The organism is Bradyrhizobium sp. R2.2-H, from assembly GCF_004346455.1.
Taxonomy (GTDB): Bacteria; Pseudomonadota; Alphaproteobacteria; order Rhizobiales; family Xanthobacteraceae; genus Bradyrhizobium; species Bradyrhizobium diversitatis.
This window is the reverse complement of sequence record NZ_SMBR01000015.1, coordinates 1-57,671: the sequence shown is the minus strand read 5'-3', so window position 1 is coordinate 57,671 and position 57,671 is coordinate 1. Positions and strand designations below refer to the sequence as shown.

Here is a 57,671-nt window from a genome sequence, read left to right as displayed (position 1 = left end):
TGGCGTCGTGCAGGTCGGTGACGGCAGGGGCTATGGCTGCTTCCTGATCCGCAAGGGCGTGATCGGTTAGGAATATCATGAAGCATTCATCCTCACTCATCGTGTTCGGCGGCCTTCCGGGTAGCGGTAAGACGACGATCGCCCGCGAACTCACGGTCAGGCTGGCGGCGACGTATCTGCGGATCGATGCGATCGAGCAGCCGTTGCGGGACGCAGGTTTCATCGTCGGCGCAGCCGGCTATGCCGTTGCCAACACGCTCGCCGCCGAAAACCTCAAGCTCGGACGCATCGTCATCGCGGACTGCGTCAATCCCGTGCTGGCAAGCCGCGCCGGATGGCGGCAGACTGCCTTGCGGACCGGCGCATGCATCGTCGAGATTGAAGTGATTTGCAGCGAACGGGCGTTACACCGGCAGCGAGTGGAAAGCCGGTTGCCCGACATTGACGGTCACAAGGTTCCAACCTGGGATGACGTCGTGAGCCTGACTTACGAGCCGTGGGATCGGGAGCACCTGGTGCTCGATACGGCCCAGAGTTCGCTCGATCATGTGCTGGACCGCGTTGAAGCGCATGTGTGCGACAAGATCGGCTAGTCGTCTTGCTGGCGTTTGGTGGGACGAAACGCCTCGCACTCGAATTTGAGTGGCTTTCTCGCATCCGCCTGTCTATCGTCGATTCATGTCTCGCCTTCTGTGTCTCTTCGTTGCTGTCATCCTGTCGCTGCTGCCGGCCGTCGCGCCCGCTGAGGCCGCGCAAAAGCGTCCCAAGCCGGTCTGGAAGGGCTACGGCTTCCTGCCCGGCTATCGGCAGCCGCTGAGCAACGCCATTCCGCTCTACAAGCAGAAGGACGCGATGCGGCGCCTTGCGCGCAACGACCGGCGCCATTGGTACATCGACCCGGTTCCTCAATATTACCGTTGGGATGGCGAGTGGCACTATTTCGGCCGCCCCGGCTTCAACGGCGGCCGCTACAATGGCGGCAGTTTCGGTCCGTGCTGGACGCGCACGCCGATCGGTCCGATCTGGAATTGCGGGTAAGCGGCTGATCGCGCGGCGTTAGGGAAAGCTGCGGACGACCTCGATCAAGCCGACGATTGCGGCATTGAACGCATCGAGGTCTTCGGCCGGAATCCAGTATTCCACATGCGATCGTCCGCCCGCTTCCTGCACGTCGTATTTCTCGATGAAGCTGCGCTTGACTGCGAAACGGGTCACGAAGCCCGATCCGCTCGCCGGGACATTCCAGTCCCGCGCGATCTTGATGGCGTAGTCCTCGGTTAGCACCGGATAGAAGATCGGCTGGTCAGGCAGGCGCGGCGGGAACGCGCACATGCCGGATTGCTGGATCAACTCCAGCTCCTTTGGACCGACGGGCCGCCAGAGGGTGAGGGTGTCTTCGGTGGGGGACATGGCTGTGGTGAGCGGGTTCTAGTGGGTACCTACATATACCGATCCGTTCCTTCGCTCTATCACCGTCAGCCTGAGGTGCGCGCTCTGCGGCGCATCGCGCCGCTGAGCGAGCCTCGAAGGGCGACGGTCCGGCTGCATCTCGGCCGTTCATCCTTCGAGGCTCTGCCTACGATGCGTGCGCATCGCAAGCTTCGCGCCTCAGGATGACGGAATTGATAGGTGGGGAGCGCGCGTCGCTTACGAAAAGAACGCGATCTTCTCGGCCTGGGTCATGCGGCGGATCGGCGCGAGCGGGTCGTTGGCCGGCGCGCGGGGCTTTTGCAGGATGCCGCTGGCGAGGATGGTGGCGCCGAGCGAGGGCTCGGGTGAAGACGTGGACAGGGGCGAAGGCATCGGCAGCGTCGCGGTCGACGCTGCGGCGAACGTTGCCGTGGCTGCCATGGCCGGGGCCTGCTGCTCCATCACCTCGGCGGCGGCTTCGGCAATCGCGTCGGTGAGGCGGGCGAGTGAATCCATCGCGATCGGTGCGTCTGCGGCGGGCTCTTCCGCGACGACAGGCTCGGGAGCGATCGGCTCCGGAATCTCGGCGGCAACGGGCGCTGCGACGTCCGAGGCCATCGGTTCCGGCGTCGGCGCAGCAAGTTCGGTCGGCTCGATGATCTCGTCGAACTCCGGATCGGGCGCGGCCATCTCCAGCGCGATGGCGTCGAGGATGGCTTCGTCCTCGGCTTCCGCGGCCGCATCGGGCGAGAAAGCGTCGGCGGCCTCCGCGAAGGCGGCTGGTTCAGCGATTGGCTCCTGCTCCTCGAGAGCGACGTCTTCAATTGCGACCTGGTCGGACGCGATGTCGCTTTCGGCAACCTTCGCCGGAACGGCGGCAGCGTCGACAGCCTGCTCGGCCATGGCGAGCGGCTCGGTGGTGCCAGCTTCCTCTGCGGTTGCTTCTCGCTCGGGAGTTGCCTTGATGTCCTGCGGCGTGTCCGTAAAAGCCACGGGGGCTGCACTGGGCGTCTCGGCGGACGGCGCGGCCTGCGCAGGCGCAGCGTCGGCGGACGGCGCGGCCTGCGGCGTTGCGCCGCCGTCAAGCTGCTCGACACGATCCCTCAGCAGATCGAAGGCGGCTTTGAGCTCGACGCCGGGGTCGATGGTCGACATCTGTCCGCAGGCGGCCTCGATCGAGGCGAGCTGCGAATCAATGAGGTCGCAGATTCGCCCGTCGGCGCCGATCTCGCGCCAGCGCCAGGAGATCTCCTTGATGATGCGCACCCCGCGCGGGATCGGCGCGAGGCTGGACTCGATCGCCGCGGGATCGAACGCCGCGATCGCGATCGTCTCGGCCTCGCGGATGGCGCGGCGGATCTCCACCAGCGCTTCGGGCAGGCGGTCCTCGACGACGGGTTGTCGCTGTGCTGCAAGGGTTTCTTCGATCCTTGCGACCGCGTCGAGCACCATGCTCGTGTCGGCGTTGCGGTTGCGCCTGGCGTATTCGCCGAGGAACCAGCGGCCGCGCGCAGTCTCCATGAAGGCTTCGCGGATCGCGTCGTAATCCTGCTCGTTCGGCTCGGCCGCGCGGGCAGACATGGGCGAGAGGGCGAATGCTTCGTTGGCCATGACAATCTCGTCGCGCAAATCAGTGCGCGTTACTGTAACGATCACCACGATATCGACCGAATCGCAATTGGTTTGATGCAGTCCGAATCACAAATCCCCATCGCGGCAGCGACGAAGCGGCGATTCGCCGTGAGCCTCGCCGTGTTCTATTCGGCCTTCTTTGCGGTTCTGGGCACGCATGTGCCGTTCTTCCCGGTCTGGCTGAAGGCGATCGGCATCGACGCGGCCTGGATCGGCATCATCGCCGCGCTGCCGGCGATCACGCGCTTCACCACGCTGCCGCAAGTGACCGCCTTTGCCGAAAAGCGACGGGCCATTCGCGCGGCCATCATGGTGTCGGCGCTGGCCACCGCGATCGGATTTGCGGCGGTCGGCCTGCAGCAGCAGCCGCTGGCGCTGTTCCTGGTCTACGCGCTGACCTGCATGACGTGGACGCCGACGATGCCGCTGACCGATGCCTATGCGCTGCGCGGCGTCGCCCGGTACGCGCTCGACTACGGACCCCTGCGGCTGTGGGGGTCGGCCGCGTTTGCCGCCGGCTCGCTCGCCTGCGGCTTTCTCGTCGACGTCATCGCTCCGCGCGACCTGATCTGGGTGATCGTGGCCTGGGCCGTCGTCGCGGTTCTCGCCAGCCTGCTGCTGCAGCCGCTCGACGATCTCGGGCGGAGGACGCCGGAGCGGCACGCCGGCAAGCCGCTGCTGCGCGATGCAGCCTTCTGGGCCGTGATCGCATCGGCGGCGCTGATCCAGAGCAGTCACATCGCCTTCTACACCTTCTCGGCCATCGACTGGCAGCTCCAGGGCCTCAGCGGGTTGACCATTGCGGTGCTGTGGACGCTGGGCATCATGGCAGAGATCGTCGTGTTCGCGCTGTCGCCGCGCTTCTCGCTGCCGCCGTCCACGCTGATGGCGATCGGCGGCCTGATCGCCGTGCTGCGCTGGATCGTCACCGCGAGCGAGCCGCCGCTCGTGCTGCTCGCGATCGCGCAACTCGGCCACGGCTTCAGCTTCGGCCTGACCATCCTCGGCACCATGAACCTCCTGGTGCAGCGCGTGCCGTCGCATCAGATCGCGCGCGGGCAGGGCTATTACGCCGCCTGCAACGGCCTGTTGGGCGCGGCGACCTCGATTGCGTCAGGCGCGATCTATGCCCGCATCGGTGATGGTGTCTATTACGTCATGGCCGCGATGGCCGCCGCCGGTGCCATCCTGATCTGGTCGGCGCGGCACCGCCTCACGGCTCATCCCCACAGCGAAGAATCCGGCGGATAGACCAGGCTGCCGTAATAACGCAGCCCATGATCGCGGTCGCGCGCGAGCAGCAGCGGTCCGTCGAGATCGACGAAGCGCGCCTGCGGGGTGATCAGCATGGCGGGCGCCATCGACAGCGAGGTCGCGACCATGCAGCCGATCATGATCTCGAAGCCGAGCGCCTGCGCGGCATCGGCCATGGCGAGCGCCTCGGTGAGGCCGCCGGTCTTGTCGAGCTTGATGTTCACGGCATCGTAGCGCTCGCGCAGGGGCGCGAGCGAGGAGCGGTCATGCACGCTCTCGTCGGCGCAGACGGCGAGCGGCCGCCTGATCCGCGCCAGCGCCTCGTCCTTGCCCGACGGCAGCGGCTGCTCCACCAGGGTGACGCCGGCCGCGGCGCAGGCGGCGAGGTTCGCTTCCAGATTGGCCTCGGTCCAGGCCTCGTTGGCGTCGACGATCAGCTCCGATTCGGGGGCGGCCTTGCGCACCGCTGCGATCCGCTCCGGATCGCCGTCGCCGCCGAGCTTGATCTTGAGCAGCGGCCGGTGCGCCGCCTTGGCGGTCGCCGCGGCCATGGCTTCGGGGGCCGCTAACGAGATCGTGTAGGCGGTGGTGCGCTCTCCGGGCGTCGGGCGGTTCAGCAGGTTCCAGGCCCGCAGGCCTGCCGCCTTGGCCTCGATATCGATCAGGGCGCAATCCAGGGCGTTGCGGGCCGCACCGGGGGGCATGGCGGCCTGGAGGGCCTGCCGGGTGAGCCCGCCCGCGAGGGCCTGCTGCATGGCCTGGATGGCGGCCAGCGTCGCCTCGGGCGTCTCGCCGTAGCGGGGATAGGGCACGCATTCGCCGCGGCCGGTCAGGCCGTCCCGGCTTACCTCCGCCACGACCGTGACGGCCTCGGTCTTGGCCCCCCGGCTGATGGTGAAGCTGCCTGCGATCGGGAAGCGCTCGATTCGCGCCGCCAAGGTTGCAAATTTCATGGAAGTCATTTTGAACTCTGGCGAAATCTGAACCTGCTAGTTACCTGTAGGAACTAACATTAACCACTTGGGGATACCTTCTCTGGGTAAGGGCGCGTGCGCAACAATCTGATTTTCTCCGCCCCGGTACGGGAGCGGACAACTTGAGCAGCGATCCGAAGCTCGAACGGATTGCCAAGGGCAACGCGCTGGCACTTTGCGCTACCGGGACCTGGACCGCGAGCTTCGCGCCGGTCCTGGAGCGGATGGTGGCTGACGCCGAGAAGCTCGCAGGCACCCCGCAAAGCATCTTCATCGACGTCTCCGAGGTCGCCAAGCTCGACACTTTCGGCGCCTGGCTGATCGAGCGGCTGCGCCGCAGCCTGACCCAGGGCGCTGTCGAGGCGCAGATCGCGGGCCTCTCCGCCGATTATTCCAGCCTCGTGGACGAGGTGCGGCGGGTGCGGGCGACCCAAGTGGTCGACAGCAGCACGATCACCATCTCCGGCATGCTGGAGCAGATCGGCCGGACCGTGGCCGGTGTGGCCGGGACCGTGACAGGCCTCGTCGACATGCTCGGCGCGGTGCTCGCGGCGGGGATTCGCGTCTTGATCCACCCGCGCTCGTTCCGCCTGACGTCGACCGTGCACCACATGGAGCAGGTCTGCTGGCGCGCGGTGCCGATCATCGTGCTGATCACGTTCCTGATCGGCTGCATCATCGCGCAACAAGGCATCTTCCATTTCCGCCGCTTCGGCGCCGACATCTTCGTGGTCGACATGCTGGGCGTCCTGGTGCTGCGCGAGATCGGCGTGCTGCTGGTCGCGATCATGGTCGCGGGCCGCTCCGGCAGCGCCTACACCGCCGAGCTCGGCTCGATGAAGATGCGCGAGGAGATCGACGCGTTGCGCACCATGGGCTTCGATCCGATCGAGGTCCTGGTGCTGCCGCGCATGCTGGCGCTGGTGCTGGCGCTGCCGATCCTCGCTTTCCTCGGCGCGATGGCCGCGCTCTATGGCGGCGGTCTGGTTGCCTGGCTCTATGGCGGCGTCGAGCCGGAGGCCTTCCTGCTGCGCCTGCGCGACGCCATCTCGATCGATCATTTCATCGTCGGCATGGTGAAGGCGCCCGTCATGGCCGCCGTGATCGGCATCGTCGCCTGCGTCGAAGGACTCGCCGTGCAGGGCAGCGCGGAATCGCTCGGTCAGCACACCACGGCATCGGTGGTGAAGGGCATCTTCTTCGTTATCGTCATGGACGGCGTGTTCGCCATCTTCTTCGCCTCGATCGGGATGTGACGATGGCAACGGAAGCTCAAAGCGAGATTCAGGATCCCATCATCCGCGTCCGCGACATCACCGTGCAGTTCGGCACGACGCGCGTGCTCGACGGGCTCAATCTCGACGTCAAGCGCGGCGAGATTTTGGGATTTGTCGGCCCATCGGGTGCGGGCAAATCCGTGTTGACGCGCACGATCATCGGTCTGGTGCCGAAAATTGCCGGCTCGATCGAGGTGTTCGGCGTCGACCTCGATTCCTCCAGCACGTCGCAGCGGCGTAACGTCGAGCGGCGCTGGGGCGTGCTGTTCCAGCAGGGCGCGCTGTTCTCCTCGCTCACCGTCGGGCAGAACATCCAGTTTCCGATGCGCGAATATTTGCGCGTCTCGCAGCGGCTGATGGACGAGATCACCATGGCCAAGCTCACCATGGTCGGGCTCAAGCCCGAAGTCGCCGAGCGTTTCCCGTCCGAGCTCTCCGGCGGCATGATCAAGCGCGTGGCGCTCGCGCGCGCGCTGTCGCTCGATCCGGACCTCGTCTTCCTGGACGAGCCGACCTCGGGCCTCGATCCGATCGGCGCTGGCGACTTCGACGAGCTGGTCCGGACCCTCCAGCGCACTTTGGGGCTGACCGTTTTCATGGTAACCCACGATCTCGACAGCCTTTACACAGCATGCGACCGCATCGCCGTTTTAGGGAACGGTAAGATCATTGCGGCAGGGTCGATCGCCGACATGCAGGCCTCGCAGCATCCCTGGCTGAGGCAGTATTTTCATGGCAAGCGCGCCCGCGCGGTCATGGGATGAGTAGCTGGGTTGAATAGCTGGGTTGAGTAGCCGGAGCACCTGATGGAAACGCGGGCGAATTACGTATTGATCGGCTCGTTCACGCTGGCGGTGATCGCCGCGGCGATCGGCTTCGTGCTGTGGTTCCAGTCGCTGCACACCACCAAGCAGCGCAGCCCTCTTCGCGTCGTGTTCGAGGGGCCTGCGGCGGGCCTGCGCAACGGCGGCAGCGTCAACTTCAACGGTATCAGGGTGGGCGAGGTGGTCTCGGTGAAGCTGGACAACCCGCGGCGGGTTGTCGCACTCGCCATGATCGAGAACAACGCCCCGATCCGCAAGGACACCCTCGTCGGCCTCGAATTCCAGGGCCTCACGGGCGTCGCCGCCATCTCGCTCAAGGGCGGCGACGAGGCCGCGGCCCCACCGCCGCTCGACCAGGACGGTATCCCCACGCTCACCGCCGATCCCAACAAGCTCCAGGACGTCACCGAGGCAATCCGCGGCACGCTGCAGAACATCAACAAGATCGTCGCCGACAATCAGGAATCGGTGAAGAACTCGCTCAAGAACCTCGAGACCTTCACCAACTCGCTGGCGCGCAATTCCGAGAAAATCGACGCCGTGATGGCCAAGGTCGACGGCGTCATGCTCAAGGCCGACAGTCTCATGCTCGGCCTCAACACGCTGGCAGGCGGCAAGGACGGCGGCGAGTTGTTCCAGGCGGTGAAGTCGATCCGCGAGCTCGCCGACGATTTCGACAAGCGCTCCGGCGCGTTGATGGCCGACGGCCGCCGCACCCTCGGCGACATCAGCCGCGCCGTGAACAATTTCGACCGCAACCCGACCCGCGTGCTGTTCGGCGCCAGCAACTCATCGCAGCCCGCCCCGCCACCCGAGCCGCCGAAGCCGGTGCCGAGGCGGTAAGAGACGAGTGAGATCGGACGAGAGGAGAGGCGCACGCTCTCTCCACCGTCATTGCGAGCGAAGCGAAGCAATCCAGGTTGTCTCCGCAGAGGCAGACTGGATTGCTTCGTCGCAAGAGCTCCTCGCAATGACGGTTTGGAGAGAGTGTGCTCGCGCTCCGCGTGAGAGTGTCCCAAACCAAAAACGGAGGCCTCACGGCCTCCGTTTTCATTCGCTATTCGCGATTCGCGAGCTTCCGCTCACCCCAGCCGGCCTGCCGCGTGCGCGAGCAGCGTGTACACCAGCCCCGTCTCCGAGGTCAGGTGGCCGCGCAGCTCCTGCGGGCCGCGGCCGTCGCGGGCGACTTCGTCGAGCAGGCGCTCGAACTCGGCGACGTAGCGGTCGACCGTGCCCTTGAAGTTGCGGTCGGCGCGGTACTTGCGGGCGACCTCGTCGAACGCCTTCTGGCCGGCGGGCGTGTAGAGGCGCTTGGTGAAGGCCTTGTTCTCGCCGCGCTGGTAGCGGTCCCACATCTCGGCGGCGAGGTTGCGATCCATCAGCCGGCCGATGTCGAGCGACAGCGATTCCAGCGGATTGGCGCTAGCCTGCGGCGCCGGCGGCTGCAGAGCGGGAGCAGGGCGGCCGCGCGGCGCCTCACGTCCGGTCGGAGCGCCCTGGTTGGCGTCCGTGCGGCTCAGCAGGTCCGACAGCCAGCCGTCGCGGCCCTGGTCGTTGCTGGAAGGTGCAACCGGCGGCGCTTCGGTGCGGCGCGAGGGAGCCGGCATGCCGAGGTCCGGCGGCGGCAGCGTCGAGGCGCTGCCGGTGTCGCGCATGCGCGTCTCGGTCGCTCGGCCGCCGACGGCCGCCATCATCGGCTCTTCCTGACGCTGGACGGCGACAGAAGCGCGGCCAGCCGTGGTGACGTCGAGGCCGCGGCCATGCTGGGCCACGATGCGGTTGAGCTCGGCGAGGGCCTCGATCTGGTCGACGATCACCTTGCGCATCTGCGCGGTGCTCTCGGCAGCCTCCTGTGGCATCTCGAGCACGCCGCGGCGCAGCTCGTTGCGGGTGGCTTCGAGCTCGTTGTGCATCTCGAAGGCCATCTGCTTCATGCTGGAGACGAGGTTGGTGAACTTCTCGGTCGACTGCTTGAACATCGCATCCGCCTCGTCCGTGGTCTGGCGGTAGATGTCGTGCATCGCCTCGATCGTCTGCCGGTGCTCCTCCTCGGACGCCGCGCGCACCGCCTCGAACTGGCGGGTGATCGCGGCCGAGCCTGCGCCGGCGGTCTCGGCGACGACGCGGGCGATGTCGCGGGCGCGCTCTTCGGCGGCCGCAAGGGATTCATCGAGCAGTCCGGTGAAGCGCGACAGCCGCTGGTCGAGATCGGCGGTGCGCAGGTCGATGGTGGTGACGAGCGATTCCAGCGCCTGCTTGCGTTCGGCGAGCGAGGCGGTGGTGTTCTTGTTGCTCTGCTCGACCACCTGCGCGGCCTCGACCAGTGCCTGGCCGTGCTTGTCGAACTGGATCGACAGCTCGCCGAGATCCTGGAGCGCCTTCGTGGTCTTGCTGTTGAAGACGTTGAGCTGCTCTTCCAGGTTCTGCGTCGCATCGCCGTTGCGCGAGGTGACGTCGTTCATCGCCGAGACGAAGTCGGCGACGCGCGTCACCAGCGCCCGCTCGAGCGAGTTGAGGTTGTCGTGCGCACCGGTCAGCACCTCCTGGAGCAGGATGTTGCCTTCGCGCAGACGCTCGAACAGGGCCACCGTGTCGGTGCGCAGGATCTTGCTGGTCTCCTGCATCTCGGTGACGGCCGCGATCGAGACCTGGCGTGACTGGTCGATCGCGGAACGCGAGGCCTGCTCGAGCTCCTTGAGCGACTTGCTGACCGCGCCGGTGGCGATCTCGCTCGCCACGTTGATGGTGCGGGCGACTTCCGAGCCGTTGCCCATCATGGTCTGCGAGAAGGCCTGGCCGCGCGTCTCGATCGACTTCAGCGCATCGGAGGTGACGCGGTCGATGTCGAGCGTGAGCTGGCTGGTCTTGGAGCCGATCGCGTCGACCAGCGCGCCGCGCTTGGCGTCGATCATGTTCGATAGGCGGTCGGCCTGCTGCTGCACATAGGTGACGATCTCGTCGGTCTTGCCGGTCATGGCCTGGCCGAAACTGCTGCTGGCGGCGAGCACGGAGCGCTCGATGTCGGCGGAGCTCGACTTGACCCGCGAGCTCGCCTCGTTGGAGGCCGAGATCAGCGCGTTCTGGGCGTTGAGCGCGCTGGTCTGGATGTCGTTGGTCGCGTTGGCGGCCGCCGCGCTCAGCGTGCGCTCGATCTCGGTCGAGATCGTGCGGATCTGGCTCGCGGCGTCGGCCGAGGTCGAGGTCAGCGAGATCTGCGCCTCACGCGCGCTGCTGAGGATGGTCGAGGCGGTGTCGGCGCCGACCGCGGTCAGCGTGCGCTCGATGTCCGTCGTCAGCGACTTGATCTGGCTGGCCGCGTCGGTGGACGCGGAGATCAGCGAGCCCTGGGCCTCGCGAACGCCGCTGGTGAGCGCCTCGATGGTGGCGCCGCCGGCGGTCGCCAGCGCGCGCTGCATCTCGGCCGCGAGCGAACGGACCTGGCTGGTCTGTTCTGCGGAGACGGCAAGAAGAGTGCTCTGGGCGTCGCGGGCGCTGGTGGTGATCGTCTCGGCGGTCGACTGGCCGACCTGCGAGAGCGAGCGATGCATTTCGGCCGCGAGCGACTTGACCTGGCTTGCCGCATCCGAGGACGCCGTGACCAGCGTGCTCTGGGCCTCGCGGGCGCCGCTCATGATGGTCTCGGCGGTCGAGGTGCCCGCCATCGTCAGCGAGCGCTGCACGTCCGAGGACAGCGCCTTGATCTGGTTGGCGGTCTCGGTCGAAGCCGCGATCAGCGTGCTCTGCGCATCGCGGGCGCCGGCGGTGATCGATTCCGCCGTGGCGGTGCCGGCCATGGTGAGCGAGCGCTGCACGTCGGCGGTGAGCGTCTTGACCTGGCTCGCCGCATCCGAGGAAGCGGTGACGAGGGTGGTCTGCACCTCGCGGGCACCGGCCAGGATCGAGGCTGCGGTGGCAGCGCCTGCTGCCGACAGCGTGCGTTCGACGTCGGTCGCGAGGCCCTTGATCTGGTTGGAGGCATCGCCCGATGCCGCGACCAGCGTCGACTGCGCTTCGCGGGCGCTGGTCAGGATCGAGTTCGCCGCACCGGTGCCGACCGCGGTCAGCGCCTGCTCGACCTCGGCCGACGTCATCCTGAGCTGGGCGTTGACGTCGGAGGAGACCGTCAGCAGCGACTGCTGAGCGGTGCGCGCGCCGGTCTGGATCGTCTCGCTGGTGTTGACGACGAGGTTGGTGAGCGAGCGCTCGGCGTCCTCGACATGCGAGCGGATCGCGGTCGAGATCATCTCGGCGCGGGACATCATGTCCTCGCTGGCCTGGCGTCCGCTGCTCTCGATGCGGCCGGCGACGGCCTCGACACGTGAGCCGAGCAGGTCCTCGAACTGCGCCACGCGCACGTCGATGTCGCTGGCGACCGAGCCGACCTTGGTCTCGATGGCCTGATGGATCTCCTGGAAGCGCGCCGTGACCGTGTCGGTCAGATGCGTGCTGCGTCCGTCGATGATCTCGGTGACGCCGGTGATGCGGCGGTCGACCGCCTCGATCGCCTGCGCGGTGCCGTCCGTGAGCGTCGAGCTCAGCAGCGTCAGGCGCGTGTCGATCGACTGCACCGCCTGCGAGGCGCCGTTGGTCACGGCGGTGGTCAGGTAGGTGAGGCGGGAATCGATGGATTCGAGCGCCTGCGTCGCGCCGCCGGTGAGCGTCGTCGTGAGATGCGTCAGCCGCGTGTCGATCGACTGGATGGTCTGGGATGCGCCGTCGGTCAGCGAGGTCGTGAGGTAGGTGAGGCGGCTGTCGATCGACTGGATCGCCTGTGCGGCACCGTCGGTCAGCGACGTCGCCAGCGTGTTGATGCGTCCGTCGATGGTTTCGGTCATGGACTTCGCGCGGCTGTCGAACGACTGTTCGAGCGCTGCGACCCGGCCCACGAGCTGGTCGTCGAAGGTCCTGATGTGGCCTTCGATCGTGCCGTCGAGGCTGGCGATCTTGCCGTTCAGCGAGGCGTCGAGATTGCTGACGCGTTCGCCGACCGTGGTCTCGAATTGCACGAGGCGCTGGTCGAGCACTGCCGTGATCTCGCCGCCGTTCGCCGTGAAGCGGGTATCGAAATTGTCGACATAGGTCTTCAGCGTCTCGGCGATGTCCTGCGTGCGCTGGCCCATGCGCTCGACGATCTCGCCGCCGAAGGTCTTCACGGTGCGGTCGAACTCGGAGATGTGGCGCGTGATCAGCGCGCCCAGCGTGCCGGAGTCGCGGGCGAACTTCTCGACCAGCTCGGTGCCCTGGTTCCTCACCAGCTCGTCGAAGGCGCTCATCTGCAGCGACAGCGAATCGTGCGCGGTCTCGGTCTGGCTGACGACCTTGGCGACCAGCGTGTTGACGGTGGCGTCGAGCGCCTCGCTCGCCTTGTCGCCGCTCGTCATGATCTGGCCGGCGAGGCGGTTGCCGGCGTCGTCGATCTTGGCGGAGATGTCGTTGGAGCGCAGCTCAAGCTCGAGCAGCAGCGAGTCCGACGAGTTCTTCAGGGAATCGTGCACCTGCTCGGTGCGCTCGGAGATGCCGTCGACGATCGCGGCGGAACGCTGCTCGAATTCGCCGGTGATGCGGTCGATGCGCTCGTTCAGCATCTCGTGGACGCGGTCGGCGAGGTCGACGAACTCGTCGTGGACGTGGCCGGTCTTGAAGTTGAGGCTGGTGGTCAGCCGCTCGCTGGCGTCGAGCACCGCGCGTGTGGTCTCGTTGCTGGCTTCCTCGAGGCGGTCGAGCAGGTCGCCGCCGCGCTCGCCGAGCGCCAGGATCATGTTGTCGCCGGCATTGCTCAAGGCACTGGTGATGTGGGCACCGCGCTCTTCGAGCGCGCCGGTGATGGACTTCGCAACCTCGTCGACGCGGGAGGCGATCGCGTCCGAGATCAGCGCGATGTCGTGGCGCAGGTCGATCTGCACGCCGGAGATGGCGCTGCGGACCTGCTCGGCCTGGCCGACCAGATTGTCGCGCTGATGCGCGATGTCCTGGAGCAGGGCGCGGATGCGCACCTCGTTGTCGCTGTAGGCGCGCTCCAGCGCGGCGACCTCGTTGGCGACCAGCGTCTCGAGCTCGCCGGCGCGCGCAATCGCGCGCTCGATGCCGTCGCCCATCGCCGCGACCTCGCGGCGGATGGCCTGTCCGACCGTGACCATGGAATCGGAGGCCGAGCCTTCGGGCTCGGAGAAGCGGATCGCGACCTGCGCCATCGCCTGCGCGATCATGCGCATTTCCTGGCCGCGCCAGACGAGGCTGGCGAGGAAGTAGAACAGCATGATCGGCGCGAAGACCATCGCGATCAGGCCGGCGATGACGAGGACGCCGCCGCTCTGGCCCATGGCGGCCTGGATCGAGGGCAGGAAGCCGACGGTCAGCGCGGCGCAGGCGGCGAGCCAGACGCCGGCGAAGATGGTGGCGAAGGTGTAGACGCTGCGGGCAGGGCGGCCCTTCTGAAGCGCCTGGAGCAACTGGCCTATGGTCTCGCGGTCGTCATTCGCGGCGCGGCGCGATGAGAGCGGCTCCTCGACCGTATCGAACACGGTCGACCGCTCATTGGCGGCCGGTCGCGGCTCGAAGCTCGGCTCATCGAAGATCGGGGGCGCGGGCGGCACCGGGGGCGCCGCTTCGTTGCGCGCGGTGGCGTTGCGGCTGGTATCGGCAGCCGTGTCACTGATGTTCAGGGCTTCCTGGATCGCAGAAAGCGCAACTTCTGTGGGGTCTTTGACCTTTTTCGGAGTGTTCGCCATGTTCAGTCCGAGCCCTCGTTACTTGTACGCGTCCCCCGCGAGCCCTGCGCTCGGCGCAAGCCCACAGACCGGATCATGCCGCTTGCGCGGATCTCCGAGCCGTCCCCACCCGGACGGCTTGTCCGCCAATTTCCGCAACATCCTATTGGCAGAGCGTCGCGAATGAAATGCCTGCGATTAAGACAATCTTAATCATCGTTAACAGGATCGCGCCCTAACGCCTTAGCAATAAATGCAATTCTCCACCGAACTCGGCAGATTGCGGCAACTTTCCGTCAACAAGCGGGCGGATTTGCGTCAAACGGCTCGAGCATTTCGTTAACCATTTTCGTGCTTGGCTGAGGGGAACCTGACCGCCGGACCGGCGGCCGCCGCGCGATGCCGGGGCCCTGCGCCATGACGCCTGAACTGCAACGGATGGACTGGATGCCTTCGCCCCCGCTTGCACCGATCGACAGCCCGCTCGACCTCGATCACCTCTCCCGGATGACGCTCGGCGACATTGAGCTGGAGCGAGAAGTGCTGGCGATGTTCACCGAGCAGGCGGGGCGCCTGCTCGCGGCGATGGCTGCGAGTCCGGCCGATGCCGGCGCGCTCGCGCACAAGCTCAAAGGTTCGGCGCGCGGGATAGGCGCCTTTGCGGTGGCCGATGCCGCAGCCAGCCTCGAGTGTGCGATCCGGACCGGCCATGGCCGGTCCCATGCCTTCGCCGCTCTGAAAGAGGCGGTGACCGAGGCCCGCGCCGCCATCGAGGCGATCCTGAAGCCGTAAGCCGATACGGTCGGAGACGGGCCCCTAGTCTTTTGTTTTGATGCGTTTTCTTCCCGCAAAGCGGGATTCATTCTTCGCATCAAAACGCTATGGCGCCGGGCTAACCGACCCGTTATAGGACAGCCCGGACCTCCTTCATTCCCAGCACCGCGGCAGTACGAGCACACATGGCCAAGATTCACTTTGTCGACCACAAGGGCGAAACCCGCACGGTAGAAATCGAGAACGGCGCAACCGTGATGGAAGCCGCGATCCGCAACAGCATTCCCGGTATCGAGGCCGAATGCGGCGGCGCCTGCGCCTGCGCGACCTGCCATGTCTATGTCGACGAAGCCTGGCGCGAGAAGGTCGGCAGCCCGACGCCGATGGAAGAGGACATGCTCGACTTCGGCTTCGACGTGCGCCCGAATTCGCGCCTGTCTTGCCAGATCAAGGTTTCCGATGAGCTCGACGGTCTCGTGGTGGCGACGCCGGAACGTCAGGCCTGATCGTCCCTCGCCATATCAACTGCGCGGCGGCGCGACCTCGATGCCGCGCTTGTGCCAGGGTCTGAGCTTCTCGATCACCTCTGCGGTCAGTGGCGCGGGTCGCCGCGTGGCCTCGTCGAGCAGGACGCCGACCGACGTCGCTGACGCAATGCACGTACCGTTCGAGAACACGACCTGTTCGAAGGTCACGGACGTCCGTCCAAGCTTCACCACCCCAAGGCCAAGCTCGATCGTATTCGGCCAGTGCAGCTCGGCGCGAAAATGCATGTCGAGCCGCACCATGATCCAGGCGAGGCCCGGCGGGGTCAGCCCGTATTCGGGAAGCTTCATCAGCGTGACACGGCCGGTTTCGAAATAGGTGGCGTAGACCGCATTGTTGACGTGCTGGTTCGGGTCAAGGTCGCCGAAGCGGACGTTGTCGCTGAGGCGAAAGGGAAAGTCCTCAAGGCGCGGCGTCATGTCGAGGCGGGCTGGTGCGTTCACCGATTGATCTCCGTCATATCCAACCTCGTTACAACCCAGTTATTTTGGCCCGGCAAGTGGGCGCGGCTGCGGGGCGCTCCCGCTTTTATGCCTTCCCTGTTCCATCCCCGTTGGCTAGACAGGCAGGGTCACCTCTGCCCGACGGGCGCCGTCCAACCGATAACGACCAAAAAAGAGACGACATGAGCGACGTGATCAAAACCGATGTGCTGATTATTGGCGCCGGCCCTTGCGGTCTGTTCGCCGCCTTCGAGCTCGGCCTTCTCGACATGAAGACGCATTTTGTCGACATCCTCGACAAGGTCGGCGGCCAGTGTGCCGAGCTCTATCCGGAAAAGCCGATCTACGACATTCCCGGCATTCCGCATGTCTCCGGGCAGGGACTCACCGACGCGCTGATGGAGCAGATCAAGCCGTTTCACCCGACCTTCCATCTCGGCGAGATGGTCGAGACCGTGGAGAAGATCGGCGATCCCGCCTTCCGCTGCACCACCGATGCTGGCAAGGTCTTCGAATGCAAGGTGGTGGTGATCGCGGCCGGCGGAGGCTCGTTCCAGCCCAAGCGTCCGCCGGTGCCGGGTATCGATGCCTATGAAGGCACTTCAGTCCATTACGCCGTGCGCAAGATGGAGACGTTCCGCGACAAGAACGTGCTGATCGTCGGCGGGGGCGATTCAGCGCTCGACTGGACGCTCAACCTGCATCCCTTGGCCAGGCGCATCACGCTGTTGCACCGACGCGACGAATTTCGCGCCGCACCCCACAGCGTCGAGCAGATGCGCGCGCTGGTTGCCGGCGGCAAGATGGATCTGCGGCTCGGCCAGGTCACCGCGCTCTCCGGCGCCGACGGCCAGCTCACCGGCGCGACCATCAAGGGCAATGACAACAGCGTGAGCGAAATCGCCTGCGATACCATGCTGCCGTTCTTCGGGCTGACCATGAAGCTCGGCCCGGTCGCGAACTGGGGCATTGCGCTGGAGAACAATCTGGTGCCGGTCGAGACCTCCGCGTTCGAGACCAACGTCCCCGGGATCTTTGCCATCGGCGACATCAACACCTATCCCGGCAAGCTCAAGTTGATCCTGTGCGGCTTCCATGAGGGCGCGCTGATGTCGCAAAAAGCCCATCGCTATGTCTATCCGGAGAAGCGGCTCGTGTTCCAGTACACGACTTCGTCCTCCAGCCTGCAAAAGAAGCTCGGTGTCAACTGAGGGAACGCAGTGGGGAGGCGGTGCCCCATGTTTCTGGTGCTGGAACCGTTCGCGAAATCGCCGTAGTCTGCGGCCATTCCGGTTGTGGAATAGCAAGGTGATCTCATGCGGATTTTTTCCAGCTTTCGGCTGCTCTCCTTCCTCGCGCTCGCATTGCCGCTCGCGACGGTGAGCCCGTGTGCGGCGCAGACCACCGAGCCCACGGCGGCGGGCCTCTGGCAGAAGGTGGAAGACGGCAGGACGGTCGGATGGTTCCTCTTCATCGACCACAACGGCGTCTTCGAAGGCGTGATCGCCAAGACCTTTCCGCGGCCGACCGACGACCCGAACGAGGTCTGCAGCAAATGCACCGACGATCGCAAGAACGCCCGGGTGCTCGGCATCTCCTTCGTCCGCAACATGAAGCGTGAAGGATTGAAGTACGAAGGCGGCAACGTGCTCAATCCGCGCGACGGCCAGATCTGGAAGGCCAACATGCGGATCAGTCCCGACGGCCAGACCCTGACGCTGCGCGGCTATCTCGGCATCGCGCTGCTCGGCAAGGACGAGACCTGGACACGCCTGCCGGATGCCAACATCGCGCAGGTCGATCCTGCCATCGTGGCAAAATATCTCCCCGCGCAGGCCGCCGTTGCAAAGCCGACGGCGCCAGCGGCGAAGAAGGGCGGTGCGATGATGGCGCCGCCGAAGCAGTAAAGGCGTACTGCGCACACCGTGCCGCCTCGACTGCCGTAGCGTCGGCGCATGGTCGTTCCCCGCTTGCTCCCGCCTTCGGCGAGCCCGATGACAGGCTCCAGCGGGGAAGCCAGTACGGTATCGCTCCCCCTCATCCCTGAACGGCCCGTGCGGCCACGTTCGCCGAATGGCGACCTTGTGCCGGCTCCGCTCCAGTAGTTCCCCGGAATGCACGCTGGCGCCGGATTTGCATAGCTGTCGGCAAAGCTGCTGGGGAGCGAGTCGCCGTCTCCACGCCCGTCGCGCACCACGCGGAGGGTGGACGGCAGCGTTTGCCTCGCGGCGATCACTTCGACCGCGGAGACGACATGAGACCTGCCATATCAGGTGCGGCCACGCTGCTGGGGTTGACGACGCTGCTTGCGGCTCCGGCGCTGGCGCGCGACGACGGCCGCTACGCCAACTCGCCACTAAAGCCCTGGTTCGAGAGTCTGCACAGCGAATTCGGGCAGTGCTGCTCGGATGCCGACGGCTACGTCATTGCCGACGTCGATTGGGAGTCGGATCGCGGCCGCTACCGCGTGCGGATCGACGACGAATGGGTCGTGGTGCCCGACGGTGCCGTGATCACCGTGCCGAACAAGTTCGGCCGCACCATGGTCTGGAAGCACTATATCGATGGTCATCCACGCGTGCGCTGCTTCATGCCGGGCAGCATGACGTAGCCGCCATCGATCTTCGATGTCGTTCCGGGGGCGGCGCGGCAGCGTCGAACCCGGAATCCGGAGGTCGTTGCGCGAGATTCGCAGGTGCGCGCGCACCAGAGTTCGCACGTCGTGTGTCCCGGAACGACGATAACCGGCTCAACGTTCTTGCAGGTCAAGCTGCGGAGATTTGACCGGAGCGGTGGATGCAGGAAAGCGCAGGCTCATCGTCGTGCCGCGGCCGGGCGCGGAAGAGATGATCAACTCGCCGCCATGGGCAGCCATGATCTCACGGACGATCGACAGGCCAAGCCCCGCGCCATCACTCGCGGCGCTGCCGGTCTGAAATGGCTCGGTCAGCCCGTGTTGGGCGCCATCGGGCAGGCCTGCGCCGTCATCGTGAATCGAGATACGGTCGCGGCCGAGCGTGGCGACGATGCGCCGCGCGCCATGGGCATGGATGAGCGCGTTGCCGACGAGATTGGCAAGCGCGCTGCGGACCGCAGCGTCCACGCCCTGCACCATAAATGGACCTTTCCCGTCCTGCTCCAGCGCAAGCTCGATGCCGGCGTCGAGCGCCGAGGGGCTGAAATCGGCCAGCACATCCAGCGTGATCCGGGCAAGATCGATCGGCCGCTTCGCGATCGCGTGATTTTGCAGGCGCGCGAGGTCAAGCATGGCCGAGACCAGCGAGGTCAGGCGGCGGACGTCGCGCACCAGCTCGGCCTTCAGGGCCGGATCGGGCACGTCGTCGATCTTGGCGCGCAGCAGCGTCAGTGGCGTGCGGAGCTGATGGGCTGCATTGCCGAGAAAGCGGCGCTGCATCCGGATATAGGCGTCGATCTCGCCGAAGGCGCGGTTCAGCGCCTCGACCAGGGGCTTCAACTCGGAAGGGACTTCGGACAGCGATATCAAACCTTGCGGGGCCGAGGGATCGATCGCGAGCGCGCGGCGCGCGACCCGCTCGATGCCGCGGGAGACGAAACGTGCAGCAAGTGCTGAACCGATGGCGACGGTCGCGGCAAACGCCAGCGCCACAAGGGCGATCGAAAAGATCCTGCGGAGGAGAAACGTCCTTGCAATCCGGCCAAAGCGGACCTGAGGCTCGCCGACCATCATCGCGAGCCGCAACGAGCCCCGTTGTACGGCGGAGAGACAGAAAGTGCTGTTCTGGTCGAGCGTGCTGAAGACGGACGAACCGACGGGCCCGCGGTAGGGGAAGACGAAGGGGAGGGTGGGCCGATGTTCGCTGCCGAATTCGCTGAGCAGGTCGCCCGCGGACACGACGTACCAGAGATTTGGGCTGTCCGCCTTCAATTCTTCGAGGGCAGGAGTCGAACGTACCGTCAGTTTTTGCCCTTCGATGACCGTGGCGCGATCGAGAACGGCAGCCACGACCTGACAGGACCTAAACTCGCGTTCCTCGGTCGGATACCGCCAGATGAAGATACCGAGCATGATCAGGAAGATCGTCGTCGCCGCGATTCCGAGCGAGAATGCAAACGTCCGGGCGATCGATCTCATCGCGGTGTCGCCAGCCGCAGGATGTACCCGATGCCCCGCATGCTGCGGATCTCGACGTCGCCGCCGAATGCGGCCAGCTTCTTCCTCAGGCGCGAGACCTGCGCTTCGAGCGTGTTGGACTCGATCTCGTCGTCGAAACCGTAGATCTCCTCGATCAGCGCGGCGCGGGTGATGACGCGGTCGCGGCGCATCAGGAGGGCGGCGAGGATCAGTGCCTCGCGCCGCCGCAGCAGGATCTTCCTGTCGGCGACCACGACTTCGTTGCTGCCGAGATGCAGCTCGACATTGCCGAGCGAGAGCACGGAGGGCGCGAGTAGCCGGGGCCGTCGCAGCACGGCGCGCACGCGCGCAATCAGCTCCTGAGGCTCGAACGGCTTGCCGAGGTAGTCGTCGGCGCCGCCGTTGAGGCCGTCGACGACGTCCTCCTTCGTGTCCTTGGACGTCAGCATGATGATCGCGGGCCGTTCAGCCAACCGGCTCAGTGCCGTGACCACCTGGAGTGCATCTCCGTCGGGCAGCATCCGGTCGACGATCGCGAGGTCATATTTGAAGTTCTCCAGCGCCTGGCTGGCCTCCGCAATCGAGCCGACGATGTCGACGATACCGTGCAGTTGCCCGAGCAGCCGGCTGATATAGGCGCCGATCTGCGGTTCGTCTTCGATCACGAGGGAACGCACGCGGGTCGTCCTTGACTCTGCTGGGGCAACAAAACCCTGACCGTGACGCTCCCTGGCCGACGCCTGGCGTTTCGGCTCGTGCGCTAGGGTTCCATTAGGGTAGCGAGCTTGGCGAATAAAAGGCAGGAACGGGAGAGTTCGCGGGCACCGCCCGTCAAGATTTGAGGGCGCGGCTGCGGCGCGGCAATGTTCGGGCAATGTTGATCCGGCGGCGCCTGGCGCGCGACGTCTCGACGACGGCTCTCGCCTTGCAATCTTGGGGCAATTTTGCCGGACCACATGCTGTGGCTCTGAACCACACGAGTCGATCAGGCCCGCAAGGCCGGTCCGGGGGCCCCGCAATGATGTTTTTCGAAGAAGCCGCTCTCCGCCTTACGGCGACCGCGCGGCGGACGACTGCCTGTCTCGCCGCGCTCGGTGCGATCTTGACGAGTGCGCAATCTGTATCGGCGCAGAGCGCGTTCACGCTGCCAGCACCACCGTTCGAACTGCCGATGCTGCCTTCACCATCCGGAAACTGGACCGTCATGGTCGGCATCGGCGGCGAATACATGCCTGACTTCGTCGGATCGAAAAACAGCAAGTTTCTTCCGATCCCGATCTTCACCATCCGCCGCGCCGGATCGATCGACCAGTTTCGCGGTCCGCGCGACAGCGCCAGCATTGCGCTACTCGACGTCGGCAATTTTCGCGCCGGGCCTGCGTTCAAATACGTCTCCTCGCGCAAGAGCGACAAATATTCCGAGCTGACCGGCCTCGGCAATGTCGACGCCGCCTACGAGCTCGGCGGTTTCGTCGAATATTATCCGGTCGACTGGCTGCGCCTGCGCAGCGAGCTGCGCCAAGGCTTCGGCGGCCATACCGGCACTGTCGCCGATGTTTCCGCCGACGTCATCGTGCCGCTGATTCAAAGGCTCACGATCTCGGCCGGTCCCCGCTTTACCTGGAAGAGCACCAACGCGACCGGACCCTATTTCGGCGTCGACGCCACGCAGGCGCTGGCATCGGGATTGCCGGTCTACGATGCCGGAGGTGGCGCGCATTCTGTCGGCTTCGGCAGCCAGATCTCCTATCGCATCAATCCGCAGTGGGAGGTCCACGCCTATGTCGAATACGAGAAGTTGCTCGGCGACGCCGCGGACAGTCCGCTGGTGAAGCTGCGGGGATCGTCGAACCAGACCACCGTTGGCCTCGGAGCGTCTTATTCGTTCGATTTCAGAATCCGATAGGCCGTCATGCGCCGCATTGCTTTTCTATGGGTTGGCCTCGCGGCCGCGTGTATCGCCCTTGGCGCCGCCGCGGCGTTCGAGACGCGTGCGACGAAGCTCCAGGCGATCAAGACCGTCGGCATCGTCTCGGCGATCGGCGAGGAGATGAGCCTGACACAAGCCGGCCTGACCGCGCTCGGCAACGCCGGGCAACGTGTCTCGATCAGCGCATGGGGGCTAGACGAGCTGATCGTCCAGCAGGCGACGAAGCTGCTCAATGGACGTTTTCGCGTGCAGCCGGTGAACTACAGGCGCGCAGCCTTCGCTGCGATCAGGGATTCGGCGGTTGCGCCCGTCAATCTGCTGCGCAGCGATCCGTTCAAGGAACTCGTTCGCAGCGATGTCACGCCGCAGGGACTGGATGCGTACATCGTCATCACTCGGGCGAGATCGAAGCTTGGAAACGGCCGCAACGTCGAGGGCGTCGGGCTCGCCGAATACCGGACGCTGCTGGCCGATTACGGCCTGATCCACGCGCTGTACGAAGTTCGCGTCATCGACGGCAAGACGTTCGACGTGATCGAGAAGCGGGCGGCTGCGCCGCTCGACAATACCGGGACCGTGCGGATTGCCGGCCCGAGCGGACCGGTCGACGAGACGTTTGGCGGTCCGGCTTCAGGAGAACGGTTGCGCGCAGCGATCGCGGATCTCATCACGCGCAGCCTGCCCGTCACTCTGGGCGACATGCACCTGATCGACGGTCCGTGACCCCTCAGGTCACCGGCGCCGGATTGAACAGCGTCAGATCGTTGTGAATGCCCCAGCGGTCCGACCACGGCTTGGTGCGGCCGGAGGCGACGTCGAGGATCAGGCGGAACAGGTCCCAGCCGCATTCCTCAATGGTCTTCTCGCCGGTAGCAATGCTGCCGGCGTCGAAATCGATGAGGTCCTTCCAGCGCCGTGCGAGCTCGCTGCGCGTCGCGACCTTGATCACCGGTGCTGCCGCAAGGCCATAGGGCGTGCCGCGGCCGGTGGTGAACACCTGCAAGGTCATGCCGGAGGCGAGCTGGAGCGTGCCGCAGATGAAGTCCGAGGCGGGCGTTGCCGCGAACAGCATGCCCTTCTGCGCCGCCTTCTCGCCGGGCGAGAGCACGCCGGTGATGGCGGTCGAGCCGGACTTGACGATGGAGCCGAGCGACTTCTCGACGATGTTGGCAAGGCCACCCTTCTTGTTGCCCGGCGTGGTGTTGGCGCTGCGATCGGCGCCGCCGCGGGCGAGGTAAGAATCGTACCAGGCCATCTCGCTCACAAGCGCGCGGCCGACATCCTCGTTGATCGCGCGCCGGGTGAGCAGCTGGATCGCGTCGCGCACCTCGGTAACTTCCGAGAACATTACGGTGGCGCCGGCGCGCACCAGGAGGTCGGCGGCGAAGCCGACGGCGGGATTTGCAGTGACGCCGGAGAAGGCGTCGCTGCCGCCGCATTGCAGGCCGATGACGAGATCGGAGGCCGGGCAGGTCTCGCGCTTGCGGGCGTTGAGCACTTTCAGCCGGGCCTCGGCCTGGGTCATGATCGCATCGACGATGGCGCCGAAGCCGTCGAAGGCTTCGTCCTGCATGCGCACAATGGCATCGCCCACGCCCTCCGGCACCAGCCGCTCGGGCGCGAGCTTTTCGCAGCCGAGGCTGACGACCAGAATCTCGCCGCCGAAATTCGGATTGAGCGCGAGGTTCTGCAGGGTGCGGATCGGCACCACCGCGTCGGGCGCATTGATGGCGACGCCGCAGCCATAGGCATGGGTCAACGGCACGACGTCGTCGACATCAGGATATTTCGGCAGCAGCTCGGCGCGGATGCGCTTGACCGCATATTCCATCGTGCCCTTGACGCATTGCACGGAGGAGGAGATGCCGAGGATGTTCTTGGTGCCGACCGAGCCGTCCGGATTACGATAACCCTCGAAGGTGAACCCCTCGAGCGGCGGCAGCGGCGCGGGGACGGCGGTCGAGATCTCGAGCTTGTCGAGGGCGGGCGCCTCCGGCATGCGGATGCGCGCTTCATCCACCCATTCGCCGGCCTTGATCGGCGACAGCGCGTAGCCGATGATCTCGCCATAGCGGATAATCGGCTGGTCTCGTGCGATGTCGACCAGGGCGGTCTTGTGGCCCTGTGGCACGAAGGCGCGCAGCGTCAGTCCGCTGGCGAAGCGGGAGCCGGCGGGAAGCCCGAAATCATTGACCACGATCGCGACATTGTCGCGCTCGTTGAGCTTGATGTAGCGGGGCTGCTCTTTCGCTGCGACGTCCTGGTCCATCTGCGCTTGTCTCAAGAACGGAAGAAATCGTGTTTTCGTTCACCTCTCCCCGGAGGGGAGAGGTCGGCGCGTAGCGCCGGGTGAGGGGCCGCAGCTTCCAAGAGAGGGCGTAACCCCTCACCCGGATCGCTGTGCGATCCGACCTCTCCCAAAGGGAGAGGTGGGCACCTGCGCCGCGGCACGAACATCGCTCGTCAACCCGGATTGGTATAGGCCGTCTTCACCGTCGTGTAGAACTCGCGCGCATAGGAACCCTGCTCGCGGGCGCCGTAGCTCGAGCCCTTGCGGCCGCCGAACGGCACGTGATAGTCGACGCCGGCGGTCGGCAGATTGACCATCACCATGCCGGACTCGCTGTTGCGCTTGTAGTGCGAGGCGTATTTCAGGCTGGTGGTGCAGATGCCGGAGGCGAGGCCGAACTCGGTGTCGTTGGAGATCGCGAGCGCCTCCTCGTAGTTCTTGGCGCGGATGACGGCGGCGACGGGGCCGAAAATCTCCTCACGCGCGATGCGCATGTTGTTGCTGGCTTCGGTGAACAGCGCCGGCTGCAGATAGTGACCGGGGTTCTCGCGCTTGAGCAACTCGCCGCCGAAGGCGAGCTTGGCGCCCTCGTCCTGGCCGATCTTGATGTAGCGCAGGTCCTGGTCGAGCTGGCTCTGGTCGACGACGGGGCCGATATGCACGCCGGCCTTGAGCGCGTCGTCCACCGACAGGCCCTTCAGCCGCTCGGCCATCGCCGCGACGAAGCGGTCGTGGATGCCTTCGGTGACGATCAGGCGGGAGGAGGCGGTGCAGCGCTGGCCGGTGGAGAAATAGGCGCCGTTGACGGCAACCTCGACGGCGGTCTTGAGGTCCGCGTCGTCGAGCACGACCAGCGGATTCTTGCCACCCATCTCGAGCTGGAATTTCTTCATGGGGTTCGACAGCACGCAGGCCTGCGCGATCTTGCGCCCCGTTTGTACCGAGCCGGTGAAGGAGATCGCGGCGACGTCGGGATGCTCGAGCAGCGTCTGGCCGACCACGGAGCCGGAGCCGACCACGAGGTTGAACACGCCGGCCGGAATCCCGGAACGGGTGATGATCTCGGCGAGCGCATGTCCAGAGCCAGGCACCAGCTCGGCAGGCTTGAACACGACGGTGTTGCCGTAGCAGAGCGCCGGCGCGATCTTCCAGGCGGGAATCGCGATCGGAAAATTCCAGGGCGTGATCATGCCGACGACGCCGACCGGCTCGCGCGTGAGCTCGACGTCGAGGCCGGGACGCACGGAGGCGCCCTTCTCGCCGATCAGCCGCAGCGCTTCACCGGCGAAGAACGCGAAGATCTGGCCGGCGCGCGCGACCTCGCCGATGCCTTCCGGCAAGGTCTTGCCTTCCTCGCGGGCGAGCAGGCGGCCGAGCTCTTCCTTGCGGGATAGAATTTCGAGCGAAATCTTGTTCAGCGCGTCATAGCGCTCCTGCGGGGTCGAGCGCGCCCAGGCCGGGAAGGCGGCCTTCGCGGCGGCGATCGCCTTCTCGGTCTGCGCCTTGTCGGCCTTGGCGTATTCGCCGACGAGGTCGTTGGTGTTGGAGGGGTTGATGTTCCTGGTGACGCCGGAGCCGTCGACCCATTCGCCGCCGATGAAGTTCTTCAGGATCGCTGTCATCTTTTCCTCCATGTTCAAGGGACATGATCCTATCGGAAAACCGGTGTCCACTTTCCCGGGATCATGCCTGACGTTTCTTATCGCACGAGGCACGGACGCTTGTCGTCGAAGGTCCAGCCCGGGATCAGATCCTGCATGGCCATAGCGTCATCCCGGGCGCCGAGTCCATGCTTCTTGTAGAGCTCATGCGCAGCCTCGATGGCGGCACGGTCGATTTCGATGCAGAGGCCGGGACGATCGGGCACTGCAATCTTGCCGCCCCTGATCTGGAGCGGCTCTTTCGTCAGCGCCTGGCCGTCCTGCCAGATCCAGTGGGTATCGATCGCGGTGACCTTGCCGGGAGCGGCGGCGCCGACATGCGTGAACATGGCGAGCGAGATGTCAAAGTGATTGTTGGAGTGCGAGCCCCAGGTCAGGCCGTTGTCGCGGCAGGTCTGGGCCACGCGCACAGAGCCTTGCATGGTCCAGAAATGGGGATCGGCGAGGGGGATGTCCACCGCGCCCAGGCGGAGCGCATGGGAAAGCTGCCGCCAATCGGTGGCGATCATGTTGGTCGCCGTCGGCAGCCCCGTGGCGCGGCGGAACTCGGCCATGATCTCGCGGCCGGAGAAGCCGGCCTCGGCGCCGCAGGGATCCTCGGCATAGGCGAGGATGCCGTGCATGCCCTTGCAGAGCCTGACGGCCTCGTCCAGCGACCAGGCGCCGTTCGGGTCCAGCGTGACGCGCGCGTTCGGGAAGCGTTTTGCGATCGCGGTGACGGCCTCGATCTCCTGCTCGCCGCGGAGCACGCCGCCCTTGAGCTTGAAATCGGCGAAGCCGTAATGCTCGTGGGTCGCCTCCGCGAGCCGCACCACGGTCTCGGGCGTCATCGCTTCCTGATGGCGGAGGTTGAACCATTCCGCCTTGCCGCTCTCGCCTGCGACATAGTCGAGTTTCGACTTGCGCCGATCGCCGATGAAGAAGAGATAGCCGAGCGTCTCGACGCTCTTGCGCTGCTGGCCTTCGCCGAGCAGGGCTGCGACGGGCAGGCCGAGATGCTGGCCCAGCAGATCAAGCAGTGCGGATTCGATCGCGGTGACCGCGTGGATCATCACGCGCAGGTCGAAGGTCTGCTTGCCGCGGCCACCGGCGTCGCGGTCGGCGAAGGCGGTGCGGACGTCGGCGAGGATGTTGTTCATCGCGCCGACGGTCTTGCCGATGACGAGATCGCGGGCGTCCTGGAGCGTCTGCCATATCTTCTGTCCGCCCGGCACCTCGCCGACGCCGGTGTGACCGGAATTGTCGGTGAGGATGACGATGTTGCGGGTGAAGAACGGCGCATGCGCGCCGCTGAGGTTGAGGAGCATGCTGTCGCGGCCCGCGACCGGGATCACCTGCATCGCGGTGACGACAGGTGCGCCAGAGATATCGATCCGGGCCATCGCGCGCTCCTCCCCGTTGTCTTGGTTATTCTGCCGCCTGTTGTGTCGATCGGATGGCGGGCACATTCTTCACCAGCGCTGTCAGCTCCGCCATCTCCTGCTCGGTGAGGTCGGTCAGCGGCGGCCGGACCGGGCCGGAGTCGCGGCCGATCACCTTCATGCCGGCCTTGATGATCGAGACCGCATAGCCCTTCCTGCGGTTGCGGATCGCGATCAGCGGCAGGATGAAGTTCTTCAGGCCGGCATGAATGGTCTCATGGTCGCGCTTGCGCACCGCGGCGTAGAAGCTGGTGGCGAACTCCGGCACGAAGTTGAACACGGCCGAGGAATAGGTCGTCACGCCCATGTCGAGATAGGGCAGCGCGAAGGTCTCCGCAGTCGGCAGGCCGCCGATATAGGTGAGGCGATCGCCGAGCCTGGTGTAGACGCGCGTCATCAGCTCGATGTCGCCGATGCCGTCCTTGTAGCCGACCAGGTTCGGGCAGCGCTCGGCGAGGCGCGCCAGCGTGTCGGGCTGGAGGATGGCGTTGTCGCGGTTGTAGACGATGACGCCGATCTTCACGGCGGCACAGACCGCTTCGACATGGGCGGCGAGGCCGTCCTGCTCGGAATGGGTGAGATAAGGCGGCAGCAGCAGCAGGCCGTCGGCGCCGGCCTTCTCGGCGCCGACGGCGATCTCGCGCGCGATTGCGGTGCCGTAGCCGGTGCCGGCAAGCACGGGCACGCGGCCCTTGGTCTCCTCGACGGCGATCCTGACGATCTGCGGAACCTCTGCCGGGGTCAGCGAGAAGAACTCGCCGGTGCCGCCGGCGGCGAACAGGCCGGCAACGTCATAGCCGCACAGCCAGTCCATGTTGGCGCGGTAGGTCGCCTCGTCGAAGGAATAGTCAGCCCCGAACGGCGTGACGGGGAAGGACAGGAGGCCGGATCCGATCTTTCGGGCCATCTCCTGCGGGGTCATCTTGCTCACGGGCGCTGCTCCCTTTGTGCGTGTTGCGGAGGACGCAAAGCCTGCGCGTCCATGCGCCGAGGTTTAGGAGACCGTTCGATGCGCGTCCAAGCCAAATCCTATATCGACCGATGCGGATTGAGCATCAATCTTCCGGCAGCTCCGCGGAGGACAATTCGCCGGCGGTTTTGACCAGCGCCGCCAGCAGCGGATTCTCGTCCTCGCGCCGCCAGACCATGAACAGCTCGACGGGCACGCGGTTGCGCAGCTTCAGCGGCCGCAGCCGCACGTCGGAGATCTTCAGGTTCGCGGCTGCGGCCGGCACGATGGCAAGGCCGAGGCCGGCGCGCACCATCGCGAGGATCGAGTGGATCTGGCTGAGATGCTGGACGTAGCGCGGCAGCACGTCGGCGCGGGTGAACTGCGCCACCAGGAGGTCGTGGAAGTAGCGGCTCTCATAGGGCGAGTACATCACGAAGGGCTGGTCGTCGAAATCCTTGATGGCGATGCTGTCGGCGTTCGCCAGCGGATGCTTCCTCGGGATCGCCGCGAGCAGCGGCTCTGCGACGACGCGGCGGCTGGCGAGTTCGGGACGCGCGATCGGCGGCCTCAGCAGGCCGGCATCGATCTGGCCGGAGGTCAGTGCCTCGAACTGGTCGCCGGACACCATCTCCTTCAGCGAGAAATCGACTTCGGGCAGCTTGGCGCGGCAGGCGGCGACGAGGTCCGGCAGGAAGCCGTAGGCAGCGGCCGCGGTGAAGCCGATCTTGAGCGAGCCGATCTTGCCGAGCGCGATGCGGCGGGCGACTTGCGAGGCGCTTTCCGCAAGCTTGAGGATGCGCCGCGCCTCCGGCAGGAAGCTGCGCCCGGCAGGGGTGAGGCGCACCGAGCGGCTGGTGCGTTCGAGCAGCGACGCATCGATGATGTGTTCGAGCACCTGGATCTGCCGGGACAGCGGCGGCTGCGTCATGTTCAGTCGCGCGGCGGCGCGGCCGAAATGCAGCTCCTCCGCCACGGTGACGAAGCAGCGGAGTTGGTTGAGGTCGAACATCGATACATGCCTTAGATGGATAAGGCGTTTCCCCGGCACTTCTAGCATCGATCACCCCCAATACAAAGACGGCGGCTGGTGAGCCGCCGCAAGTTGCCTGGTCAAGCTCCCGTGAGAGCCCTCAGGGGGAACCTTTGAGCACCACCCGCTCGATCTTGCCGACGATGACGAGATAGGCGAACGCCGCCACCAGCGCGTTGAGGCCGACGAACACCAGCGCGCCGTTGAACGAGCCGGTCGCGGCCAGGATGTAGCCGATCACGATCGGAGTGGTGATCGAGGAGAGATTGCCGAAGGTGTTGAACAGGCCGCCGGAGACGCCGCCGGCCTCCTTCGGCGACGTGTCGGAGACGACGGCCCAGCCGAGCGCGCCGATGCCCTTGCCGAAGAAGGCAAGCGCCATGAAGCCGACCACGAGCGCCTGTCCGTCGACATAGTTGCAGGCGATGATCGACATCGACAGCAGCATGCCGCCGACGATCGGGATCTTTCGCGCCATGGTCAGCGAGCCGGTCCCGCGCAGGATCGCATCGGAGATGATGCCGCCGAGCACGCCGCCGATGAAGCCGCACAGCGCAGGAAGCGTCGCGACGAAACCGGCTTGCAGGATCGACAGCCCGCGTTCCTTGACGAGGTAGACCGGGAACCAGGTTAGGAAGAAATAGGTCAGCGTGTTGATGCAGTACTGGCCGAGATAGACGCCGAGCATCATGCGGTTGGAGAGCAGCTGGCGGATGTGGTCCCACCCGGAGCCGGATTGCGCTGCGCGCTCCTGCTTCGGATCGTCCCTGGGCGCATCGAGATCGACCAGCGCACCGCCGTTCCTGATGTAGTCGAACTCGGCCTCGTTGATCGAAGGATGCTCCTTCGGGCCATGGATAGTCTTGATCCAGGCGAGACCCATGACGATGCCGAGCGCACCCATCACGAAGAACACGAAGCGCCAGCCATAGGCGTGCGCGATCCAGCCCATCAGCGGCGCGAAGATCACGGTCGCGAAGTATTGTCCCGAATTGAAGAAGGCCGACGCGGTGCCGCGCTCGTTGCCGGGAAACCACGCCGCGACGATGCGGGCATTGGCGGGAAACGACGGTGCTTCCGCGACGCCGACGAGGAGGCGCAGCGCGAACAGCATGACGACGGCCGCGCCGGCGCCGAGGAAGCCGACCCAGCCCTGCATCAACGTGAACAGCGACCACACGATGATGCTGAAGGCATAGACGAGGCGCGAACCGTAGCGGTCGAGCAGCCAGCCGCCCGGCACCTGCGCGATCACATAGGACCAGCCGAAGGCCGAGAAGATCCAGCCCATGGCGACGGGATCGAGATGCAGCTCCCTGGAGAGCGCAGGGCCTGCGATCGAGAGAGTGGCGCGGTCAGCATAGTTGACCGTGGTGACCAGGAACAACATGGTCACGATGAACAGCCTGACGCGAGACCTCCTCACGTCCGCGGCGGACACCACTGCGCTCATCATGCGCCTCCTTAGAACTCGAACATTTCCTCGAGGCGAGTCCTAGAGGCGCGCGCGGCAAAGTGTCCAAGTTCAAGGGAGTATCGATCGATGCCGTCTTTGGATCGATGGAACGGCGGGTGAGGGGAACGACCGGGGTGTCGGCAAACGTGCCCACCACGCACACCGCTGTCATTCCACGCCACCGGGTCTCGCCCTCGGCGAGCCCGATGACAGGCTCCGGCGGGCAATCCAGCACGCCGCGGCGTTTCGATTCATCACGACCGTTACGGAGTACTGGATCGCCCGATCAAGTCGGGCGATGACACAGAGGTCGTAGAGACAGTGCACCCCTACTGTTGCGCGCCCGGCAACAGCTGCGGCAGAAACCCGCGCGTCACGTTCGGCGGCACGGCATCGAGCCCGAGCACCGCGCTCGCAGCCGGCAGCGCCGCATCCGCCATCGCAGCGTGGCCTTCGGCGCTCGGATGCACGGCGCCGCCGTAGACGGCGGAGAGCACGCCCCAGGTCGCATCGTGAATGTCGGTCGGCTGGCTCGCCGCCGGCAAGCCCTGCGGATAGGTCATCGCTGCGAAATAGCTGTCATTGGCGTCGCGGATCCAGCGTGCGCGGGGCAGGTAGGCGCGATATTCCGAGGCGCCGCGGCCGCACAGCATCGGCTGGCTCGCTGCGCTGACGATATCGGGATTGAAGCTCTGGCCGTTCTCGGCAAAGCAGGCTCGGTCGAATTCGGGGTCATTGCCCGAATGGGCGCAGAAGCCGTGGTCGGCGAACGTGGCCTGGTGCGCATCGACGAAGGTCATGCGGTCGGCTTCGGGATCGCGGCACAGCGCCCCGCGGGTGCAGGTTGCGAGCCCCTTCAGTTGCGGCAGGAATTCCGTGTCGACGAAGGTGGAGACGCGGGCGAGGCGCTGCGGATCGGCGTTGAAGGACGGATGGATGTCGAAGCCGGCGCGGCCGCCGCGGCAGGGAACGCCGCCGTCGGCGAGCGCAGGATTGGCATAGGAGACGTAGACGACGCGTGAGAGGTCGCCGCCGACGAGCGGCTTCAACGCCTCGCGCAGCTTGACGAAGCTTTGCGGCAGCTCACGCGTCAGCGCATCGCGGGAATCATCGACACTCGCCATCACGCCGGAGCGGCGGAATAGCGTCCGCTCGGTCGCGGTATCGACGATGACGTCGGCGACGAGGCCGGAGAAGTAGACGTCGTTGGCGCCGACCGAAAGCAGCACGAGATCTAGCGTCCGATCGGGCTGGCGCTTCTTTGCCGCGGTGAGCGCTTCGCGCAGCTCGGCGACCTGCGCGTTCACGCTGGTGTTGCAGACGCCGGACTTGCCGGGCGGGCATTCGCGGGCGCGCTGCGAGCCAAGCAGCCCGTCGGCAATGCTGGCGCCGGTGCAGGCGAGCGGCAGGAAGGTCACGGCGATGTGGGTGTAGCGCACCGCGAGCGCCAGCGCGGTGCGGGCTTGGTAACTATAGAGCGAGCGGTGGCAGGGTGCGTTGAACCAGAGCGCGCTGTAGCGCTGCCAGTTGGCGAGCGTATCCGGCGCCTCGCAGGCGCGGCCGCCCTTGAAGCCGTGGCGGCTCGGCCGGTAGTACTGTGCGCCTGCGGTACCGAGATAGGAGCGGAAGCAAAATCCTTCGTCCGAGAGTGCCAGCGGCCGGTCCGGATTGCCCTCGCCGGAGGCGATGCTGTCCCCGAGGCCGGCGACGAAAATGTCGCGGACACGAATCTCGGTCTGGAGGCGCTGGGTCGGATCGGGACCGGCGGAGACATCGACGGTCGCGACCGTCTGCCTGCCGTAGCGGACGCGCAGATTGATCGGCTCGGCGCAGTCGAAGGTCGATTGTTGCAGACCGTCGCCGTCGTCGAACGACCAGGCGCAGGTGGCGCCGACCGGCACCGCGCCGGTCAGACGCACCGTCACCGGATGGTCGATCGGGGTGATGTAGTTCTCTTTGACGTTGTCGCGGGTACAGGGCTGGTTGACCCGGCCCTGGAGGTCGATGCAGAGCCGGTTGACCATGTTGCGCGCCCAGCCGCGGCCTTCGCTCTGCAGCTCCAGCGATTGCTCGGCGGCGAGGATGCTGCGGTTGCGCGCGTTCTCGACGTGGAGCAGGAAGTCGCGCTCCTCGCGAAACAGCCGGAAGCGGTTACGCACCTCCCAATCGATCTGCATGGCGCCGGCATCCTGTGCGGCGGCGCGCTCGGACGGCAAGGCAGTCAAAAGCCCGGAAAGCAGCAGAGTGCCCGCGGCGAAAGTACGAAGGGATAAAGGGATCATGGCCCGGGTCTTCAACGGCAAAGTTGAGGCGGAAATAAGAGAGCATTGCTCCGCGGCCCGCAACCTTTGTCTGCACCCGCTGCCTTAGCGCTTATTGGCCTGCCGCAGCAACCGCTCGCGCTGCATTGGCGTCACCTCTTTGGGTAAATTGGCCTGCGCACAGGCCTCCGCCAGCCGCCGCCGCTCCTGCCAGGGCTCGACCACGTTCATCCAGAGCTCGCGCGTGCCCATGATGGAGATGGCGAGGCCGAACGGGATCACGAAATAGAGGATGCGGAACACCAGCAGCGTCGCCAGAAGCTCCTCGCGGCCGAATTGAGGCAGCGCCACCAGCATGGCGGCATCGAACACGCCGATCGAGCCGGGCGCATGGCTGGCAAAGCCGATCAGGGTCGCCAGGATGAACACCACGGCCAGCGACATGAAGTCGATCGGCGGATTGGCCGGCATCAGCAGGTACATGGCCATGGCGCAGAAGCCGAGATCGACCACACCGATCAGGATCTGCACCAGCGTGAGCGGGGCCGAGGGCAGCACCACTTTCCAGCCCTTCTGGCCGAGCTCGCGCCGCTTCTCGCCCATGCAGAGCCAGATGAGATAGGCCCCGATCGAGGCAAGGCCGCCGAGCGCGATCAGCCGGTTGATCGATGGGGGAAGCTGATCCATCGAGGACGCCGCATCCGGGTGGATGGCCAAGCCGATCGAGAGCACGAAGATGTTACCGAGCCAGAAGGTCAGGCCCGACAGGAAGCAGATTTTCGCGACGTCGATCGCGTTGAGCCCGTAGTCCGAATAGATCCGGAAACGGATCGCGCCGCCGGTGAATACCGTCGCGCCGATGTTATGTCCGATCGAATAGGACGTGAAGCTGGAGAGCGCCGCGATGCGATAGGGCACGTGCTTCTTGCCGATCGTTCGCAGCGCAAAAAAGTCGTAGAAGGTCAGCGTGCAGAACGCGAAGAAGACGCAGATCGCCGCCAGGCCGATACTGCCGCGGGGAATCTCGGTCAACGCAGTCAGGATGACGCCGGTATCGATGCCCTTGAGGGTCCGCACCAGCGTGGTGATCGCGAAGGCGATGATGAAGATGCTCGCGGCAATTCCGAGCCGTCGCCAGCCGATCCATCTCTTGAAGCCGCGTTTCAGCGCGGGCAGCAGTCCGTGCATTCATCCTCCCGGCGGGGGGCAAAGACCGGCCGGGCCAGGCATTGGCCGGTCGGACGCGATCATGGCCAAAGGCAGGCATCGATCGCTAGGCATGATCAAGCTCATTTAAGGCAAAATCAGCGGCTTGTGCAGCCCTTGACAACAATAGGTTCTGCGTTGGACGGCCACTTTTGTCATACGCGGTTCACATCGGATGCGCGTTAAGCATATGAGTCGTGAAACCGGCTCCGCTCGCGCGTTTGGTGCGCCGACACGATTTCAAGTCCTGGCGCCGTCCGCATTGTTCCAGCGCAAGCGGCTTCGGCGCTTTTGGAACGTCGATGCCGCGTGCTCGTTAGGCATCATCAGCAATCGAACATGGCGGAATATGCGGCTTTTCGTGTAAGCCGGCGCCTCCGTGTTCCCGAAAACCCGAGAGGATCGGAACGATGGGACTGTTCACAAAAGACATCAAAACCATGAACGACCTGTTCGTGCATCAGCTTCAGGACATCTATTACGCCGAACAGCAGCTCACCAAGGCGCTGCCGAAGATGGCAAGCAAGGCCACCGATCCGCAGCTGAAACAGGGCTTTTTGACGCACCTCGAGGAAACCAAGCAGCACGTCGCTCGACTTGAGGAAGTGTTCAAGATGCACGGCGTCGCCGTGAAGGCGGTCGACTGCCCGGCCATCGACGGCATCATCGAGGAAGCCGACGAGACCGCCGGCGAAGTCGCCGACAAGGCGGTGCTCGACGCGGCGCTGATCAACGCGGCGCAGGCCGCCGAACACTACGAGATCGTGCGCTATGGCAGTCTGATCGCCTGGGCCAAGCAGCTCGGCCGCAACGACTGCGCCAGCGTCCTCGCCAAGACGCTGGAGGAGGAGAAGGCGACCGACAAGAAGCTGACGACGCTCGCCGAGAGCAAGGTGAATCTGCGCGCGGCGAGTTGAGGACGTCCAGCTGACAAGCGCCGCACGGTGGCCCGCGCGGCGCGTTGTTTCTCGCTTCATCCGCTGTCATGCCCCGCGAAAGCGGGGCATCCAGCCGGGATGATCGGCCTCGGTGCGCCGGCGCGAGGATCAACAATGTGAGCGATCACAGACATCTTCCATTCACCAATCCTCGAACAGGCTTGTAGCCGGTTACCGATCGTCCACCACTGTCGGCTCAAGTGCGAGTCGATAGGGGCCGGTAATGGATCAAGTTCTCTACTGTCTAACCGACGAGCATGATTGGCGACTCGTCGCGCTTGGCGGCGCAGTGTGTCTGCTCGCCAGCGCGGCGGCGATCAGCCTGTTTCAGCGCGCACGCGCCACGTACGGCCCTGGTCGTCTGGCCTGGATCGCCCTGGATGCGGTCGTCGGCGGATGTGGCATCTGGGCGACGCATTTCATCGCGATGCTTGCCTACGGGCCGGGCGGCGCCGGCGCCTACAACATCCCCGTGACAATTCTCTCGTTGATGCTTGCGATCTCCGTGACCTTCGTGGGGCTGAGCATCGCCGTAGCGTCCTCGCGCCCGGTGTGGATCGTTCTCGGCGGCGCCATCGTCGGCACGGGTGTCGCGGCGATGCATTACACCGGCATGGCGGCGCTGGAGATGCCGGCACGGGTGGATTGGATCAGAAGCACGGTTGCCGCCTCGGTGCTGTTCGGCATCATCTTCGCAGCGCTCGCGCTGTTCGTGGCAGCCCGAGGCGACGACATTCGTCATGCCCTGAGCGCGACTGCCTTGCTCACGGTCGCCATCGTCGCGCATCACTTCACCGCAATGGGCGCAGTGCTGCTGACGCCGGACCCGACGCTCGCGATCAGCGGGCTCTCCATTCCACCGGCCTCGCTGTCCTTCCTCACCGCCGGCGCTGCGGTCGCGATCATCGCCATTGCGCTCGTGGCCGCGCTGCTCGACCGCCGCGCCAAGGGTGAATTGGGCCGCCAGCAGATCGTGTTGGACAGTGCTCTCGAGAACATGTCGCAGGGGCTGTGCATGTTCGACGCCGACGGCAAGATCATCCTGTTCAACGAGCGCTACGCCGCGATGCTCCGTCGTACCGACATCCTGCTCACCGGCCGGCTACTGGTCGACGTGCTCAGGGAAGAGCAGGCCAAGGGCCAGTGGCAGGGCGACGCCGATGAATTCTTCGCGCGCCTCATCGCCGACGCACGCGAGGGCCGCACCACGACCGACGTCGTCAGCCGGTTCGGCCGCTCCATCCGGGTCGTCAACCAGCCGATGCAGGGCGGCGGCTGGGTTGCGACCTTCGAGGACATCACCGAATGGCTGGAGGCACAGGCCAAGATCTCGCACATGGCCCGCCATGATGCGCTGACGAGCCTGCCGAACCGGGTGCTGTTTCACGAAGAGCTCGAGCAGGGACTGCGTCGGACCAAGTCGGGCGACCAGCTCGCCGTGCTTTGTCTCGATCTCGATCACTTCAAGGACATCAACGACTCGCTCGGCCATCCCATCGGCGATGCGCTGCTCAAGGAGGTCGGCCGCAGGCTGAAGGCCACCGTCGGCGAGCACGACACCGTGGCGCGGCTCGGTGGCGACGAGTTCGCGGTGGTCCAGATCGGGCGGTCCGAGGAGACCGCTGCGAGGTCCCTTGCCGGGCGCCTCGTCGAGGTGATCGCGGCGCCCTACGAGATCGACGACCATCAGATCGTGATCGGCGTCTCGATCGGCATCTCGCTGTCGCCGCAGGACGGCAGCAATCCGGACGAGCTGCTGAAGAACGCCGATCTTGCGCTCTACCGCGCCAAGGCGGATGGCCGCGGCACCTATCGCTTCTTCGAGACCGGCATGGATGCGCGCGCTCAAGCGCGGCGCCTCTTGGAAATGGATCTGCGCGCGGCGCTGCAACGCGACGAGTTTCAGGTCTATTATCAGCCGATCCGTGACGTCGCCAGCGGTCGCGTCGTTGCCTTCGAGGCGCTGTTGCGCTGGAACCATCCGCAGCGCGGGCTGATCGCGCCCATCAACTTCATTCCGCTCGCCGAGGAGACCGGCCTCATCGTTCAGCTCGGTGAGTTCGTGCTGCGCTCCGCCTGCACCGACGCAGTCACTTGGCCCGACGACGTCGATGTCGCCGTCAATTTGTCGCCGGTGCAGTTCAAGAGCCCGAACCTGATCGCGTCCGTGACCGACGCATTGGCCGCCTCAGGAATTGATGCGCGCCGTATCGAGCTCGAGATCACCGAATCGGTGCTGCTCCAGAACAGCGAGGCGACGCTCGCGACCCTCCACGAGCTGCGCGCCATGGGCGTGCGGATCTCGCTCGACGATTTCGGTACCGGCTATTCGTCGCTGAGCTATCTGCGGAGCTTCCCGTTCGACAAGATCAAGATCGACCGCTCCTTCGTCTCGGAGCTGGCGACGCGCGAAGATTCCATGGCGATCATCCGTGCGGTGACCGGCCTCGGCCGCAGCCTTGGCATCGTCACTACGGCGGAAGGCGTCGAGAACGACGTGCAGCTCGAGCTGCTCCGGCGCGAAGGCTGCAATCAGGCGCAGGGTTATCTGTTCAGCAGGCCGCGGCCGGCGTCCGACGTGGCGATGATGCTCGATCGCGCGCGACTGCGCGCATCGGCGTAAGGGGTCAGCCGCGGCGCAGCGCGAAATGCGCACCGCAAAACGCCATCACGGCACCGAGGCAGAGCGCAGCGAGCCCGGCCAGCACGCCCGAGACGGTCGGGATCGGGCTCGGCGCCGAGGCCGCCTGGCCCGCTCCCGCAAGCAAGAGCACGCCGACCGCGATCAGGAATTGCCGCATCCGCTGCGGGATCTGTCCGGAGACGGCGCTCTGCATCAGGCTCGCCGTGAAATAGCCGCCGGAGAAGCCGACGGTCGCGATCAGCCACCAGGCGATCGCCGCGCCCGTCGGCATGAACTCATGCGTGTCGGAGCGCCAGAGGCCGCCGAGATCGAGGCCATAGCGCGCGCCCAGCATGTGGACCGCGAGCGCGAGCAGCACGCCGGAGATCATAGCGGCGCCGAGAATCAGGCGGCGCGGAAAAAACGTCGTCTCAGCCATGCCTCGCTTGTAGGATGGGCGGGGGCGATCGCGCAAGCGGATCGCGAATGGGACCTGTGATCGATATGCCGGGAGCCGAAGCCGATGCGGCCACGAGCTACGCCTACAAGGCCTCGCTGATCGGGTCGGCGCATCGCTTCGAGCTGACGGAGGAGGGTTTGTCCTGGCACATCGCCGGACGCTCCGGCCTGTGGCGCTACGACGAGATCTCGGCGATCCGGCTGTCGTTCCGCCCGGTTTCGATGCAACGGCACCGCTTCCGTGCCGATGTCAGCCGCACCGGCGGCGGGCGCATCGCGATCCTCTCGACGAGCTGGCAGACCGCGGCGCTGATGGCGCCGCAGGACAGTGGCTTCCGCGATTTCATTCTCGCGCTGCATGCGCGGATGGCGCAGGCCGGCAGCCGGGCCGAATTGACCGCCGGCCTGGGCCGCAAGACCTATGCGGCGGCGCTGGTTTTCCTGGCGGTGCTGACGGTGGCGATGGCGGGGCTGTTGATCCGCGCGCTTCTGATCGGCGAGTTCGCCGGCGCGCTGTTCATCCTCGGATTCGGGGCGCTGTTCGCCTGGCAGGTCGGCGGCTTCGTGTGGCGCAACAAGCCGCGGAGCTACAGTTTCGATCAGTTACCACGGTCCGTGCTGCCTTAGAGAGCCTTTCCCGTTCCGATGGAATCGGAACGGGGCTCTGGATTCTTGTTTTGACGCGTTTTCTTCACGCGAACCGGTAGCCACTTCGCTTGAAAACGCTCTGGGCGGATCGCTACTCCGTCGAGTCGAAATCCTCTTCCTTGGTGCCGAGCAGCGAGGCGATCGTGCGCAGGCCGGAATCGAGCTGCTCGGGCGACGGCGGGGCGAGGGCGAGCCGCACCGCGTTTGGTGCATGACCATGTGCGATCGCGAAGGTCGAGGACGGCGTCAGCGCGATGCCGCGCCTTGCCGCTGCGGCGACGAAGGTCTGCGAACGCCAGTGCGGCGGCAGTGTCAGCCAGAGGTGATAGGACCGTGCGTCGGCGGCGAGCTGGTAGCCGGCCAGGAGCCTCGCGGCGGTCTGCTGGCGGCGCGCCGCGTCGATGCGCTTCAGGCGCGTCAGCTCGGCGACGGTGCCGTCGGCCATCAGCCGCTGCCCGGCCGCCAGCGCGTGGCCGGAGGCGATCCACCCCCCGGTGCGGACCGCGCTCATCACGCTTTCGCGCAAGTGAGGCGGCGCGACCAGGATGCCGAGCGCAAGACCGGGCGCGACCTTCTTGGACAGGCTGTCGATCACGATGCAGCGGTCCGGCCCGAGCGCGGCCAGCGGCGTATCGTCGGCGAGGAAGCCGTAGACGGTGTCCTCGATGATGGGAAGATCGAGCTTTTCGGCGACGCGCATGATGTCGGCGCGCCGCGTCGCGTTCATGGTGACGCCGAGCGGATTCTGGATGATGGGCTGCAGATACAGCGCCGACAAATGCGCCTCGCGGTGCGCCTTCTGGATGGCGTCGGGGCGCGCGCCGAATTCGTCCATGGCGATCGGGACCAGCGTCAAACCCAGCCGCGCGGCGATGCTCTTGACGTAAGGATAGGTCAGCGCCTCGACGCCGCAGCGGCCGCCGGTCGGCACCAGCGCGGCAAGCGCGGCCGCGAGCGACTGCTTGCCGTTGGCGGTGAAGAAGATCTGCTCGGGCTGAGGCGCAAAATCCTTGCGCGCGAGATAAGCAGCGGCGGCAACGCGCGCACTCTTGGTGCCGGTGCTGGTCGAAACGCGCAGCGCGGATTCGAGCGCGTCGATCCGCTCGAGCCCCGCGAGGCTCTTGGCGATCATCGCCCATTGCTGGGGCAGCAGCGGGTAATTGACCTCGAAATTGATGCGCGCCTCGGCCGGCTCGCGCGTCGTCTCGACCTGGCGCCTGATGTCGCCGGAGATGAAGGTGCCGCGGCCGACCTCGCCGACCACGAGGCCGCGGCGGAGCAATTCCGTATAAACCCGGCTCGCGGTCGAGACCGCGATGCCACGGTCATAGGCAAAATTGCGCTGCGGCGGCAGCCGGTCGCCGGGCCTTAACGTGCCGTTAGTGATATCGGCCGCAATGGCATCGGCAAGCTTCACGTACTCGAACTTTGACATTATTGCACCGAGAGCAATGTTTTGCTTGCTCCGAGAAATGTACCGGAGCATTTAAGTTCCATCAAGGTCCGCGATTGAGCCGAGGGGAGCGAGAGCAATCCAACGGCAAACGAGGTGCAGGCGCTGACAGCGTCCGCGCCAACGGCGTCGGCTTCGCCGCGGAACGACAGGCCGGAGAAGATAAATGACCACGATTTCGCAAACTGCAGGGCGGAGTTTACGCCCATCCTCGTCGGGCGGATTTTTCGGTGCGCTCGCTCATGGCGTCACCGCGCTGCTCGACCGCCTCGAGCGTCGCTCCGCCGTCAAGACGCTGAGCGAGCTCGACGACCGCGCCTTGCGCGACATCGGCATCACGCGCAGCCAGATCGAGGATGCGGTGTACGGGCAGTTCAAGGCCGAGCTGACGCGGTATCTCTGACTCTCTTTTGTCCCGGACGCGCCGCAATGCGTAGCATTGCTGCGCAGAGCCGGGACCCAGCGGACCGCACTCGCTGATGCATGGGCCCCGGCTCTGCAGCGCATCTTCGAAGAGACGCTGCGCCGCGTCCGGGGCACGAGACCGTGGTTTCGTCGCACACTGCGTCAATGACGAGGATCGGTCGGTGCCTAGTGCCTCACCACCAGCACCGAGCACTTCGCATAGCGCACGACGTGCCCGGCGTTGGAGCCGAGGAAATAGGTGCGCATCGCCGGCCGGTGCGAGGTCATCACGATCAGGTCGGCCTTCATATTCGCGGCTTCCTCCAGGATTTCGTGGTAGATGCCGCCCTGGCGCACCACGCTGGAGATGCGGCTCGGCTCGATGCCGGATTCGCGGGCGACGATGGCGAGCGCCTCCTCCGAGGTCTGGCGCTGCTGTTCGTCGAAATCGGCCGGTACGTATTCAGCCAGCATCACCGGCGTCATCGGCAGCACGTTGAGCAGGCGCACCGTGCCGCTCCAGGTCTGCGACAACGTCGCCGCGGTCGCGATCGCCGGCTTGGCGAGATCGGTGTCGGCGAGGTCGATGGGCACGAGGATGGACTTGAACATCTGCGCCTCCAAATCTTTCGGTCAGTACGTCTTGCCGGCAGGTCGCGCGATCATCCCGATCGAAGCAGCCTGGGACTGACGAACAGCACCAGCTTGCCGCGGCGGTAGGCCACGTCACCCCAATCCTTGACGTCAAAGTCGAAGATCGCAAGCCCCGCGGTGGGCAGGTTGTGGCCGAGCGCCTTGGCGCCGTCAGGGTCGCCGCCGCCTATCAACATCAGGGCGACCTCGTGCATGCCGGGGTTGTGGCCGATCAGTAGCAACTGCTTTGGGTCGGCCGGGGCGGTTGCGGTGCGAATGGCTTCCAGGATCTCCGCGGAATCGGCGCCGTAGAGTTCCGGCAGGACCTCGACCTGCGGCACGGGGACGCGGTCCTTCATCGCCTCCCAGGCGATGTCCCAGGTCTGCCGGGCCCGCACGGCATGCGACACCAGCACGGTATCGGGGAAGGGGGGATGGGCGGCGATCCAGTCGCCCATCCGCGCAGCATCCTTGTGGCCGCGCTCGTCGAGCCGGCGGTCCTGGTCACGGCCGCTCGGCGCGTCGGTCTCGGTCTTGGCGTGACGCAGCAGCATCAAACGGCGCATGGCATTCTCGAATCGTTGTGTGTCCAGGATAATCTACGGGCGCGGGTTGGGGATAAGGTGACAAGCGCCCGATCGGTCCTTTAAGAAAACGACATGAGCGAGACTTTCACAAGCGTGTCCCAGGAAGAAGCCGGCGTTCACGACCGCGTGCGGCTGACATTCGATCTCGACGCCGACATCTGCGTCATCGGCGCGGGGCTTGCCGGCCTTTCCATCGCGCTGGAGGCGGCCCGGCTCGGGGCCAGCGTCGCGGTGCTCGAGGGCCGTCATGTCGGTTGGAACGCCTCCGGCAACCAGCTCGGCACCGTGATGCCTGGCTTCGCGCTGCCGCTCGTGGACCTGATCGAGCGCATCGGCTTCGAGGACGCGCGCGAGTTGTGGGCCCTGTCGAAGGAAGGCGCCGAGTTCGTCCGGGCCAACGCCACGGAAGAGAACATGCCGGGAATCGGCCTCAGCGACGGCGTGCTGGAGGTCTCCAACGTCGATGCCGGCGACCGGCTGATCAGCCGGTTGCAGATGCTGAACGAGGATTTCGATACCGAGGTCGAGGGCTGGCAGGCCGATCACGTCCGCGGGCTGCTCAAGACCGACCGCTACTTCCACGGCGTGTATTATCCCAGGGCGTTTCAGGTCGGCGGACGGAAATATGTGCACGGCCTCGCGGCGCTGGCGCGGCGGGCAGGCGCCCGCATCTTCGAGGACACGCCGGTCGTCAGCATCGATCATTCCGGCATCCGCAAGCGCATCGTCACGCCCTCGGCACGGCTGCGGGCAACCCACATCGTGCTCGCCGGCAACATTCATCTCGGCGCGCCGCTGAAGCGCCTTTCGGAGACGCTGCTGCCGGTCTGGCGCTATGCCGGCATCACCGCGCCGCTCGGCGAGCGCCTGCACGAGATCATCGCCTTCAAGGGATCGGTGATGGATTCCGACGGCGTCGACCATTTCCGGATCGTCGACGGCGACCGGCTGATGTGGGAGAGCCCGGAGACCACCTGGGCGGCGCGTCCGCAGCGCTTCGCGGGCGCCGTGAGGCGTCGGATCCGCACGATTTTTCCCGAGCTCGGCAATGTCGAGATCGCCGACATGTTCGGCGGCGTCACAGGCCAGACCGTGCACGGCATGCCGCAGATCGGCCAGTTGCGCAAAGGCCTCTGGGTGGCGAGCGGGTTCGGCCGCCAGGGCATGAACACCTCCGCCATGGCTGGCCAGATGATCGCGCGCAGCATTCTGCGGGGCGATGAGCGCTGGCGGCTGTTCTCGCCGTTCGAGCTGGTCTGGGCGGGCGGCGCCACGGGGCGCGTCGCCGGCCAGCTGGTCGGGATCTGGAGCAGGGCGAGTTCCGCCGTGGCAGGCTCGCTCGCCCGCTATCGCGAACGTGCCAGGGTCAAGGACAGGGAACGCGAGGCCCGCCTCGCCAAAGCCAACCGGGCCGCCGGCACCGGCCCGCGCCGTCCCCCGCCCGGCGTTCGGCCGCGGCCGGTCCCGCCGAGACCTGCGGCCCAAGACATAGAGGAAGAACAGGTCGAACAGGGCAGGGAACCGGCCTCTCACGACGCCGGCATCTCGCGATAAGGCCCAAGAAAAATCCCGCCTGGAAGTGTAACGTCGGCCGTTAGAGCCCGTATCTCAGGGCGTGGACTCCCCGCGCACGGAGAATGAGATGGTTGACCGCCGCATCCTGTTGACGACTGTCGCCGGCCTGTTTGGCCTTTCGGCCTTCCGCTGGCTGAGAGCATCCCCCGCCGAGGCCGGCGAGAAGGCCGCGGAAAAATTCGAGATCGTGAAGACGGAGGCCGAATGGCGTGCCCAGCTCACGCCGCAGCAATATGAGATCCTGCGCAACCACGGCACCGAGCGGCCCGGCTCCAGCCCGCTGCTGAAGGAGCACCGCAAGGGCATCTTCGCCTGCGCCGGCTGCGACCTGCCGCTGTTTGCGTCCGAGACCAAGTTCGAGAGCGGCACCGGATGGCCGAGCTTCTACCAGCCGATCGAGGGCAATGTCGGCAAGACCGAGGACCGCACCTACGGCATGGTCCGCACCGAGGTGCATTGCCGCCGCTGCGGCGGCCACCTCGGCCACGTCTTCGACGACGGTCCGAAGCCGACCGGATTGCGCTATTGCATCGACGGTTTCGGGCTGGTGTTCCACCCCGCGGCGGCGTCCGCGACGTAGGTTTCGCGGGAGTCATTCCGGAGCGATGCGCGAGCATCGAATCCGGAATCTCGAGATTCCGGATTCGGTCCTGCGGACCGCTCCGGAATGACCGAAGGCCCCGGCAATTGTTGCCGGCCCGGCAATTGTGCCCCGGTCGTCCGACCGGGGCCTTTTTGTTTAAGTCATTGATTTCCTGAAGATCCCCGCATTGGCATAGGCCTTGCGACTGTCTCCCCCGACTGCGGCCATGGTCGACCGGCCGCCGGGATCGGATTTGGAGACAAAGTTATGGGTATCTTCGATGCAATGAATACCTCGGTGGGTGGCCTGCAGGCGCAATCGTTCGCGCTGCAGAACATTTCCGGCAACATCGCGAACTCATCCACCACCGGTTACAAGGGCATCGGCACCAGCTTCGTCGACCTCATTCCCGACTCATCCGTTCCGAGCAAGCAGGTCGCAGGCGGCGTGCAGGCCAATGCGAAGGCCACCATCACCACGCAGGGCACGATCTCATCCTCCACCGTCGCCACCAACATGGCGATCACCGGCGACGGCTTCTTCTCGATCCAGAAGGCCAGCGGCGTCGTCGACAACGTACCGGTGTTCACGGGGGTCACCTACTACACGAGGCGTGGCGACTTCCAGCTCAATGCCAACGGCAATCTGGTCAACGGCGCCGGCTATTACCTGATGGGCGTCACGGTCGACCCGAAGACCGGCAACCCGACCGGCAGCGTGGCGAACGTCCTGCAATTCCAGAACAACTTCATTCCGGCGCAGGCGACCACCTCGATCCAGTACGCGGCCAACCTTCCGACGCAGCCGAACACGGTGGCGAAAACCACTGCGTCGACTGGCACCCTGCTCGCAGCCGGCGGTCTCAATCCGTCCGATTTTGCCGCCAACCCGCTGCCGGTCGGCACGCCGCCGGCGCCCTATGCCAATGCGACCGTGTCAGGCGCGGCAGCAACCGGCAACATCCGTTCGGCCTATTCGTCGACGACGGCGACGGGCACGGTTGCGCTCCAGAACAATTCGTCGGCGGTCGCCTCGACGACCACGTCGCTCGACAACGCCGCCGGCACGCATCTCGCCTCCAGCATTCTGACCGCGTTGAGCGGCCAGACGCTGACCATCAACGGCAACACCGTCACGTTCGACGGCGGCACCACGGTCTCGACCGTCGGTAGCAATACGACGATTGGTCTCGGTGCGGGCACGACGGCGACCGTGGCCGATATCCTGAATGCAATTCAGACTGCCGGCGGCGCCGGCGTCACCGCTTCGCTCTCGGTCAGCGGCAATATCCAGATCTCGACCGGCACCGGCACTGACGTCGCGATCGGCAGCGGCACTGCCGCCACCGCGCTCGGCATCAGCAGCGTGACGCGCGGCGGCAACGTGCTGTCCTCGCCCGCGATCTCGGGCGCGACCGTGCTGAGCGGCACTGCGACCGCCGGCGGCGCCCAGGTGCTCACATCCGGCTTCTCCGCAGGCGATACCATCACCGTCAACGGTCAGACGCTGACCTTCATGAACTCGGGCGCCTCGGGACCGAACCAGATCAACATCACCGACAACGTGACGACCCTGCTGGGCAAGATCGACGCGCTCTCCGGCGCCTCGGGGTCTTCGGTCAGCAGCGGCGGCGTGATTACCCTCAACACCGGCACCGTCTCCAACCTCTCGGTGTCGAGCTCCAACAGCGCTGCCTTCTCCGCGCTCGGCTTCACCTCGACCATCACCAAGAATCGCGACGGTGGCGGCACCGCCGGCACCGGCGGCGTGATCGGCAACGACATCGCCACCTTCACCAAGGAATCGATCAGCGGCGGCGCGGTGACTGCCTACAACGCCGCCGGCACGCCGGTGAACCTGCAATTGCGCTGGGCCAAGACCGACAGTGCCTCGCTGGGCGCGGGCCATTCGGATAGCTGGAACCTGTTCTACCAGACCGACCCGAACGCGACCGGCACCACGGTCGGCTGGGTCAACACCGGCCAGACCTTCACCTTTGCCGCCGACGGCTCGCTGACCTCGCCGAGCGGCTCGGGCATCACCATCAACAACGTCACCGTCAGCGGTCAGTCGCTCGGCTCGGTCGCCTTCAACATCTCCTCGGGCGGGCTGACGCAATATGCCAGCACGAGCGGCGCGGTGACCATCAACACCATCACGCAGAACGGCTATGCCGCCGGTCAGCTCCGCTCGGTTGCCGTCAACAACAACGGCGTCGTGGTCGGCACCTTCTCGAACGGCCAGAACCTCAACCTCGCTCAGGTGCAGCTGTCGCATTTCAACGGCACCAACTATCTGAAGGCGCTCGATGGCGGTGCCTATGCTGCGACTGAACAGTCGGGAGACGCCATCGACGGCGCCTCGGGCACCATCAGCGGCTCGTCGCTGGAGGGATCCAACACCGACATCGCCGACGAATTCACCAAGCTGATCGTGACCCAGCAGGCCTATTCGGCCAACACCAAGGTGATCACGACCGCGAATTCGATGGTGCAGGATCTCCTGAACGTGTTGCGCTGATCGGCGCGTGAGGCAACCAAAGGCGGGCCAGTGATATGGGTTTGAGTTCAGCCCTCGCCAGCGCGATGAGCGGCCTGCGTGCCAACCAGGCCGCGCTCTCGATCGTCTCCTCGAACGTCGCGAATTCGCAGACGCCGGGTTACGTCGTCCAGACGCCGAACCAGATCGAGGTCACCACCGGCGACTTCGGCTCGACGGTGATGACCACCGGCGTCAGCCGCGCGCTCGACAGCTACGTGCTGAACCAGCTGCGGACCGAGACCGGCGGCAGCGGTTACGCCGACCAGATGGCCAACATCCTGAAGCAGCTTCAGAATGTCTATGGCACGCCCGGCAACAGCGGCACACTCGAAGACGCGCTGAACAAGTTCACCACGGCGCTTCAGGCGCTTTCGACCAGTTCGGGGGCGTCGTCGGCGCAGACCGTCGCGCTCGGCGCAGCGCAGGCCCTGGCGCAGCAGCTCAACGTCACCACCACGGGCATCCAGTCGCTGCGCTCCAACGTCGAGCAGGATCTCGGCAACTCGGCGCGAGCCGCCAACGCGGCGATGCAGCAGATCGCCGACATCAACACCAGGCTCCAGGGCCTGTCGGTCAACGATCCCTCGGCCGCCACGCTGATGGACCAGCGCGACCAGGCCATCAACACGCTGTCGAAATATGTCGACGTCCGTGTCACCACCGACGGTTCGAACCAGACCAACATCTACACCACGACCGGTATTCAGCTCGTCGGCGCCGGGCTGGCCTCGGAATTCTCCTTTGCCTCCGCCGGCGCGCTGTCGGCGACCTCGCTTTACAACATCGACCCGGCCAAGTCCGGCGTCGGCGCGTTCAACATCAAGCTGCCGAACGGTTCGCAAGTGGACGTCGTCGCCAACAACGTGGTGTCGTCCGGCCAGATCGCGGCCGACCTGAAGCTGCGCGACCAGACCCTGGTGCAGGCGCAGGACCAGATCGACCAGCTCGCCGCCACGATGGCGAGCGCGCTGTCCGACAAGACCACGGCCGGAAGCACGGTCACCGGCCCGCCGGCCGGGTTCGATCTCGACCTTGCCGGCGCGGCGCCGGGCAACACCGTCAACATCACCTACACGGACACGGCCACCAACACCCAGCGCCAGATCACGCTGGTCAACGTGACCGATCCGGCCGCGCTACCGCTTCAGAACGCAACGAACGCCAATCCGATGCGGATCGGCGTCAACTTCTCCGGCGGCATGGGAGCAATCGCCTCCGCGCTCAACACCGCGCTGTCGGGCACGCATCTGTCGTTCTCCGCCGCCCCTGCGCCGGCGACCGCCACGACGCTGCGGGTGACCGACGACAACACCGGCCTCACCAAAGTGAACTCGGCGTCGACCACGAAGACGATCACGTCGCTGACCTCGGGCAATCCGCAGCTGCCGCTGTTCACCGACGGCGGCCAGGCGCTCTACACCGGCGCGATCACGGCGTCCGGCTCGCAGATGACCGGCTTTGCGGGGCGCATCGCCGTGAACACGCAGCTGGTTTCCGATCCGAGCCGGCTGTCGGTCTACAACACCTCGCCGGTGACGCCCGCGGGCGACACCACGCGCTCGGATTATCTCTATTCGCAGCTCACCAATGCGGTGTTCTCCTATTCGCCGCAGACCGGCCTCGGCTCGGCGAACCAGCCCTTCACCGGCAGCGTCTCGAACTACCTCCAGCAGTTCCTGAGCGTCCAGGCCAACGCCGCCACCCAGGCGACCCAGCTCCAGCAGGGCCAGAGCGTCGTGGTCTCGACGCTCCAGGCCAAGTTCAACTCGACCTCCAGCGTCAACCTGGACTCGGAGATGTCGAACCTGATCCAGCTGCAGAATGCCTACGCCGCCAACGCCCACGTCATGTCGGTGGTGCAGAGCATGATGAACACGTTGCTCCAGGCTCAAGTGTAACAAGTAACAGGGCTCTGAAAGATGTCGATCAGCAGCATCAACTACTCTTCGTCGATTCTCGGCGCACAGATCCGCAACATCAATCAGCAGCTCACCGACCTGTCGACCCAGCTTTCGACCGGCAAGCTGTCGCAGAACTATTCCGGCATGGGCACCAACGAGGGCTTTGCGATCGCCGGGCGCGCGCAGCTCTCCAACATCGCCGGCTATACCGACACGATCACCAACGTCAACGTCAGCATCAACCTCGCCAATACCGCGCTGCAGTCGCTGACGAAGATCCGCAACACGGTGCAGACGGGCTCGGCCAACACTGCGCAGGACCTCAACGTCAACGGCCAGACGATCGCGCAGAACACTGCCGCGGCGCAATTCGGCTCGATGGTCGGCGTCCTCAACATCCAGACCGGCAGCCGCTATCTGTTCTCCGGGACGGCCGTCAACACGCAGTCGGTTGCGGATGCCGGCGACATCATCAACGGCACCACGACGCAGGCCGGCTTCAAGACCGTCATGGCGGAGCGCCAGGCCGCCGACTTAGGGGCCAACGGCATGGGGCGGCTGGTGCAGACGCAGCCGACGCCGAGCTCCGTGCAGGTCTCGGAAGACGTTGCCGGGTCGCCGTTTGGGCTCAAGATCAAGGCGGTGTCCTCGACGCTGACGGGCGCGACCGTTACCGGCCCGAGCGGCTCGCCGGTGTCGTTCTCGGTCGATCTCAACGGTGTCAACCCGAACGACGGCGACAAGCTCAGCATTCAGTTCACCCTGCCGGACGGCACCACCGAGCAGATCGACTTGACGGCGTCCTCGGCGACGCCGACGCCGCTCGGCAGCTTCGCGATCGATGCGAGCACCCCGGTCAACCCCGACAACACCGCCGCGAACCTCAACACGGCGCTGAACACCGCGATCCAGAAGCTCGCCAACACCTCGCTGGTGGCGGCGTCGGCGATCGTCGCGGGCGACAATCTCTTCAACACCGCGAGCTCCGCTATCGGCACGCCCGTGAACAACCAGGCCGCGACGCCGGCGCCGATCAGCGGCGCGACGGCGCTATCAGGCGCGAGCCCCTCGGACTCGATCTCGCCGGGCTTCGTGGCGGGCGATACCATCACCGTCAACGGCACCACGCTGACCTTCGTGGCCTCGGGCGCGACCGGCAACCAGCTCAACGTCGGCGACAGCGTTCAGACCCTGCTGAGCAAGATCGACGCGATCACCGGGACGTCGAAGCCCTCGACGGTCCATGGCGGCTCGATCACGATCAACACCGACGATGCGGCGAGCCTCAACATCACGACGTCGAACACCGGCGCGCTCAGCGCGCTCGGGTTCAGCGCAACGCCGGTGACCGCCACGCAGCCGCCGCTGCGTGTCGGCTCCTCGCCCGCGAGCTCGGCCACCACGCTGGTGAACGGCTCGGCCAATACGGTGAAATGGTATCTGGGCAACGATGGGCCCGGCTCGCCGCGCTCGACCGCGATGGCGCGGGTCGACGATGCCGTGACGGTGCAGTATGGCGCCCAGGCGAACGAGGATGCGATCCGCCGGCAGTTGCAGGCGATCGCGGTGTTCGGGACCTTCTCGACCTCGCCGACCGGACAGTACTCGGGCGGGCAGGTGTCGGCGCTGAGCCTGCGGGTGACGCAGGCGCTGACGCAGCAGCCCGGCCAGCAGCGCATCGAGGACATCCAGACCGACATCGCGATGGCCCAGAACACGATGAAGGACGCGACCACGCGCCAGACCCAGGCCAAGGCGCAGCTGCAGGGCATCATAGACCAGGCGGAATCGGCCTCGCCGGACCAGGTCGCGAGCGAGCTCCTGGCACTCCAGAACGCCCTCCAGGCATCCTACCAGGTGACCTCGAACCTCGCGCAGCTGTCGCTCGTCAAGTTCCTGTAAGGGGACGTTAAGGCGCCGTTAACCATGCCTGTTTACCTCTTGGTGAGGATCGGAGCGGGGCGGGGCAGTCGATGTCGGACAGGATGCAGCTGGTGGTGGCAACGCCGTGCTTCGGCGGGCAGGTGTCGAGCATCTATGCGAGTTCGATCTTCGCGCTGCAGCGCGCCGTGCACGGCATGTCCAATCTCGAGCTCAAGGTGCACCTGCGCGACGGCGACGCGCTGATCACCCGCGCGCGGGCCAATTTGGTCGCGATGTTTCTGGACGACCCCAGGGCGACGCATTTCCTGTTCATCGATGCCGATATCGGGTTCAGGCCGGAGCAGGTGTTCCGGCTGATCGAATGCGGCGCGGACGTCGTCGCCGGCTGCTATCCGATCAAGCGGGTCAACTGGGACAAGGCCGCGCGTGCGATCCAGTCCGGTCGGGCCGACGTGCCGGCCGCCTCGCTGGACTACGTGCTCGAGATCGAAGATCCCGACCGTATCGTCGTGGTCAACGGCTTCACCCGCGTGCGCTACGCCGGCACCGGCTTCCTGATGATCCGGCGCCACGTGCTGGAGGCGATGTGCCGCCATCCGGCCTATGCGAACCTGCAATTCTTCCGCGAACATTCGCACGATACGCTGACGGCGAGTCAGAACCGGTTCGCGCTGTTCGAATGCATGATCGACCCGGCGACCGGCACGTATCTTTCCGAGGATTTCGCCTTCTGCAAGCGCTGGACCGACATCGGCGGCGAGATCTGGGCCGACATTCAGAGCTCGCTCGACCACGTCGGGCCGTCGGTGTTCCGCGGCGATATCGCCTCGCAATTCGCAGCCGTGCCCGCGGCGGCGGCCGATGCCGCAGCGTGAGGCTGCCGGGATGAGCGGCGGCGCATCCCGTTGGTCAGAACCGGAACACGCGTCCGACGGCGGTTCGCGCTATCGCCTGCGTGATCTCTTCACGCCGCTCGACACGCTGCTCGTCTCCGGCGGAGATCCGCGGCTCGCGCTCGATCCCGAGGATCGCGTCAACGCCTATGGATGCGCGGCTTCGCCGGAGCCGGAGATCTGGAATTTCGCCTCCTCGACCGCATCGACGATCTCGCAAGGCGCCTATGACCGCGCCGCGCAGGCGCGTGAAGAGCTGATGCACAAGTGCCTGTTCGACGAGGTCGAGGTCGCTTTCGACGCGCGTTGCGAGGACATGCGCGACGAGCTGCGCCGCCATCTCCAGCTCTCGCCGCGTGTCGACGTGGTGTTCTCGCCGTCCGGCACGGACTCCCAGCTCCATGCCCTGTTCCTGGCACGGACGATTCTCGGCGCGCGGCCGTTGACGATCGTGGTCGGCGCCGACCAGACGGGAAGCGGGACGATCCATACTGCCCGCGGACACCATTTCAGCTCCATGACGGCGAGCGGTGTTGCGGTTCGCAAGGACGGAGCGGTTGCCGGGCTCGCCGGCGCCAGCCTTGCGTTGCCACTGCGCGAGGCCGCACCCGGGATCGCGATGCGCGCAGACACCGATGCCGCGGTGCTGCATGCGATCGAGGCTGCAATTGCGCAAGGCGCGCCCGTGCTGCTCCAGATCATGGATTCCTCGAAGCTCGGATGGCGTGCGCCGAACGCGGCCTGCCTCGACGAGATCGCGCGGCGCTGGCCGCGCCAGGTTCAAATCGTCGTCGATGCCTGCCAGGCCCGGCTCGGCCGCCGCCGGCTGCGCTCTTATCTCGACCGCGGCTATATGGTGCTGATCACCGGCTCGAAATTCTTCGGCGGGCCTGCCTTCAGCGGCGCGCTGCTGGTGCCGAAGGGCCTTTCGCGCTCGCTCGACCGGGGTGAGGGGATCGCGCCTGCCATCTTCGACTACGCCGGCCGTTGCGATTGGCCGGTGGCCTGGACGGCGCTGCGTTCGCGCTACGAGCGCCGTCCGAATTTCGGTCAATGGCTGCGCTGGGAGGCTGCGCTGGCCGAGATCGGCAGCTATTACGCCGTGCCCGCGGTTTCCCGCGCCGAGATGCTCGCCGAGCTCGGCGCCGGCATCGACGGCATGCTCGCCTTGTCGCCGTCGCTTCGCTCTGTCCCAACTCCAACCGCGATCACCACGGCCGACGCGGACGACGAGGAATTCGCGCAAGCCACGATCTTTCCGTTCACGCTGCTGCGCGACGGCAAGCCGGTCTCGATCGCCGAGACCTGGGCCATTCACCGTGCGCTGGCGCGTGACATGAGCGAAGAGATCAGCGGCAGCACGGCGGACCGAGAGATCGCCGCGCAGCGCTGCCTGGTCGGCCAGCCGGTCCGGCTGGAGCGGGAGGATGAGACGCCGCAGGCCGTGCTGCGCCTCTGCGTCGGCGCACGGCTCGTGACCGAAGCCTGGTCGCCGGACATGGCGAAGGCGCGACGCAATGTGCAGCACGTTCTCGACCGCATCGCCCATGTCCTGGTGAAGATCGAGCTGCTGCTCGACCGTGGTGCAGCGGCGACCGTGCCGGTCAAGTCCGCATTCGAGGTGTGAAATGCAGCATCCAGTTTCTGCGCCGATCGGCTTGACTGCGGCGAGCTATGCCGACCGCATCGGCTTTGCGCAGCTGACGCGCCAGGCCTTCGAAGGCGTCGATCTGCATCCGTTGCGCGACCAGCTCGTGGCGCGGATCGCGGCGGGGATCGCGCTGGCGGGCGAAGGGCTGGATCTCTCCTTGATCACTCAGCTTCTGGGCGACAAGGATCAGGGGCTTGCGATCCAGTCCGAAGTGCTGACCTTCCATCAACTCTTCCGTACGCCCAGCGCGGCTCCGCAGCCCGGCTTGCGCGTGCTCGCGCTTGCGGCCGACATCGACATGGGTGGCAACACGCCGATCGATTTCCTGCTCGAAGGCTCCGACATCGAGCTGCTGACACTCTATGTGGTCAAGGGCGTCGGTCTGCCGGAAACCTTGCCCGAGCACGACGTCGCCATCGTGGTCGCGTCCGATTCCGAGGAATGCCGCGAGGCGCTCGCGCTGATCGAAAAGGCCGCGCCGCACTGGCCGCGGCCGCTGCTCAATCGGCCCGATCGCATCGGCAATCTCGATCGCGACAAGCTGTATCGGCTGCTGGCTGGTGTGCCGGGTCTGGACATTCCCGCGACCATCCACGCGACGCGCGCGCAATTGTCCGATCTCGCCCAGGACCGGATCGCCTGCGAGGACATCGCGGGCGAATTGCACTTTCCGATCATCGCGCGGCCGCGCGGCTCGCATGCCGGCGTCGGGCTCGCGAAGCTCGACGATGCGGCGGCGCTCGCGGCCTACCTCGCCGAGCGCAAGGAGCAGGACTTCTTCGTCGCGCGCTTCGTCGACTATGTGAGCCCCGACGGGCTCTACCGCAAATATCGCCTCGCCATGATCGACGGCAAACCCTACGCCTGCCACATGGCGATCGCCGACCGCTGGGACATCTGGTATCTCAACGCCTACATGGCATTCAGCGAGGAGAAGCGCGCCGAGGAAGCCGTTTTCATGCGCGACTTCGACAGCGACTTCGCCGAGCGCCACAGGAGCGCGCTCGACGAGATGAGCCGGCGCGTCGGCCTCGATTATTTCATCGTCGATTGCGCCGAGAACGAGAGGCGTGAGCTTCTGGTGTTCGAGGCCGACAACACCGCCGTCGTGCACAACATGGATTCGCCAGCCGTGTTTCCTTACAAGCCGCCGCAGATGCGCAAGATCTTTGCCGCGTTCACGGCGATGCTGTCGCGGCACGCAAGGACGGGCGAAGGGAGCGCAGCATGAACGAGATCATCCGCAACACGCAAAGCGCCGTCACGAGCACCTCGCTCGATCCGCAGGACTGGAGCGAGTTTCGCGCGCTCGCCCATCGCATGCTGGACGAGACGATCGACGGCATCGCCAACGTTCGGGCGCGGCCAGTCTGGCAGCCGATCCCCGAAGACGTCCGTGCGGCATTCAGGGCCGACCTGCCGCGCGAGGCGAGCGACCTCGCCGACGTCTATCGCGAATTCGCCGAGCATGTCGCGCCCTATGCGACCGGCAACGTCCATCCCGGCTTCATGGGCTGGGTGCATGGCGGCGGCACCGCGGTCGGCATGCTCGCGGAAATGCTTGCGGCAGGCCTCAACGCCAATCTCGGCGGGCGCGACCACATGCCGATCGAGGTCGAGCGCCAGATCGTCGACTGGATGCGCCGCCTGTTCGCCTTCCCCGACAGCGCGAGCGGCATCTTCGTTACGGGCACGTCGATGGCCAATCTGATGGCGGTGCTAGTGGCGCGCACGAGTGCGCTCGGCACGCTGGCGCGGCAGCACGGCATCGGCAATGACGGTGCGCTGCTCACGGCCTACACCTCGCGGGCGGCGCATGGCTGCGTCTCCAGGGCGATGGATATTGCCGGGCTCGGCACCGATGCGCTGCGCAAGATCGATGTCGATGCCGATCATCGCATCGACGTCGCCGCGCTGCGCGCGCAGATTGCCGTTGATCGCGAGGTCGGCTTCAAGCCTTTCCTGGTGGTCGCGTCCGCCGGCACGGTCGATATCGGCGCGATCGACGACCTCGGGGCGATCGCGGAGCTGTGCCGCGAGGAAGGAATCTGGTTTCACGTCGACGGCGCCTTCGGTGCGCTCGCCATCCTGTCGCCCGAGCTTGCGCCGCTGCTCGGCGGCATCGAGCTCGCGGATTCGATCGCGCTCGACTTCCACAAATGGGGACAGGTGCCGTACGATGCCGGTTTCCTGCTGGTGCGCGACGGCGAGCGGCATCGGCAGCCCTTTGCGCAGCCGGCGGCCTATTTGCGCCGCGAGGCGAGGGGGCTTGCGGCGGGCGCGGTCTGGCCCTGCGATCTCGGCCCCGATCTGTCGCGGGGCTTCCGTGCGCTGAAGACGTGGTTCACGCTGAAGACCTTCGGCACCGATCGGCTTGGTGCGGCGATCGCGCGAAGCTGTGCGCTGGCGAAATATCTGGAGGCGCGCGTGTTGGCCGAACCTCGGCTGGAATTGCTGGCGCCGGTCAATCTCAACATCGTCTGCTTCCGCTACCGTGCCGATGATGCGGTCAATCGCGAGATCGTCGCCGACGTCCAGGAGTCCGGCGTCGCAGCGCCGTCGAGCACGACGCTGGACGGCAGGCTCGCGATCCGCGCCGCGATCGTCAATCACCGCACCGAGGAAGCGGACGTCGATGCGCTGCTCGCGGCCGTGCTGGAGTTCGGCGAACGGCGGAGCCGTGGCGGACTGATCGAGGTCGAGGCGCCGCCGCTCGCGGCGCAGTAGCATCGATGCGTGCCTGAAACGACGACGGCCCCGGAGGCGATCCGGGGCCGTCGTCGTTTGCGCGGCCTGGGCGCGCGAAAGCATGTGGTCAGGCGGCAGAGCTCACGTCGGCCTTGTCCGCTTCGGTCTTGGGATGCGCGGCCGCGTACTGATCCCGCAGCTTCTCTTCATAGGCAATCAGCTTGCGGGCGTCCTTCAGCGCCCGGTAGAGGTCGCCATTCAGGATGTTGTTGTTGATGCCTTCGATGATCGGCCAGGAGCTCGGCACCGCAGTGACGATGTCGCGCACCAGGTTGAAATAGGTGCCGTGCTGGGTCTGCGGATCCGGTGAGATGTACATGAGCTGGACCGCAAGATAGACGAGCTTGGCGGGCGTATTGGCGGTCTCCGGCGTGAGGATGTCGCGCTCGCGCAGGATCGGCACGTTGTCGCCGTCGATCAGGAGACGGGCGCGCTGGTCCGTGTTGGTAATCACGCAGTTACCGACGATGATGCGTTCGTGCGGTCTGAGCTCGACCTTGAGGGCCATGCCTGTTCTCCATCAACGCTTTCGTAACCGAGCGTTCGTTGCGGCTCATCAAGGCCTGATTCTCGCCCGGAATTAGTTAACGAGTTCTAAATCTCCGGCATTCGCGAGAAAAAGCTCAATCTTCCCAACGCCATGTCTGTCCGGCGGTGTGGCGATGTGCACGGCTTCGGCGCCCCGAATCACGCGTGACCCAGCAAAAGCGCGGGTTTCATTTCATGCTTCGTTAGAAGTCTCGGCGCCACGGTCCGCCGGTCGCTGGGTCAATCTCGATCCAAGCAGACGCGTAACAGTAGCGTCGTTTACCAGAAAGGTAACAGAGTCATGTCCGGTATCGTTCTCTCTGCATCGGTTCGTCAGAACCTGCTCTCCCTCCAGTCCACCGCTGACCTCCTCGCCACCACGCAGAATCGTCTGTCGACCGGCAAGAGCGTCAACTCGGCGCTGGACAATCCCACCAACTTCTTCACCGCCCAGTCGCTCGACAACCGCGCCAGCGACATCAACAACCTGCTCGACGGCATCGCCAACGGCGTGCAGGTGCTGCAGGCTGCCAACACCGGCATCACCTCGCTGCAGAAGCTGATCGACAGCGCCAAGTCGATCGCCAACCAGGCGCTGCAGACCACCGTCGGCTATTCCACCAAATCCAACGTCTCGACCACGGTCGCGGGCGCGACTGCGGCGGACCTGCGCGGCACGACCTCGTATGCCAGCAACACGGCGCTCAGCAGCGTGCTGTACAGCGGCGCTCCCGGCGGCACGACCGCTGCGACGGGCACGACGACTCTCGGCGCGACCCAGGGCACGTTCTCGAACACGGTGGCCGCGAACGCCGCCGACGGCACCACCGCTGTGACCGGCACGATGACCCTGATCGGCACCACCGCCGCCACCAAGATCGGCACGGCTCCCGCCGACGGCGACACGCTGACCGTCAACGGCAAGACCATCACCTTCCGTTCCGGCTCGGCTCCGCTCGCGGCCGCGGTCCCGACCGGCTCGGGCGTCAGCGGCAATCTCGTGACCGACGGCAGCGGCAACACCACCGTCTATCTCGGCACCGCCGCCACCCCGGCCGCGACCGTCAACGACGTGCTGACGGCGATCGACCTCGCCAGCGGCGTGCAGACCTCGACGATCACCAACGGTGCTGCGACCATCGGCGCTGCCTCCGCTGCGACGCCATCGTCGATTGCCGCAGGCATCGTGACGCTGAAGAGTTCGGCGGGTGCGGACGTGTCCGTGACCGGCAAGGCCGACCTGCTCAAGGCGTTTGGCCTGACCACCGCGACGGGTGGCGGCAACGCCACGGCGACGGCGACCCGCACGACCAGCTCGACCTCGCTGGGCGCTCTGATCACGGACGGTTCGACGCTGAATGTCAACGGTAAGGTCATCACCTTCAAGAACGCGCCGGTCCCGGGCTCGGCCAACGCCCCGGCGATCCCGACCGGCTTCGGCGTCAGCGGTAACGTCCTC

The 57,671-nt window shown here is 65.9% G+C and carries 48 protein-coding genes (1 of these 48 running past the window's edge); 28 read left to right on the top strand and 20 right to left on the bottom strand.

Going from position 1 to position 57,671, the window contains the following annotated elements; genetic code table 11:
• From EDE08_RS31175 to EDE08_RS31165, 3 genes are all read left to right on the top strand, one after another.
• On the top strand, window positions 1-70 hold the 3' end of the coding sequence (locus EDE08_RS31175) for an RbsD/FucU family protein (RefSeq protein ID WP_131872898.1). It extends 374 nt beyond the left edge of the window; only the last 70 of its 444 coding nucleotides appear in the window; its start codon lies beyond the left edge, outside the window; its stop codon occupies window positions 68-70.
• Window positions 71-101: 31 nt separating this feature from the next.
• Window positions 102-593, top strand: coding sequence for a P-loop nucleotide/nucleoside kinase family protein (locus EDE08_RS31170; protein ID WP_245524933.1), 492 nt, complete (start codon window positions 102-104; stop codon window positions 591-593).
• A gap of 85 nt (window positions 594-678) precedes the next feature.
• Window positions 679-1,038: a hypothetical protein gene (locus EDE08_RS31165; RefSeq protein ID WP_131872894.1), complete on the top strand. Its 360-nt coding sequence runs from the start codon at window positions 679-681 to the stop codon at window positions 1,036-1,038.
• Window positions 1,039-1,056: 18 nt separating this feature from the next.
• Here the strand turns inward: EDE08_RS31165 and EDE08_RS31160 are convergent, their stop codons facing one another.
• Window positions 1,057-1,410, bottom strand: a complete 354-nt coding sequence (locus EDE08_RS31160; protein ID WP_131872892.1) for an ADP-ribosylation/crystallin J1 — start codon at window positions 1,408-1,410, stop codon at window positions 1,057-1,059.
• Window positions 1,411-1,647: 237 nt separating this feature from the next.
• A complete protein-coding gene (locus EDE08_RS31155; RefSeq protein ID WP_165936281.1) occupies window positions 1,648-3,021 on the bottom strand; it encodes a hypothetical protein in 1,374 nt (457 codons plus the stop codon).
• 75 nt (window positions 3,022-3,096) lie between these two features.
• Between EDE08_RS31155 and EDE08_RS31150 the strand changes: the two genes are divergently transcribed.
• Window positions 3,097-4,293: an MFS transporter gene (locus tag EDE08_RS31150; RefSeq protein WP_131872888.1), complete on the top strand. Its 1,197-nt coding sequence runs from the start codon at window positions 3,097-3,099 to the stop codon at window positions 4,291-4,293.
• Here EDE08_RS31150 and dgcA read toward each other — a convergent pair.
• On the bottom strand, window positions 4,263-5,258 hold the full coding sequence (dgcA, locus tag EDE08_RS31145; protein ID WP_131872886.1) for an N-acetyl-D-Glu racemase DgcA: 996 nt from the start codon (window positions 5,256-5,258) through the stop codon (window positions 4,263-4,265). The two genes, EDE08_RS31150 and dgcA, sit on opposite strands and share 31 nt — an antisense overlap.
• Window positions 5,259-5,392: 134 nt before the next feature.
• Here dgcA and EDE08_RS31140 point away from each other — a divergent pair, with 134 nt between their 5' ends.
• The 3 genes from EDE08_RS31140 to EDE08_RS31130 are packed head-to-tail and all read left to right on the top strand — an operon-like array spanning window position 5,393 to window position 8,214.
• A complete protein-coding gene (locus tag EDE08_RS31140; protein ID WP_131872884.1) occupies window positions 5,393-6,526 on the top strand; it encodes an MlaE family ABC transporter permease in 1,134 nt (377 codons plus the stop codon).
• A 2-nt stretch (window positions 6,527-6,528) separates the two neighbouring features.
• On the top strand, window positions 6,529-7,311 hold the full coding sequence (locus EDE08_RS31135) for an ABC transporter ATP-binding protein (protein ID WP_165936280.1): 783 nt from the start codon (window positions 6,529-6,531) through the stop codon (window positions 7,309-7,311).
• Between the two features lie 42 nt (window positions 7,312-7,353).
• A complete protein-coding gene (locus tag EDE08_RS31130) occupies window positions 7,354-8,214 on the top strand; it encodes an MlaD family protein (RefSeq protein ID WP_131872878.1) in 861 nt (286 codons plus the stop codon).
• A gap of 239 nt (window positions 8,215-8,453) precedes the next feature.
• Here EDE08_RS31130 and EDE08_RS31125 read toward each other — a convergent pair whose 3' ends face one another.
• Window positions 8,454-14,099 carry an apolipoprotein A-IV repeat region-like domain-containing protein gene (locus tag EDE08_RS31125; RefSeq protein WP_131872876.1) on the bottom strand — a complete coding sequence of 1,882 codons (5,646 nt, stop codon included), beginning with the start codon at window positions 14,097-14,099 and terminating at the stop codon, window positions 8,454-8,456.
• A gap of 396 nt (window positions 14,100-14,495) precedes the next feature.
• Here EDE08_RS31125 and EDE08_RS31120 point away from each other — a divergent pair, with 396 nt between their 5' ends.
• A complete protein-coding gene (locus EDE08_RS31120) occupies window positions 14,496-14,870 on the top strand; it encodes an Hpt domain-containing protein (protein WP_131872874.1) in 375 nt (124 codons plus the stop codon).
• A gap of 167 nt (window positions 14,871-15,037) precedes the next feature.
• Window positions 15,038-15,358 (top strand): 2Fe-2S iron-sulfur cluster-binding protein, encoded by a 321-nt coding sequence (locus EDE08_RS31115; RefSeq protein ID WP_008143731.1) that lies wholly within the window; start codon window positions 15,038-15,040, stop codon window positions 15,356-15,358.
• A 15-nt stretch (window positions 15,359-15,373) separates the two neighbouring features.
• Here EDE08_RS31115 and EDE08_RS31110 read toward each other — a convergent pair whose 3' ends face one another.
• Window positions 15,374-15,841, bottom strand: coding sequence for an acyl-CoA thioesterase (locus EDE08_RS31110; RefSeq protein WP_131872872.1), 468 nt, complete (start codon window positions 15,839-15,841; stop codon window positions 15,374-15,376).
• Window positions 15,842-16,023: 182 nt separating this feature from the next.
• Between EDE08_RS31110 and EDE08_RS31105 the strand changes: the two genes are divergently transcribed.
• From EDE08_RS31105 to EDE08_RS31095, 3 genes are all read left to right on the top strand, one after another.
• Entirely contained in the window at window positions 16,024-17,052 is a 1,029-nt protein-coding gene (locus tag EDE08_RS31105; protein ID WP_131872870.1) for an NAD(P)/FAD-dependent oxidoreductase, read from the top strand.
• 105 nt (window positions 17,053-17,157) lie between these two features.
• Window positions 17,158-17,748 carry a DUF2147 domain-containing protein gene (locus EDE08_RS31100; protein WP_131872868.1) on the top strand — a complete coding sequence of 197 codons (591 nt, stop codon included), beginning with the start codon at window positions 17,158-17,160 and terminating at the stop codon, window positions 17,746-17,748.
• A gap of 347 nt (window positions 17,749-18,095) precedes the next feature.
• A complete protein-coding gene (locus tag EDE08_RS31095) occupies window positions 18,096-18,452 on the top strand; it encodes a hypothetical protein (RefSeq protein ID WP_131872866.1) in 357 nt (118 codons plus the stop codon).
• 138 nt (window positions 18,453-18,590) lie between these two features.
• Here EDE08_RS31095 and EDE08_RS31090 read toward each other — a convergent pair whose 3' ends face one another.
• Both EDE08_RS31090 and EDE08_RS31085 read right to left on the bottom strand, forming a co-directional pair.
• The gene (locus EDE08_RS31090) at window positions 18,591-19,955 is read right to left on the bottom strand and encodes a sensor histidine kinase (RefSeq protein WP_131872864.1); all 1,365 of its coding nucleotides are present in this window, start codon (window positions 19,953-19,955) and stop codon (window positions 18,591-18,593) included.
• Complete coding sequence (locus EDE08_RS31085; protein WP_061878903.1) at window positions 19,952-20,632, bottom strand: response regulator transcription factor; 681 nt, start codon at window positions 20,630-20,632, stop codon at window positions 19,952-19,954. Before EDE08_RS31085 ends, EDE08_RS31090 begins: the two co-directional genes overlap by 4 nt.
• A 341-nt stretch (window positions 20,633-20,973) precedes the next feature.
• Between EDE08_RS31085 and EDE08_RS31080 the strand changes: the two genes are divergently transcribed.
• Both EDE08_RS31080 and EDE08_RS31075 read left to right on the top strand, forming a co-directional pair.
• Window positions 20,974-21,861 carry a MipA/OmpV family protein gene (locus EDE08_RS31080; protein WP_245524932.1) on the top strand — a complete coding sequence of 296 codons (888 nt, stop codon included), beginning with the start codon at window positions 20,974-20,976 and terminating at the stop codon, window positions 21,859-21,861.
• Between the two features lie 6 nt (window positions 21,862-21,867).
• Window positions 21,868-22,608, top strand: coding sequence for a hypothetical protein (locus tag EDE08_RS31075; RefSeq protein ID WP_131872860.1), 741 nt, complete (start codon window positions 21,868-21,870; stop codon window positions 22,606-22,608).
• Between the two features lie 4 nt (window positions 22,609-22,612).
• On the opposite strand, the gene garD is transcribed toward EDE08_RS31075, so the two are convergent.
• From garD to EDE08_RS31035, 8 genes are all read right to left on the bottom strand, one after another.
• Window positions 22,613-24,154 carry a galactarate dehydratase gene (gene garD / locus EDE08_RS31070; RefSeq protein WP_131872858.1) on the bottom strand — a complete coding sequence of 514 codons (1,542 nt, stop codon included), beginning with the start codon at window positions 24,152-24,154 and terminating at the stop codon, window positions 22,613-22,615.
• 194 nt (window positions 24,155-24,348) lie between these two features.
• Window positions 24,349-25,797: an aldehyde dehydrogenase family protein gene (locus EDE08_RS31065; protein WP_131872856.1), complete on the bottom strand. Its 1,449-nt coding sequence runs from the start codon at window positions 25,795-25,797 to the stop codon at window positions 24,349-24,351.
• 77 nt (window positions 25,798-25,874) lie between these two features.
• Window positions 25,875-27,218: a glucarate dehydratase gene (gudD, locus tag EDE08_RS31060; protein ID WP_131872854.1), complete on the bottom strand. Its 1,344-nt coding sequence runs from the start codon at window positions 27,216-27,218 to the stop codon at window positions 25,875-25,877.
• A 25-nt stretch (window positions 27,219-27,243) separates the two neighbouring features.
• Window positions 27,244-28,188 carry a 5-dehydro-4-deoxyglucarate dehydratase gene (kdgD, locus tag EDE08_RS31055; RefSeq protein ID WP_131872852.1) on the bottom strand — a complete coding sequence of 315 codons (945 nt, stop codon included), beginning with the start codon at window positions 28,186-28,188 and terminating at the stop codon, window positions 27,244-27,246.
• A gap of 124 nt (window positions 28,189-28,312) precedes the next feature.
• A complete protein-coding gene (locus tag EDE08_RS31050; RefSeq protein WP_131872850.1) occupies window positions 28,313-29,218 on the bottom strand; it encodes a LysR family transcriptional regulator in 906 nt (301 codons plus the stop codon).
• Window positions 29,219-29,339: 121 nt separating this feature from the next.
• Window positions 29,340-30,692, bottom strand: coding sequence for an MFS transporter (locus EDE08_RS31045; protein WP_165936294.1), 1,353 nt, complete (start codon window positions 30,690-30,692; stop codon window positions 29,340-29,342).
• Between the two features lie 332 nt (window positions 30,693-31,024).
• Window positions 31,025-32,977, bottom strand: a complete 1,953-nt coding sequence (locus EDE08_RS31040) for an SGNH/GDSL hydrolase family protein (protein ID WP_131872846.1) — start codon at window positions 32,975-32,977, stop codon at window positions 31,025-31,027.
• A gap of 84 nt (window positions 32,978-33,061) precedes the next feature.
• Window positions 33,062-34,144 carry a lysylphosphatidylglycerol synthase transmembrane domain-containing protein gene (locus tag EDE08_RS31035; RefSeq protein WP_131872844.1) on the bottom strand — a complete coding sequence of 361 codons (1,083 nt, stop codon included), beginning with the start codon at window positions 34,142-34,144 and terminating at the stop codon, window positions 33,062-33,064.
• A 428-nt stretch (window positions 34,145-34,572) separates the two neighbouring features.
• Here EDE08_RS31035 and EDE08_RS31030 point away from each other — a divergent pair, with 428 nt between their 5' ends.
• Complete coding sequence (locus EDE08_RS31030; RefSeq protein WP_028177413.1) at window positions 34,573-35,079, top strand: YciE/YciF ferroxidase family protein; 507 nt, start codon at window positions 34,573-34,575, stop codon at window positions 35,077-35,079.
• 244 nt (window positions 35,080-35,323) lie between these two features.
• On the top strand, window positions 35,324-37,723 hold the full coding sequence (locus EDE08_RS31025; RefSeq protein WP_131872842.1) for a bifunctional diguanylate cyclase/phosphodiesterase: 2,400 nt from the start codon (window positions 35,324-35,326) through the stop codon (window positions 37,721-37,723).
• 4 nt (window positions 37,724-37,727) lie between these two features.
• Here EDE08_RS31025 and EDE08_RS31020 read toward each other — a convergent pair whose 3' ends face one another.
• Window positions 37,728-38,162: a hypothetical protein gene (locus EDE08_RS31020; protein ID WP_061881972.1), complete on the bottom strand. Its 435-nt coding sequence runs from the start codon at window positions 38,160-38,162 to the stop codon at window positions 37,728-37,730.
• Between the two features lie 47 nt (window positions 38,163-38,209).
• On the opposite strand from EDE08_RS31020, the gene EDE08_RS31015 reads away from it, so the two are divergent.
• Complete coding sequence (locus EDE08_RS31015; protein ID WP_502700652.1) at window positions 38,210-38,809, top strand: hypothetical protein; 600 nt, start codon at window positions 38,210-38,212, stop codon at window positions 38,807-38,809.
• Window positions 38,810-38,921: 112 nt separating this feature from the next.
• Here EDE08_RS31015 and EDE08_RS31010 read toward each other — a convergent pair whose 3' ends face one another.
• A complete protein-coding gene (locus EDE08_RS31010; RefSeq protein ID WP_165936279.1) occupies window positions 38,922-40,265 on the bottom strand; it encodes an aminotransferase-like domain-containing protein in 1,344 nt (447 codons plus the stop codon).
• 184 nt (window positions 40,266-40,449) lie between these two features.
• Between EDE08_RS31010 and EDE08_RS31005 the strand changes: the two genes are divergently transcribed.
• Complete coding sequence (locus EDE08_RS31005; protein ID WP_131872838.1) at window positions 40,450-40,686, top strand: DUF1127 domain-containing protein; 237 nt, start codon at window positions 40,450-40,452, stop codon at window positions 40,684-40,686.
• Window positions 40,687-40,874: 188 nt separating this feature from the next.
• Here EDE08_RS31005 and EDE08_RS31000 read toward each other — a convergent pair whose 3' ends face one another.
• Together EDE08_RS31000 and EDE08_RS30995 are read right to left on the bottom strand one after the other, a co-directional pair.
• Window positions 40,875-41,300 (bottom strand): universal stress protein, encoded by a 426-nt coding sequence (locus tag EDE08_RS31000; protein ID WP_061883091.1) that lies wholly within the window; start codon window positions 41,298-41,300, stop codon window positions 40,875-40,877.
• Between the two features lie 50 nt (window positions 41,301-41,350).
• A complete protein-coding gene (locus EDE08_RS30995) occupies window positions 41,351-41,887 on the bottom strand; it encodes a SixA phosphatase family protein (RefSeq protein ID WP_131872836.1) in 537 nt (178 codons plus the stop codon).
• Between the two features lie 93 nt (window positions 41,888-41,980).
• Here EDE08_RS30995 and EDE08_RS30990 point away from each other — a divergent pair, with 93 nt between their 5' ends.
• The 9 genes from EDE08_RS30990 to EDE08_RS30950 all read left to right on the top strand — a co-directional run bounded on the left by EDE08_RS30990 (window position 41,981) and on the right by EDE08_RS30950 (window position 55,663).
• Window positions 41,981-43,462, top strand: a complete 1,482-nt coding sequence (locus tag EDE08_RS30990) for an NAD(P)/FAD-dependent oxidoreductase (protein WP_131872834.1) — start codon at window positions 41,981-41,983, stop codon at window positions 43,460-43,462.
• A gap of 88 nt (window positions 43,463-43,550) precedes the next feature.
• Window positions 43,551-44,063, top strand: coding sequence for a peptide-methionine (R)-S-oxide reductase MsrB (gene msrB, locus EDE08_RS30985; RefSeq protein ID WP_035671899.1), 513 nt, complete (start codon window positions 43,551-43,553; stop codon window positions 44,061-44,063).
• A gap of 270 nt (window positions 44,064-44,333) precedes the next feature.
• Window positions 44,334-46,586, top strand: a complete 2,253-nt coding sequence (locus EDE08_RS30980) for a flagellar hook-basal body complex protein (RefSeq protein ID WP_131872832.1) — start codon at window positions 44,334-44,336, stop codon at window positions 46,584-46,586.
• Window positions 46,587-46,621: 35 nt separating this feature from the next.
• Complete coding sequence (gene flgK, locus EDE08_RS30975) at window positions 46,622-48,505, top strand: flagellar hook-associated protein FlgK (protein WP_131872830.1); 1,884 nt, start codon at window positions 46,622-46,624, stop codon at window positions 48,503-48,505.
• A 21-nt stretch (window positions 48,506-48,526) separates the two neighbouring features.
• The gene (locus tag EDE08_RS30970; RefSeq protein WP_131872828.1) at window positions 48,527-50,410 is read left to right on the top strand and encodes a flagellar protein; all 1,884 of its coding nucleotides are present in this window, start codon (window positions 48,527-48,529) and stop codon (window positions 50,408-50,410) included.
• 71 nt (window positions 50,411-50,481) lie between these two features.
• Complete coding sequence (locus tag EDE08_RS30965) at window positions 50,482-51,267, top strand: hypothetical protein (RefSeq protein WP_131872826.1); 786 nt, start codon at window positions 50,482-50,484, stop codon at window positions 51,265-51,267.
• A 10-nt stretch (window positions 51,268-51,277) separates the two neighbouring features.
• Window positions 51,278-52,912: a hypothetical protein gene (locus EDE08_RS30960; protein ID WP_207913145.1), complete on the top strand. Its 1,635-nt coding sequence runs from the start codon at window positions 51,278-51,280 to the stop codon at window positions 52,910-52,912.
• A 1-nt stretch (window position 52,913) separates the two neighbouring features.
• Complete coding sequence (locus EDE08_RS30955) at window positions 52,914-54,167, top strand: ATP-grasp domain-containing protein (protein WP_131872822.1); 1,254 nt, start codon at window positions 52,914-52,916, stop codon at window positions 54,165-54,167.
• Window positions 54,164-55,663 (top strand): pyridoxal phosphate-dependent decarboxylase family protein, encoded by a 1,500-nt coding sequence (locus tag EDE08_RS30950; protein ID WP_131872820.1) that lies wholly within the window; start codon window positions 54,164-54,166, stop codon window positions 55,661-55,663. The genes EDE08_RS30955 and EDE08_RS30950 overlap by 4 nt, the downstream gene beginning before the upstream one ends.
• An 88-nt stretch (window positions 55,664-55,751) precedes the next feature.
• On the opposite strand, the gene flbT is transcribed toward EDE08_RS30950, so the two are convergent.
• Complete coding sequence (flbT, locus tag EDE08_RS30945) at window positions 55,752-56,192, bottom strand: flagellar biosynthesis repressor FlbT (RefSeq protein WP_131872818.1); 441 nt, start codon at window positions 56,190-56,192, stop codon at window positions 55,752-55,754.
• 321 nt (window positions 56,193-56,513) lie between these two features.
• On the opposite strand from flbT, the gene EDE08_RS30940 reads away from it, so the two are divergent.
• Window positions 56,514-57,671, top strand: a 1,158-nt coding sequence (locus EDE08_RS30940) for a DUF1522 domain-containing protein (RefSeq protein ID WP_131872816.1), incomplete at its 3' end; no start/stop codon positions are given.

Bases quoted from the DNA above. Each gene is read 5' to 3' on its own strand.
- EDE08_RS31165 (WP_131872894.1), top strand. From the start codon at position 679: ATGTCTCGCCTTCTGTGTCTCTTCGTTGCTGTCATCCTGTCGCTGCTG.
- EDE08_RS31160 (WP_131872892.1), bottom strand. From the start codon at position 1,410: ATGTCCCCCACCGAAGACACCCTCACCCTCTGGCGGCCCGTCGGTCCA.
- EDE08_RS31155 (WP_165936281.1), bottom strand. From the start codon at position 3,021: ATGGCCAACGAAGCATTCGCCCTCTCGCCCATGTCTGCCCGCGCGGCC.
- EDE08_RS31150 (WP_131872888.1), top strand. From the start codon at position 3,097: ATGCAGTCCGAATCACAAATCCCCATCGCGGCAGCGACGAAGCGGCGA.
- dgcA (WP_131872886.1), bottom strand. From the start codon at position 5,258: ATGACTTCCATGAAATTTGCAACCTTGGCGGCGCGAATCGAGCGCTTC.
- EDE08_RS31135 (WP_165936280.1), top strand. From the start codon at position 6,529: ATGGCAACGGAAGCTCAAAGCGAGATTCAGGATCCCATCATCCGCGTC.
- EDE08_RS31130 (WP_131872878.1), top strand. From the start codon at position 7,354: ATGGAAACGCGGGCGAATTACGTATTGATCGGCTCGTTCACGCTGGCG.
- EDE08_RS31125 (WP_131872876.1), bottom strand. From the start codon at position 14,099: ATGGCGAACACTCCGAAAAAGGTCAAAGACCCCACAGAAGTTGCGCTT.
- EDE08_RS31120 (WP_131872874.1), top strand. From the start codon at position 14,496: ATGACGCCTGAACTGCAACGGATGGACTGGATGCCTTCGCCCCCGCTT.
- EDE08_RS31115 (WP_008143731.1), top strand. From the start codon at position 15,038: ATGGCCAAGATTCACTTTGTCGACCACAAGGGCGAAACCCGCACGGTA.
- EDE08_RS31105 (WP_131872870.1), top strand. From the start codon at position 16,024: ATGAGCGACGTGATCAAAACCGATGTGCTGATTATTGGCGCCGGCCCT.
- EDE08_RS31100 (WP_131872868.1), top strand. From the start codon at position 17,158: ATGCGGATTTTTTCCAGCTTTCGGCTGCTCTCCTTCCTCGCGCTCGCA.
- EDE08_RS31095 (WP_131872866.1), top strand. From the start codon at position 18,096: ATGAGACCTGCCATATCAGGTGCGGCCACGCTGCTGGGGTTGACGACG.
- EDE08_RS31090 (WP_131872864.1), bottom strand. From the start codon at position 19,955: ATGAGATCGATCGCCCGGACGTTTGCATTCTCGCTCGGAATCGCGGCG.
- EDE08_RS31080 (WP_245524932.1), top strand. From the start codon at position 20,974: ATGATGTTTTTCGAAGAAGCCGCTCTCCGCCTTACGGCGACCGCGCGG.
- EDE08_RS31075 (WP_131872860.1), top strand. From the start codon at position 21,868: ATGCGCCGCATTGCTTTTCTATGGGTTGGCCTCGCGGCCGCGTGTATC.
- garD (WP_131872858.1), bottom strand. From the start codon at position 24,154: ATGGACCAGGACGTCGCAGCGAAAGAGCAGCCCCGCTACATCAAGCTC.
- EDE08_RS31065 (WP_131872856.1), bottom strand. From the start codon at position 25,797: ATGACAGCGATCCTGAAGAACTTCATCGGCGGCGAATGGGTCGACGGC.
- gudD (WP_131872854.1), bottom strand. From the start codon at position 27,218: ATGGCCCGGATCGATATCTCTGGCGCACCTGTCGTCACCGCGATGCAG.
- EDE08_RS31050 (WP_131872850.1), bottom strand. From the start codon at position 29,218: ATGTTCGACCTCAACCAACTCCGCTGCTTCGTCACCGTGGCGGAGGAG.
- EDE08_RS31045 (WP_165936294.1), bottom strand. From the start codon at position 30,692: ATGAGCGCAGTGGTGTCCGCCGCGGACGTGAGGAGGTCTCGCGTCAGG.
- EDE08_RS31040 (WP_131872846.1), bottom strand. From the start codon at position 32,977: ATGATCCCTTTATCCCTTCGTACTTTCGCCGCGGGCACTCTGCTGCTT.
- EDE08_RS31035 (WP_131872844.1), bottom strand. From the start codon at position 34,144: ATGCACGGACTGCTGCCCGCGCTGAAACGCGGCTTCAAGAGATGGATC.
- EDE08_RS31030 (WP_028177413.1), top strand. From the start codon at position 34,573: ATGGGACTGTTCACAAAAGACATCAAAACCATGAACGACCTGTTCGTG.
- EDE08_RS31025 (WP_131872842.1), top strand. From the start codon at position 35,324: ATGGATCAAGTTCTCTACTGTCTAACCGACGAGCATGATTGGCGACTC.
- EDE08_RS31020 (WP_061881972.1), bottom strand. From the start codon at position 38,162: ATGGCTGAGACGACGTTTTTTCCGCGCCGCCTGATTCTCGGCGCCGCT.
- EDE08_RS31015 (WP_502700652.1), top strand. From the start codon at position 38,210: ATGGGACCTGTGATCGATATGCCGGGAGCCGAAGCCGATGCGGCCACG.
- EDE08_RS31010 (WP_165936279.1), bottom strand. From the start codon at position 40,265: ATGTCAAAGTTCGAGTACGTGAAGCTTGCCGATGCCATTGCGGCCGAT.
- EDE08_RS31005 (WP_131872838.1), top strand. From the start codon at position 40,450: ATGACCACGATTTCGCAAACTGCAGGGCGGAGTTTACGCCCATCCTCG.
- EDE08_RS31000 (WP_061883091.1), bottom strand. From the start codon at position 41,300: ATGTTCAAGTCCATCCTCGTGCCCATCGACCTCGCCGACACCGATCTC.
- EDE08_RS30995 (WP_131872836.1), bottom strand. From the start codon at position 41,887: ATGCGCCGTTTGATGCTGCTGCGTCACGCCAAGACCGAGACCGACGCG.
- EDE08_RS30990 (WP_131872834.1), top strand. From the start codon at position 41,981: ATGAGCGAGACTTTCACAAGCGTGTCCCAGGAAGAAGCCGGCGTTCAC.
- msrB (WP_035671899.1), top strand. From the start codon at position 43,551: ATGGTTGACCGCCGCATCCTGTTGACGACTGTCGCCGGCCTGTTTGGC.
- EDE08_RS30980 (WP_131872832.1), top strand. From the start codon at position 44,334: ATGGGTATCTTCGATGCAATGAATACCTCGGTGGGTGGCCTGCAGGCG.
- flgK (WP_131872830.1), top strand. From the start codon at position 46,622: ATGGGTTTGAGTTCAGCCCTCGCCAGCGCGATGAGCGGCCTGCGTGCC.
- EDE08_RS30970 (WP_131872828.1), top strand. From the start codon at position 48,527: ATGTCGATCAGCAGCATCAACTACTCTTCGTCGATTCTCGGCGCACAG.
- EDE08_RS30965 (WP_131872826.1), top strand. From the start codon at position 50,482: ATGTCGGACAGGATGCAGCTGGTGGTGGCAACGCCGTGCTTCGGCGGG.
- EDE08_RS30960 (WP_207913145.1), top strand. From the start codon at position 51,278: ATGAGCGGCGGCGCATCCCGTTGGTCAGAACCGGAACACGCGTCCGAC.
- EDE08_RS30955 (WP_131872822.1), top strand. From the start codon at position 52,914: ATGCAGCATCCAGTTTCTGCGCCGATCGGCTTGACTGCGGCGAGCTAT.
- EDE08_RS30950 (WP_131872820.1), top strand. From the start codon at position 54,164: ATGAACGAGATCATCCGCAACACGCAAAGCGCCGTCACGAGCACCTCG.
- flbT (WP_131872818.1), bottom strand. From the start codon at position 56,192: ATGGCCCTCAAGGTCGAGCTCAGACCGCACGAACGCATCATCGTCGGT.